Genomic DNA, 42,656 nt, shown 5'->3' on the forward strand with positions numbered 1-42,656 from the left:
ATGAAGGTGGATTTTTACTCGCTTGATCCAATGCTTGATCCAAATCCTTAATGTTTAATGGTTTACCTAAAATATTCGGGAAAAGCATAGTAAAATTGAGTCGCTCGCTGTTACTGGAAAGCAAACTTACCTTCCCTTCTGTTACTCTCATTGTGAGTTTTCCGGAGCCATCGTCTTCAAATTGAAAAGGATTATAAACATAACCTAAAGCTAAGTAAGCAGAAGTAAGATCCTGACTGAGTCGGTTTAAACGCTCTTCATTTAAACATTCATTCTTTTTTGGTGCAAAAGGCAAAGGATCGATTAAATGGAAGCCCACAAACCTCACTTCACTATACGGTAGGCAAACTTGAGATAAATCAGCTTGAGCATGCTCTTGTTGTTCTGTTTGATATTGATGCTGTGAAAGCCAACGCTGTTGCTGTACTTGCTGAAGCTGCTCATTTTGATTTTTTGCTTGCTGTTGAAAACGGTTAAATTCATTTTGTATTGGTATTGATTGCTGATTTGCCCAAGTAAAAATCGGCATACAAGCCAGTAAGATTGAGAGATGCTTCATAGTGTATCCTTAAATAAATTCCGCACCACATCATACCGTATAATTATTAGAGTGCGAAGATTAGAGTGTATTTTTTATGCGATTTGTTTTGTAGTTTTGGATCGCTGCTTATAGCTTAAAAGATTCACAATTTATCCATCCAGAGAGAAAAAAGACTGAATTATAAAACTGCGATTGTTTGACTTTACTTACAATGTTTCTTAAATGCACAAAAAAGCCCTTTCAAAAATTGAAAGGGCAAAATATTTGGAGTCATACTATGAGTTGTTGAATTAACAAATCAGGTATGGCTAGGGATTATAATGATTTTTAAAATAAATGCAACATTTATTTAACAATTAATTATGAGGGTTACGCGTATTTGTGTTCACCAGATTACGCATCAAGAGAGCATATTCTAAATTAATATCTTGCGGCACATCTAAGAATACGAAATGTCCATCACCTAATGCAGCTTCCACTGCTTCATTTTTTCGATTTAGCATTTTCTCAATTTTAAAATTGATATTACCTTGTGGTGTCATCATTTCCACTTCATCATTGAGTAAAAATTTATTTTTTACCGCCACTTCTGCCATGCCTTGTTCGTTACGTTTCCCGGTAAATTCACCGACAAATTGCTGGCGATCGGAAATAGAATAGCCGTATTCATAGTTTTGATACTCATCATGTGTATGACGGCGCAAGAATCCTTCGGTATAACCTCGGTGGGCGAGAGATTCTAGGGTATCCATCAAACTTTCATCAAAAGGTTTACCTGCCGCAGCATCATCAATAGCTTTTCGATACACTTGTGCGGTACGGGCACAATAATAGAAAGACTTGGTTCTACCTTCAATTTTTAAGGAATGAACACCAAGTGCGGTCAACTTTTCCACATGTTGTACTGCACGTAAGTCTTTTGAATTCATAAAATAAGTGCCGTGTTCGTCCTCAAAGGCAGTCATTTGTTCATCAGTTTTTTGAGATTCGGTATAAAGGAATACCTTATCTGTTACATTACCTTTACCTAAAGTTGGCGCAACATTTTTTATTTCAATTTGTTGGATAGGATCAATTTTCGGTACAATGTTGCCCACTTCATCTACCGTGCCTTCTTCCATTTTATATTCCCAGCGACAGGCATTAGTGCAAGTGCCTTGGTTTGGATCGCGTTTATTAATGTAGCCGGAAAGCAAGCAACGACCAGAATATGCCATACATAATGCGCCATGTACGAAAATCTCAAGTTCAATATCCGGCACCTGTTGGCGAATTTCAGCAATTTCATCTAAGGAAAGTTCTCGGGACAAAATCACACGGGTTAGCCCCATTTGTTTCCAAAATTTCACCGTTGCCCAGTTTACCGCATTGGCTTGTACTGAAAGGTGAATATCAATATCGGGGAAATGTTCACGCACCAGCATAATCAAACCAGGATCGGACATAATCAACGCATCCGGTCTCATATCAATTACAGGTTGTAAATCTTTAATAAAGGTTTTGAGTTTAGAATTATGCGGTGCAATATTCACAACAACATAGAATTTTTTACCAAGGGCATGCGCTTCATCAATACCGATTTTTAAATTTGCATGATTAAATTCATTGTTACGCACTCGTAAGCTATAACGAGGCTGACCGGCATAGACAGCATCTGCACCATAGGCAAAGGCATAGCGCATATTTTTTAGAGAACCGGCGGGAGAAAGTAATTCGGGCTTAAATGAGGTGGTCATAATCTACTCTTTTTCTGATTTCAAGTCAGTAACCTACCCGTAGGCAAGTCGCGTTAAAAGCCCGTATTTTAGGTTTATTTCACTATTTGTAAAGGATAAAGTGCGGTCAGATTTTGGTGTGTTTTTCATTAACGATAAAAAAATACCCACCATACCGTCCGTGGGCATTTTTTTATTATTTCTCTGATGAACTTTCTTCTTCTATCAAAAGTTCTTGTTCTATCTCCTCAAAAGATTTGCCGTTAATGAAATAGCCATTGTCATTTTTTTCAAACTTAGCCACATAATTCTCACCTTCCGCCATAAAAGCAGGAAGAACAGTACCATATGGTTGAATTTCGCTTTGAATCATACTCCAGAATGAACTTAATTCTTTAATCTTACTTGTTTTCTCATCCTGAATTTCAACTAACCTTTTATCAAAGGAAATCCTTAATAAACCTTCTATTCTATCTAGGAAAGACCAACCCTGAGATGATTTCGCATCTTCCGGTGCTTTAGTCATCATACCATTGGCTTCAAATTTTACCGGATAGGCTTTCGTTTCGGGCGATGTGTTGAGATTAAAGGTCACATTGGTATGATCTAAGATAAAATTTAGATCCGACCATGCGTTATTCAAATATTTTTCTTGTGTCGCTGTTGTTAAATAAGTCTGACAAAGCGTCTCATAAGCTCCTAAACAAAATGCTGAAGACCAATACGAACGAGGGTCATTAAGCTTTAGTGGAATAGAAATCGACAAATCCTCAATTTGCACACTTTGTTCCGGCACATTAATTTTCTTTGTATTCAGTGTAAAACTCGTACTATATTGATTATTTTCTAATGACTTAGATTTATTATTAAATGTAAGATCGGTTATTTTATTTTCAAATAGATTTAAGCTATGCAGTGAAAAATCAATGTTTGAATTTTCCCTAAATTCTTTCACCCATTTGTCTTTTAAATGAAGGAAATCTTTATTATCTTTAGATGGTGGAGATTTTACAGTAAGCCTTTCCAAAAAGAACGGAATAAGGCTCAACTCATTGGCAACATTATAGTTTTTTAATTGAACACTAAGTTTTCCATCTTTAGCATCCCATTTTTGGGCATGATCTTCCGGTGTTTGTTTCACACTTCCCACTAAGAGTTCAAAATCGGCGTTGCTTTTAGTGAGATCCGTATTATCTAATTTCAACGCTATATTACCATTTTGTAAATTAAAATAAGGTTTTTGCTTTTTCGGCGCATTAACTGAAATAACAGAAACCTTACTGTCAAAATAATCATTTTTAGTCAATATAGCGATTAATAAATCCACCCCATTTCTAATATTTTGATCGCCCGTACTAAGTTTTTTAAATTCATTATAAAAATTGACCGCACTTGGGACGCCTTGTTGATTCAAACTGATATTTAAACCGCCAAATGTTGTTTGGCTTTCTTCTGTAGTACGGTTTTTATTAGAAATACGTAAAATATCACTACTTAGCTTTGTGGTTAAATCACGTTTTTCCGTATTATTCCCTTTGCTTTTATTAAATTTATAGGTGGTGTTTTTTAGTTGTAAACGTGTGTTTTCACCATTCAATAATGCCAATTCAGCATTTTCTGCGGTTAACTCAATATTGGTTAAATCATATTTATTTTCGGTTAACGAAGTAAAATAAACTTTACCTTCTACCTGATTTAATTTGCTCTCATTATCATAGTTGAAACCGGTCAAATTACCTTTCAATTCAATATCCCGATCGTTTAAGATATTTAATGAAATTGCCATCTGTTGCGGTTTATTGGCAAAATCTCGAAATTCCGTCAAAATATTAGATTGTAAATAATCGCCTACCGGTGAAAATTTACTATTAATCGTATTTTTATCAATCGTAATATTTAAATCTTTATTTAATTTTCTCACAAACTGATCAGAAAATTTGGATTCCGCTGTAATAAAGAAAGGTAGCGTTGTTAATTTGGTGAAAATAATCTCAGCACTTTGTTCATCATTATCTGTTACGCTGAATATTAAATCACGGCTAAAAAAATTTTTATTGCTTTCGGTAATCTTTAATATCGCTTGGTTATCTAAAGAATAAGGGAATTTTTGCAATACCTGATCCACTTTACGATTGGTATAAATTTGTGCACCTGCGCCAGCGATAACGAGTATCGCAGCAAGGGTTAAGGTGATCGTTTTTCTTTTACTCATATTTTCCCCAATTCAATATTGAAAACAAGCGAGAAAATGACCGCACTTCGTTAAAGTGCGGTCAAATTTTAATGGGTTTTAACCTAAGATTTTATCTAATTCTTGACTTATGGCTTCCACTTTTTGTGTGCCGTCTAAGCGGAAATATTGCGTGTTGCCCGCTTCCGCCTCAGCTTGATAGTAATCTACTAACGGTTGAGTTTGTTTGTGATAAACCGCTAAACGATCTAATACGGTTTCCGGTTTATCATCGGCACGGATAATGAGATCTTCACCGGTAATATCGTCTTTGCCTTCCACTTTCGGCGGATTGTAAACAATGTGGTAAGAACGCCCTGAGGCTTGGTGCACACGGCGACCGCTCATACGCTCAACAATCACCTCATCAGGCACATCAAACTCTAACACATAATCAATTTTCACGCCTGATTCTTTCAAGGCATCCGCTTGTGGAATGGTGCGAGGGAAACCGTCTAACAAGAAACCGTTTGCACAATCCGGTTGGGTAATGCGATCTTTTACCAATGCCACTGTTAATTCATCCGGTACTAATTTTCCTTCATCCATTAACGCCTTAGCCTGCTTACCAAGTTCAGTGCCAGCTTTAATTGCTGCACGGAACATATCACCGGTTGAAATTTGAGGAATACCAAATTTTTTCATAATAAATTGTGCTTGTGTTCCTTTTCCTGCGCCCGGTGCACCTAAAAGAATAATTTTCATAAAAAATCTCCAATTAAATCAATCAATGTAAATAAACTTGGGTAAGATACTGATAAAGCGAAGTGCGGTCAAATTTTTTATCTTTTTGAACGCACTTTTCCACTATGCAGATTTTTTCTCGTTCCAAGGGGCGACCCAGTATAAACAAATCATGCCCGGAACCGCTAAAAATAAGCATAGCCAAAAATAATCATAATAGCCTACCGCCCCCACCACATAGCCTGAAAGCATACCCAACCCTTTACTGGGTAAAGCGGAGAGGCTGGTAAAAAGTGCCAGTTGGGTGGCGGTATAAAGTGGGTTCGTTTCACGTGCCATAAAGGCAACAAAAGCCGCAGTGCCCAGTCCCACACCAATGTATTCAGCGGCGATAACAATACCTAATCGCCATAATTCGGTGGAGGTGATACTGTCAAAATGTCCAAATTTTGCCAACCAAATAAAACCGCCAATCGTCACCATTTGAACCAAACCGAATAACCATAAGGCACGGTTAATCCCCAGTTTTAACATCATGACTCCGCCGGCAAGCCCCGATAAAATGCCAGCCCAAAGAGAGGTTGTTTTAACCACTAGAGCAATATCTTCTTTGCCGAATCCCATATCGTAGATAAATTTAGTTTGCAGTGTTGTGGCAAAGGAATCACCAAATTTATATAAAAATAAGAACAGTAAAAAACCTATCGCTTGCGCCACACCTTTACGTTGGAAAAACTCTTTCAAGGGAATCCAAAAAGCTTGGTAAAAAGGCTGATTGTTTTCTGGAGCATCAATCTTGGGTTCTTTGGCGAGGAACAATGTCATAAAAATCCCTATCAACATACAAAGTGCGGTCCATAAAAACACGGTTTTCCATGGGTAAATTGTGGCAAGATAAAGGGAAAGTCCACCGGGAATTAAACCTGCAATACGATAGGCATTAATGTGGATGGTGTTGCCTAAGCCAAGTTCGTGGTCACTTAAAATTTCACGGCGATAGGCATCAAGTACGATATCTTGTGTAGCCGAAAAAAATGCAATGAATAACGCAATATTGGCAACAATACTTAACTGAGAGATAGGATCAAAGAGGCTGATAGCATAAAGTAAGGCAAGTAAGATCACTTGAGAAATCAGCAGCCAACTTCGGCGACGACCTAAAAAGCTCGGGAAATAACGATCTAACAAGGGTGCCCATAAAAATTTTAACCCATAAGGCAACATAACGCCGGTCACTGCACCGATAAGCTCAACGGAAAGCTGCTTATCGGTCAGCCATACCGGCAACATTTGTAACAATACAAATAACGGCAAGCCAGAGCTAAAACCGGTGAACACGCAAATTAACATTTTACGTGTGAAAATTTGTGAAAGCAGAGAATTAGGCATAAAGTGCGGTTCATTTTGGTAATAAATTAGGCAACACGAATTTTTACCCATGTCACCATAAGATGATATTTAAAAACGGAAAATTAGTCTCTGTACCCTTGCGGATTATTTTTCTGCCAATTCCATGTATCTTTCATCATCGCTTCAAGATCGCGTTCTGCCGTCCAACCTAACTCTTTCGCTGCTAAGCTTGGATCGGAATAGCAAGTGGCAATATCACCCGGACGACGATCAACAAGTTTATATGGAATTTCAATGTTATTCGCTTTCTCAAAGGCTTTCACCATATCCAATACGGAATAGCCGTGTCCTGTTCCGAGATTATAAATATGTAAACCTGAATCGTCTTCGTGGCGTTGAAGCGCTTTTAAATGCCCGATGGCTAAATCCACTACGTGAATGTAATCACGTACACCTGTGCCATCGTGTGTATCATAATCGCTACCAAAAACAGAAAGTTGCGCGAGTTTTCCAATCGCCACTTGGCTAATATAAGGTAATAGATTATTTGGAATACCATTTGGATCTTCGCCGATTAAACCGCTGGAATGAGCCCCTACCGGATTGAAATAACGTAAAATTGTCATACTGAACTGAGACTCCGCTTTTACTACATCACGTAGAATTTGCTCAACCATATATTTTGATGTGCCGTAAGGATTGGTTGTGCCGCCCACTTCGCAATCTTCGGTAATGGGAATAATTTGGGGATCGCCATACACGGTAGCGGAAGAACTAAACACAAAATTCCATACTCCCGCTTTTTTCATTTCTTGTAGCAATACCACTGTACCGGCAACGTTATTCATATAATATTCCGCCGGTTTTTGCACGCTTTCACCCACCGCCTTTAAGCCGGCAAAGTGAATCACTGAATGAATGGTGTTTTCGGCAAAGATTTTTTGCAGCAATGCTCGATCTAAAATATCGCCTTCATAAAACTTGACGGTTTTACCTGTGATTTGTTTTACACGCTCAAGGGATTTCGGTGATGAATTACAAAGATTGTCTAATACCACAACCTCTTTGCCTGCATTTAATAATTCGACAACCGTATGCGAACCGATATAGCCGGCACCGCCGGTGACTAAAATTGCCATCTTAGACTCCTTTTCATAGACTTGGAATTGTTGCCGATTATAGCACTATTTCATCTCAAAAAACGGATCTATTTTGACCGCACTTTTATGTGATATTTGTCACAAAACGACCTTTTGGCACTGGCATAATTTCTTGTTGAAGTATATAAAATAGAAATAATTTTTTAACATGAGTATTACAAATAGCTATGAATCAACTTATTTCTCAACTCACAAAAATTGTAGGAAGCCAATATATCATCACCGAACCTTCAAAAACAGAAGCTTATCGTAGTGGCTACCGTTTCGGCTCAGGAAATGCCGTCGCCGTCGTTAAACCTGCAACCTTATTGGAATTTTGGCAGGTGTTGAAAGTCTGTGTAGAGCAGGATGTGATTATTATTAACCAAGCTGCCAATACGGGATTAACCGGAGGTTCAACGCCAAACGGTAATGACTACGATCGTGAAATTGTCATCATCAATGCAATGAGAATTAATGGCATTCAATTAATTAATGACGCCTCTCAAGTAGTTTGTTTACCGGGTTCTACTTTAAATGACTTGGAAAATAAATTGAAATCTCACGGGCGTGAGCCTCATTCAGTGATTGGCTCTTCTTGCATTGGCGCTTCCGTTATCGGGGGAATTTGTAATAATTCAGGTGGGGCATTGGTTCAACGCGGGCCGGCTTATACGGAAATGGCACTTTACGCTCAGCTAAATGAACTGGGCGAATTGGAACTAAAAAATCATCTTGGTATAGATTTAGGTAGTACGCCGGAAGAAATTTTAACTAATTTGCAAGGACATCATTATCAACAGAAAGATATTATTCAGGATTGCGGAAAAGGACATGATCACCGCTATTGCAATCATGTTCGTCAAGTTGATGAAAACTCTCCAGCCCGTTTTAATGCAGACCCAGCCCGTCATTATGAAGCCTCCGGTAGTGCGGGTAAATTAGCGATTTTTGCGGTGCGTTTAGATACATTTCCATTAGAAAGTGAAACCGCCGTTTTCTATATTGGGACTAACCAAACAGAGGTTCTTAATGATATTCGCCGTCAAACGTTAGCAAATTTTGAACAGTTACCGATTTCGGGCGAATATATTCATCGAGATGCCTTTGATGTTGCCGCCCGTTATGGAAAAGATACGTTTTGGGTGATTAAAAAATTTGGCACACACTGGTTGCCTAAGTTATTTGCCTTAAAAGCGAGTGTTGATCGCTTAAGTAAGAAAGTTTCATTTTTACCACGGCATTTAAGCGATAAATTTTTACAATTGCTTTCAAAAGTGTTACCGGAACACTTACCAAAAAGTTTATGGCAATATCGGGATCGCTATGAACATCATTTAATTATTAAAATGGGCGGGCAAGGTGTGAATGAAGCTCGTATCTTCTTAAAAGATTATTTTAGTGATAGTCCAAAAGGCGGATATTTTGAATGTAATTCGATAGAAACACAGGCAGCCATGCTACATCGTTTTGCCGTTGCTTCAGCTGCTGTCCGCTATCGTGCCATTCATGAGAAAGACGTTGAAGATATTGTCGCGCTTGATGTTGCATTACGTCGTAATGATAAAGAATGGTTCGAGAAATTGCCTAAGGAAATAGATGAGCAAATCAGTCATAAACTTTATTATGGGCATTTTATGTGTCATGTTTTCCACCAAGATTATATCGTTAAAAAAGGGGTTGATTGCGTAAAATTGGAACATGAAATGTTGAAATTACTTGATCAGAGAGGGGCTCAGTACCCGGCTGAACATAATGTAGGACATTTATATGAAGCGAAGCCGGAATTACGTAAATTTTACAAAAAATTGGATCCTACCAATAGCTTTAATCCCGGTATCGGGCAAACCCCAAAGAAAAAATATTGGGTCGAATAACACTTTGATCTATCCGTTTTAATAGAAAGGACTTAACTGACGTTGGCTTCAGCCCTTTAGATAACCATTTAATGTTTAGAATTTAGTTATACTTTTTATTCAATTTTATCGGTGTATATCGGTAATACACTTGGTTCTATAAAAAGAGCCGAAAATAGCCTGCTGGCAATGACAATCAAAGGAGTAGCATATGGCAAAAAATCTAAATGTTTTTGATCAAGAATATGGTTTATTAATTAACGGTGAATGGAAAATGGGTGGCACACTACTTGCCTCTCATAATCCCGCAAACGGGGAAGAACTTGCGAAATTTGTTGATGCGACGGATGCCGATGTTGATATTGCCGTTGAAGCCGCACAGCAAGCGTTCAAAACTTGGCGACATACCACAGTGACTGAACGGGCGGCAATATTAAATAAAATTGCTGATGTGATTGATGAAAATGCAGAATTATTTGCCTTACAAGAAACTTTGGATAATGGCAAACCAATTAGAGAAACGAGAGCCGCAGATATTCCTTTAGCAGCGGATCATTTCCGTTATTTTGCTGGTGTAATTCGTTCAGAGGAAGGTACAGCAAATCAACTGGATAGCGAAGATTTATCAGTGGTACTGCGTGAACCTATCGGTGTTGTGGGACAGATTATTCCGTGGAACTTTCCATTTCTAATGGCGGCTTGGAAAATTGCCCCTGCGTTGGCAGCCGGTTGTACAATCGTCATTCATCCGTCTAGTGCGACTTCATTAAGTTTATTATCTCTCGCTCAAAAAATTAACCATTTGTTACCAAAAGGTGTACTCAACGTGATTACCGGACGAGGCAGTAAATCCGGAGAATATATGCTGCATCACAAAGGATTTAACAAACTAGCCTTTACCGGTTCAACGGCTATTGGACGTAATGTTGCCGTAGCTGCTGCGGAGATGCTCATTCCGGCAACCCTTGAGTTAGGCGGTAAATCAGCCAATATTTTCTTTGATGATATGCCGTTTGATAAAGCATTAGAAGGGGCACAAAAAGGGATTTTATTCAATCAAGGTCAGGTCTGTTGTGCCGGTTCTAGAATTTTTGTTCAAGAGGGCATTTATGATAAATTCGTCGCAGCATTAGCTGAAGAGTTTAAGAAAGTCAAAGTTGGCTTACCTTGGGAAGATGATACCCAAATGGGTGCACAAGTGAATGCCGGTCAATTGGAAACGATCTTGAAATACGTCAAAATTGGTGAACAAGAGGGTTGCCGTATCATTACCGGTGGAAAACGCCTACAGGATACCGGATTGGATAAGGGAGAATTTTTAGCGCCAACATTGATTGAAGCACCGAATAATCAAGCACAAATTGCACAGGAAGAAATTTTTGGTCCTGTAGCTACTGTGATTAAATTTAAAACCGAAGAAGAGGTCATAAAAATGGCAAATGATAGCGAATACGGTTTAGGTGGCGGTATATGGAGCCAAAATATCAATCGTTGTTTACGTGTTTCTCGTGCACTTGAAACAGGGCGGGTTTGGGTGAACTGCTATAACCGCTTACCGGCAGGCACACCATTTGGGGGATATAAACAATCCGGTATCGGTCGTGAAACCCATAAAATGATGCTTGATGCTTATACTCAAGTAAAAAATATTTATATCAGCACTCGTGAAGAGCGTGAAGGTATGTATTAATCGCTATAAGTAAGAAGAGGCAGCCTATAAGCTGCCTCAACGGATATTAAGGACTGATTCCAATAATCTCTTTGGTTCAGTCCTTTAATATAAATATGAGAAATTAGCGTTCATTCCAACGTTTGATTGATTCGCGAATTACTTCTTTCGCCTCTTCAACATCACCCCAGTGTGTCACTTTTGTACTACCCGGTTTTTTCAATGCTTTATAATTGTTGAAATGGAATTCAATTTGTTTGATTAATTGAGCCGGCACGTCTGCAAGGCTGTTGTAAGCGTTGCCTGTATCGCGATCATCTGCCGGTACACAGACAATTTTATCGTCCACTTCACCGTCATCTACGAATTTCATCACGCCAATCACTTTAGCTTCAAGGAATACACCGGTTGCAAGCGGTTGGCGGGTCAGTAATAGCACATCCAGCTCATCACCGTCTTCATCTAATGTTTGTGGAATAAAACCATAGTTGGTCGGTTTTGCAAAAATTGCTGGTTCGACACGATCTAATTGGAATGCCGCTACTTTACGATTCCACTCGATTTTGTGGCAACTGCCTTCTGGAATTTCATTTACAACGTTGATAATCCCTGCATCAACATCACCCGGAGTTAAGATTTGATTAAAATCAGCCATTATCTTTCCTTATTTAATAGAATTAAAAACGGCGAAAGTATAGCAGTTTTTACATGATTTTGTCGCTCTAAATTTTCATTCAAAAAACGACCGCACTTTACTCACGCAAACGTTTACATATTATATTCTTTCGGTAGAATAGCGCCTTTTCATTCTGACTTATTTTTTAGAGGCAACATGTCTAATTTAGAAAAAATCTTTGAATTGCAAAAACGTGGTTCAACTATTCGCCAAGAGATTATTGCTGGTTTAACTACATTTCTTGCTATGGTGTATTCTGTAATTGTCGTACCCAATATGCTCGGGGCTGCCGGTTTCCCTGCTGAATCCGTATTTATTGCCACTTGCTTAGTGGCAGGTTTAGGATCGATTTTAATCGGCTTATGGGCAAATGCACCGATGGCGATTGGCTGCGCTATTTCACTGACAGCCTTTACCGCATTTAGTTTGGTGATTGGTCAAGGTGTTTCTATTCCGGTTGCCTTGGGGGCGGTATTCCTAATGGGGGTGGCTTTTACCCTCATTTCAGCGACGGGTATTCGCGCTTGGATTCTACGTAATCTTCCAGCCAGTATTGCCCATGGTGCAGGAATCGGTATCGGTTTATTCTTACTTTTAATTGCGGCAAGTGGCGTAGAATTGGTAGTGAGTAATCAAGCCGGTTTACCGGTGAAATTAGGCAATTTCACCTCATTTCCGGTCATGATGTCATTAATTGGTTTGGCGTTTATCGTTGGCTTAGAAAAAATACAAGTGAAAGGCGGGATCTTATGGGTGATCATTGCCATTACTATCATCGGTTTAATTTTTGATCCAAACGTAAAATTCAACGGTGAAGTCTTCAAAATGCCTACTTTTGGTGAAAATTCTTTATTTTTACAATTGGATTTACAGGGGGCATTACAACCGGCTATTCTACCTGTTGTTTTTGCTTTAGTGATGACCGCTGTATTTGATGCGACCGGTACTATCCGCGCTGTTGCAGGACAAGCTGATTTATTAGATAAAGACGGACAAATCATCAATGGCGGCAAAGCCTTAACCTCTGATTCCGTCAGTAGCTTATTTTCAGGATTATTCGGTACGGCACCGGCAGCCGTCTATATTGAATCAGCAGCCGGTACCGCAGCAGGTGGGAAAACTGGGATTACCGCTATTGTGGTAGGGGTGTTATTTTTATTAATGCTTTTCTTTCAACCCCTCGCCTTCTTGGTACCGGGTTATGCCACGGCTCCGGCACTAATGTATGTCGGATTATTAATGCTAAGTAATGTAAGCAAATTGGATTTTGATGATTTTGTCGGGGCGATGAGCGGGTTAATTTGTGCCGTATTCATTGTACTTACAGCGAACATTGTTACCGGCATTATGCTTGGTTTTGCCGCATTAGTGATTGGTCGTATTGTGAGCGGTGATTTTAAACGCCTCAATATCGGTACAGTATTAATTGCTGTGGCATTAGTTGTTTTCTATGCCGGTGGTTGGGCGATTTAATTTTCTCATCTCAAACCATCAGTCAGTTTTTTAACCGCACATTCAAAGTGCGGTTATTTTTTTGTGTGATTTTATTTTTATTTGACTTTTTCTTCCCTTTGCCTAGTCCTTCCTCTTATTCAATGGTAGAATTTCACGTTTTTGTTAGTAAGGAAAAATAATGACATTAGTTGAATTTGTAATGGATAAATTGGACGATTTAAAAGGTACGGATATTGTGCATTTTGATGTACGGGGAAAATCTTCCATCACGGAAAACATGGTGATTTGCACCGGTACTTCAAGTCGTCAGGTTTCTGCAATGGCAGATAATTTAATTGCAGAATGTAAGAAAGCCGGAGTTGAAACCTTTGGTGAAGAAGGTAAAAATACGGCAGATTGGATAGTGGTGGATCTAGGGCAAACTATCGTTCATATTATGCAACGCGATGCACGTGAGATGTATCAATTAGAGAAACTTTGGGCGTAAAGTGCGGTCATTTTCCTGTGAGAATTATCTTGCTTGATAAAGAGGAATACTCGTGAAAATCACATTAATTGCAGTAGGGACAAAAATGCCCGTTTGGGTGATTAACGGATTTGAAGAATACCAACGCCGTTTTCCTAAAGAAATGCCCTTTGAATTAATTGAAATTCCAGCCGGAAAGCGGGGGAAAAATGCAGATATTAAACGTATTTTAGAGCAGGAAGGAAAGGCAATGTTGGCGGCTTGTGGAAAAAGCAAAATTGTTACCCTTGATATTCCCGGTAAACCTTGGACGACACCGCAACTCGCCGAACAATTAGAAGCTTGGAAAAATGACGGACGGGATGTTTGTTTATTAATTGGCGGACCGGAAGGACTTTCACCTGAATGTAAAGCCGCTGCAGAGCAGAGTTGGTCGCTTTCGCCTCTCACTTTGCCCCATCCGTTGGTACGTATTGTAGTGGCGGAAAGTTTATATCGAGCTTGGTCGCTGACAACGAATCATCCCTACCATCGTGAGTAAAAGTGCGGTCAATTTTAGATGAATTTAAAGAAATTTTTCGCAGTCCCGACACATGAACCGATTCGTGATAAAAAGGCGGAGCGGAATCTTTTTGCCCGCCGAACATTGGTGGCATTTATTGGTATTCTTGTGCTCACCGGTGTGCTATTTACCAATATCTACCATCTCCAAGTAATCAATTTTGATACTTATCAAACACGCTCTAATGGCAATCGAATTAAACTCTTGCCTGTCCCGCCAACCCGTGGATTAATTTATGATCGCTACGGTGAATTGCTGGCTGAAAATCTGACTTTTTTCGGTTTATACATTGTGCCGGAAAAAACGGAAAATTTAGACCGCACTTTTGAGGCACTTCGTTATGTTGTCGGTTTAACCGATGAAGATATTGAGAATTTCAAAAAAGAACGCCGCCGTGGCACGCGTTATACATCTATTATGCTCAAACCTAATTTAACGGAGGAGCAAATTGCCCGTTTTGCGGTAAACCAATATCAATTTCCAAGCCTTGAAGTACGTCCTTATTTTAAACGTAATTATTTATATGGCGATATGATGGCGCATATTCTCGGCTATGTGGGTAAAATTAATGATAAAGATGTTGAAAAGCTAAAAAAAGACGAGAAATTTGCCAATTATGCCGGCTCGCATGATATGGGAAAATTAGGTATTGAGCGTTATTACGAAGATCAATTACACGGCACAACGGGCTTTGAAGAAGTGGAAATTAATAATCGTGGGAAAGTGATCCGTAAATTACGTGAACAACCTGCGGTGGCGGGTAAAAGTATCCATCTCACCATCGATCTTGCCTTTCAACGTTATATTACGGATTTACTTGCCGGACAAACAGGTGCGGTGGTTGTGCTTGATCCGAAGGATAGCAGCGTGTTGGCAATGGTTTCTACTCCAAGTTATGACAATAATTTATTTGTGGACGGAATTTCCAGTGCCAATTATAAAGCGTTATTGGAAGATCCCGCCCGACCACTTTATAGCCGTGCGACACAAGGGATTTACCCGCCCGCATCAACAGTGAAACCCTTTATTGCGGTGGCTGCACAAACGGAAAATGTGGTTAATCAAAACACTACAATTTTTGATCCGGGGTATTGGATGTTGCCAAATACGACAAAACGTTTTCGTGATTGGAAAAAAGCAGGGCACGGCTATACCGACTTAAATAAAGCGATTACCGAATCTTCCGATACCTATTTCTATCAAGTCGCTTATAACTTAGGGATAGATCGTTTATCTTCATGGATGAAACGTTTTGGTTTCGGTATGCCGACAGGAATTGAGATAAACGAAGAAGCATCAGCAAATATGCCGACTCGGGAGTGGAAGCAAAAACGCTATAAACGTCAATGGGTACAAGGGGATACGATTTCCGTGGGGATTGGTCAAGGGTATTGGACATCCACGCCATTACAAGTAGCAAAAGCGACAGCTATTTTGGCGAATAATGGCAAAGTAAATACCCCCCATTTAATGAAATCTATTGAAGGTGCAACAGTTGAACCTTATCAAGATCCACGGCTTTATGAGGATATTACCGAGCCGAAACAAGCCTATTGGGACGCGGCAAAGCGGGGAATGTTTAATGTGGTGAATTCTGCTACCGGAACAGGGCGAAAGGCTTTTAGCGGCACAAACTATCACGTCGCCGGAAAATCCGGGACGGCGCAAGTATTCAGTTTAAAAGAAAACCAAAAATATAATGCAGCGGATTTAAAAAAAGAGCTTCATGATCACGCTTGGTTTACCGCTTATGCGCCTTATGAAAACCCTAGAATGGTGGTAGCGATTATTTTAGAAAATGCCGGTGGCGGTTCAAGTAATGCCGCGCCGGTTGTGCGTAAAATTATGGATTATTACTTAAATAAACGTTTACCGGAAATAGAACGAAAAGAAAATGCGGATAAGCCTCAAGTGCTTAATAACAAGTCATTAATGGAAAACGGAGCGGAATAATGGAAGAAAAAACGCCAATTTGGCTTCGTTTATGGAAGCCGTTACATTTAGATTTTTGGTTATTACTGGGGCTAATTGCTATTAGCGGTTACGGTATGTTGGTGCTTTATAGTGCCTCGGGCGGTAGTGAAATCATGTTTAGAAATCGTATTATTCAGGTCTTCCTTGGTTTTACGGTAATGTTAGTGATGGCCCAACTTCCGCCTAAATTTTATCAACGGATAGCGCCTTATCTTTATTTGGTCGGTTTGATATTGCTGATTTTGGTAGATGCGATTGGAACAACCAGTAAAGGTGCTCAGCGCTGGTTAGATCTCGGTTTTATTCGTTTTCAGCCCTCAGAGATTGTGAAATTGGCAGTACCTTTGATGGTAGCGGTTTATTTGGGGAATCGTCCGCTTCCTCCAAAATTAAGCGAAACCTTCATCGCTATTGCGATGATTATCGTGCCTACTTTGTTGGTGGCGATTCAACCTGATCTCGGTACTTCAATTCTAGTGAGTGCCTCGGGTTTGTTCGTGGTTTTTCTCGCAGGGATGAATTGGTGGTTAATTCTTGCCGCTGTTGTGGGGTTAGCGGGATTTATTCCGATTATGTGGCTTTACTTAATGCACGATTATCAGCGTACGCGGGTTCTGACTCTACTTGATCCTGAAAAAGATCCGCTCGGGGCTGGGTATCATATTCTGCAATCTAAAATTGCTATCGGCTCAGGAGGAATTTGGGGAAAAGGTTGGATGCAAGGCACACAATCCCAGCTTGAATTTCTGCCTGAACCCCATACCGATTTTATTTTTGCCGTGATGAGTGAAGAACATGGTATGGTAGGTTTTGGCATTTTAATTGCGATTTATATGTTTATTATTGTTCGTGGCTTAATGATTGCCGTTAATGCTCAAACCTCTTTTGGGCGTATTTTAGCGGGGGCGACGACGTTAATTTTTTTCGTGTATTTATTCGTCAATATTGGTATGGTGAGTGGCATTTTGCCGGTAGTGGGCGTGCCATTGCCATTATTTAGTTATGGAGGCACTTCTTATGTGGCGATTATGGCGAGTTTTGGCTTAATCATGTCAATTCATACCCATCGCACAAGATTTATAAATGGGAACTAATCGGCGTTTTAGTTTTCTTACATACAACTTTATTTATTGGAAAATTCATGTTATGAAATTCAAAACGCTTGTAAAATCGACCGCGCTTATGGTCGTTGTAGCTTTAAGCATTTTACCGGCTCAAGCTCAAAATGATCCCCTGAAACAATATGGGATTAAAGGTGCGAGTCTGACCCGCACAACATCGGTTAACTCGCCTAAAAGTTATACAGTGAATGGTAAAACCTATACGACGTACGGCTCTAGTGGTGCCAAAGCGTATTCAAAAAATGGAATTGCAAGTTATTACCATCGTAAATTTCAAGGTCGTCGTACTTCCAGTGGAGAACCTTATAATGCGAATCTCTATACGGCAGCGCACAAAACTTTGCCGATCAACTCTTATGCGTTAGTGACTAATTTACACAATAATAAGAAAACTATTGTACGTATTAACGATCGTGGTCCTTTTAGTCGTGATCGTATTATTGATCTTTCTTACACTGCAGCGAGAGAAATCGGTTTAATTGCCCGTGGTGTTGGGCAGGTTAAAGTCGAGGCATTACATGTGGCGGCAAATGGTAATATTTCAGGTGCAGGAGTCAAAACACTTGCTAAATATGCAAGAACAGAAGCAGCTTCCGAGCGCCTTGTTAATATGGAAAAAAGCGAAAGAAAAAAACGCTTAAATGAACCGAAAACATTTAAAGAGCAATACTCGTTAAAAATGTTAAATCTTCCTAGCGAAAAGCTTGCTAACGATATGATTACACGCCTTGCACTTGATAATGTTAATACGGAAGTTAATCATCGCAATGGCAGATATGAAATTCATTTTGGTCCTTTAAAAGATAAACAAGTCACAACACAGTTAAAGGCAAAATTACAAAAAATTGCCGGTGAAAACCCATTAGTCGTTTATACTCATAAAAATTAAGATTTTATTAAGGAAATGCTATGTTAAAGCAAAGTGCTAAATTTACTAAAACTGTTCTTCTTTCCGGTATTCTTGCTGCTTCTACTGCTATTGCACAAGATGATATACAATATGGCATTACTCCACCGGAAGTGAATGCGCAAACCTATATTTTAATGGATTATAACTCAGGGGCTGTACTTGCTTCGTTAAACCCTGATCAACGCCAATATCCCGCTTCCCTAACTAAAATGATGACGAGCTACGTGGTGGGGGAAGCATTAAAGCAGGGAAAAATTCATAATAGCGATATGGTCACTATTGGTGAAAGTGCGTGGGGGCGCAATTTCCCTGATTCATCTAAAATGTTTTTGAACTTAAACCAACAAGTTTCCGTTTCGGATCTGAATAAAGGCGTAATTATTGTTTCCGGCAACGATGCTTGTGTGGCATTGGCAGAGCATATTTCAGGCACGGTATTAAATTTTGTGGATACCATGAATAAATATGCCCAACAGTTCGGTTTAAAAAATACCAACTTCACTACACCACATGGTTTAGATGATCCGAATCAATATTCTTCGGCTCGGGATATGGCGATTATTGGGGCGCATATTATTCGTGATCTGCCGGATGAATATAAAATTTACGCAGAAAAAGAATTTACCTTTAACAAAATCAAACAGCCTAACCGTAATGGTCTATTATGGGATAAAAGCATGAACGTGGACGGTATGAAAACCGGTCATACCAGCCAAGCCGGTTATAACCTTGTAGCTTCAGCGACGAATCCGAGTAATATGCGTTTGATTTCTGTTGTAATGGGGGTTTCGACTTATAAAGGGCGTGAGGTTGAAAGTAAAAAATTATTACAATGGGGCTTTGCCAATTTTGAAACTTTAAAAACCCTTGAAGCAAATAAAGAAATTTCAGAGCAACCGGTTTATTACGGTGATGAAAGCAGTGTGAAACTTGGTGTATTACAAGATAGTTTTATTACCGTGCCAAAAGGGAAACAGTCTGAATTAAAGGCCCGTTATGAATTAGATAATAAATACTTACAAGCCCCTTTGGCGAAAGGTCAAGTTGTCGGAAAAGTGATTTATCAACTTGATGGCAAAGATATTGCAGTCGTTAATTTACAAGCGATGCAAGAAGTCAAAGAAGGCGGATTTTTTGGAAATGCATGGGATTGGTTAGTGCTCACCATAAAAAGCCTTTTCTAAAACACCTTGAAATTTAACCGCACCTCCCCATTTTATGAGGGAACTAATGATCTCAAACGGGGCAGATTTAAGATCTGCCCTTTATCTCACTCAAAGTAGAGAACAATTATGACAACAGAACAAGATTACGAAAAACTGAAAGAATTAATGGAATTTCCCGCAGCAATGACATTTAAAGTCGCAGGCATAAATCGTGAAGATTTAGCCCAGGATTTAATTGCGGTCGTGCAAAAATATCTCCCGGGGGATTACATTCCCAAAGAAAAACGCAGTAGCAAAGGCACTTATAATTCTGTTTCTATTGATGTGATTGCACAGAATTTCGAACAAGTGGAAACCCTTTACAAGGAACTCGCTAAAGTTGAAGGCGTGAAAATGGTTATCTGATATGGCGACATTACCTCTTATCGTACGCCAACTCGGTTTACAAGATTATCAAGAGACCTGGCACAAAATGCAGGATTTTACAGATAATCGTCACGCTGACACAATCGATGAGATCTGGTTGGTTGAACATCCTCCCGTTTTTACACAAGGGCAAGCCGGCAAGCCTGAACACTTGCTCCAAAGCAGCGATATTCCTGTTGTGCAATCTGATCGTGGCGGACAAATTACTTATCATGCACCCGGTCAGTTGGTGATGTATGTATTAATTGATATTCGACGTCATCAAAATTTAAATGTGCGTCAGTTAGTGACCGCTCTTGAGCAATCGGTGGTTAAAACCTTAGCGGATTACGGTATTGAGGGCTACCCAAAAGCGGATGCGCCGGGCGTTTATATTGAGGGAAAAAAGATCTGTTCATTGGGATTGCGTATCCGTAAAGGTTGTTCGTTCCATGGATTGGCATTCAATATCCATATGGATTTGAATCCCTTCCATTATATTAATCCTTGCGGCTATGCTGGCTTAGAAATGTGTCAACTTGCCGATTTTATAGAGAAAAAAGACGCAACTTTAGATAATGTTTCGCCCAAATTAATTAAACACTTTGCCGAACTTTTAGGCTATAATGCAACGAATATTTAACATTTACAATAAAAATGCCTACTCTAGGCATTTTTCTTTAGGAAAAAATCATGTCAACGCCATTTAAAATGGAGCGTGGTGTCAAATATCGTGATGCTGCAAAAACTTCCATCATTCCTGTTAAAAATATCGATCCAAACCAAGAATTACTGAAAAAACCGGAATGGATGAAAATCAAACTTCCGGCAAGTTCAGTAAAAATTAACAGTATCAAAAATGGAATGCGTCGTCACGGCTTGCATTCCGTCTGTGAAGAAGCCTCTTGTCCAAATTTACACGAATGTTTTAATCACGGTACGGCAACTTTTATGATTTTAGGTGCAATCTGTACCCGTCGTTGTCCTTTCTGTGATGTCGCTCACGGAAAGCCTTTGCCTCCCGATCCGGAAGAACCCCGCAAACTCGCTGAAACCATTCAAGATATGAAATTGAAATATGTGGTGATTACATCCGTGGATCGGGATGATTTAGCAGACCGTGGCGCAGGACATTTTGCCGAATGTGTGAAGGAGGTTCGGGCATTAAATCCGGGAATTAAAATTGAAATTTTAGTGCCTGATTTCCGTGGTCGTATTTCTCAATCGCTAGAAAAATTAAAAGACAATCCGCCTGATGTATTTAACCATAATTTAGAAAATGTGCCCCGTTTATATAAGGAAATCCGCCCGGGTGCCGATTATGAATGGTCACTCAAACTCCTTCGTGAATTTAAGGAAATGTTCCCAAATATTCCGACAAAATCAGGGTTAATGGTCGGTTTGGGTGAAACAAATGAAGAAATTTTAGAAGTGATGCAGGATCTGCGTGATAACGGTGTGACAATGCTCACTTTGGGGCAGTATTTACAACCAAGTCGTCATCATTTACCGGTGGCTCGGTATGTACCGCCTGCGGAATTTGATGAGTTTCGTGAAAAGGCAAATGCGATGGGATTTGAACACGCTGCTTGTGGTCCATTTGTGCGTTCCTCTTATCACGCAGATCTCCAAGCAAGTGGCGGTTTAGTGAAATAAAAACAACCTCAAAAATAACCGCACTTTTGCTAATTAAAATGGGTTGCCTCTTTTGGAAGCAACCCATTTTATTAGGGGGCGAGGGCAATTTTGCCGATAATGCCAGATAAAATGCCTTTAGTCTAAGCGACCCAGAGCAATACCGCCAATAACTGCGGTGAAATAATCCTTAAAAACATCACCAACGGATAAACCGTTGCATAAGAAAGTGCAGCTGCACCATTGTCCTCTTTTATTTCATTAGCGAAAGCAAGGGCTGGAGGATCAGTCATTGAACCGGCAAGTAGTCCACAAATGCTGAGATAATTCAGTTTGGCATATAGGCGTGCAATAACACCAACAATCATGAGAGGGACAAAAGTAATAAACATACCGTATCCCATCCATTCAAGCCCGGCACCGTTTATTAAGGTATCCATAAAACTGCCGCCGGATTTCAATCCTACAACGGCGAGGAAAAGCACAATGCCGATTTCACGTAAGGCGAGGTTAGCACTGGGCGGCATAAACCAATAAAGTTTTCCAATACTACCGATTCGGGCAAGAATTAATGCGATTACAAGTGGTCCACCGGCCAAACCAAGTTTAAGGGCAACAGGGAATCCGGGAATATAAAAAGGAATAGAACCAAGTAAAACCCCTAACCCTATCCCTAAAAATATCGGTAGCATCTGTACTTGTTGGAGTTTTTGTTGAGCATTGCCAATAATGGAAATGGCTTTGTCCAGCACATCTGTGCGACCAACCATATGAAGTACATCACCAAATTGTAATGAAGTATTTCCACTTGGCACTAATTCCACCCCGGTACGGTTGAGGCGAGAAATTACCACACCATATTTTTGATGAATATGTAGTGTTCGAATTTTTTTACCCAATACTTTTTCATTGGTTACCACAACCCGCTCAGCCCGAATTTCTCCACTAGTAGAAATAACGGGGACATCTACTTCATCACCAATCACCAAACGCATATTTTTCAAACCATGATCATCTCCGACCAAATGTAATATATCATCAAGATGAATTTCAGTATTGGCTTTTGGAACGATAACACTTTCTCCACGAATTAAGCGGGAACAAACTACTTCTTCATCGTCAAATCCCGGAATTTCAACTAATGCGATCCCGTCTAAATTACGGTTGGTTACTTTTACTGAAATAGTATGCAAACTTTCTTTATCTTGCCCGCTTTCTTTATTGAAACGTTGTACTTCGTCGTCGATTTTTACACGAAAAAACAAACGAATTAACCACATGGCAAGCAAAATCCCACAAATTCCGAAAGGGTATGCCATTGCGTAGGCAATCCCCATTGTGGCAGTCGCTTGTGGCATTCCTAATTCACTCAAAATTTGTTGCCCAGCACCCAAGGACGGCGTATTGGTTACCGCACCGGAATAAATGCCTAACGCAATATCTAAGGGCACATTCGCCATTTTGTGCAAAATAAAAACAGAAAATGAGCCTATAACGACAATTAAAATAGCAAGCACATTGAGTTCTAAACCGGATTGGCGTAAAGAGGCAAAAAAACCGGGTCCCACCTGAATCCCGATGGTATAAACAAACAAAATTAATCCGAATTCTTGCACAAAATGCAAGGTATGTTCATTGAGCTGCAAGCCGTACTGATTCGTAAAGTGTGCAACAATAATGCCGCCAAATAATACACCTCCGACCCCTAGACCAACGCCCTTAATCTTCCAATGCCCGATCCATAAACCGACAACTGCGACAAGGGCAAGGAGACTAATTGTAATTGCAATTTCACTCATTATGACCTCATAAATATTAAATTTACCTATTACGGATTATAACAACTTGATTTTTTGAAAACTTTAACGAAACTCAAAAAATGATAACTTCATCACAATTTTTCTTGCTTAATCATGAACTCCGCCTAAAATGACCGCACTTTTGTTTTTTTACGGATACATTTATGGATTACGGACAAGAAGCGATAACCTCGCTCCTGTGGATTTTGAAAACCCTTACGATTACTGCGGTAGTATTTAGCGCCGGAATTTTTTTGCTTGTACGTTTTACTCACTGGGGAAAACAATTCTGGATGTTTGCCGGTGGTTATCTCTCACCTAAACGTAGCATTAAGCCTTTGTTGTTTTTCCTATTGATTGTCGCCTTTACCTTGGTGAGTGTTCGCATCAGTTTGGTAAATTCCACATGGTTCAATAATACGTACACATCTCTACAAGAGTTTAATATTCCGGTTTTTTGGCAACAAATGGGCTTATTTGGTGGCATTGTCGCCAGTGCACTCCTAAATTTATTAGTCAGCTATTACATTGAACAACGTTTTGTGATTGATTGGATTACTTGGCTAAACGATGAGTTGGCAAATAAATGGATGACAAACCGTGCCTATTATAAAACCCAATATTTGTCCGCCAATTTGGATAACCCCGATCAACGTATCCAACAAGATATACAATCTTATGTAAAAACTACGCTGTCATTAAGTACCGGTGTCATTGATGCGGTTACTTCCATTATTTCCTACTCCATCTTATTATGGGGATTAGCCGGTCCAATGATGGTATTTGGGGTAAACATTCCACATATGATGGTGTATTTAGTTTTTGCTTACGTCATCTTGACAACATTAATTGCCTTTCGACTCGGTCGCCCGTTAATCTCTCTCAATTTTGCCAACGAACGTTTAAACGCAAACTATCGTTATTCCCTCATTCGTATTAAAGAATATGCGGAAAGTATAGCCTTTTATGCAGGAGAAAAAGTGGAACAAAACCTACTTTATCGCCAGTTCAGGGCAATTATTGCCAATATGTGGGAGATGGTATTTAGAATGCTAAAATTCTCAGGTTTCAACGTAGTCGTCAGTCAAACTTCCACGGTGTTTCCTCTATTAATTCAGGTTGGACGCTATTTTGAAAAACAAATCAAACTCGGCGATTTAATGCAAACCGTACAAGTGTTCAGTCAATTACATGCTAATCTATCCTTCTTCCGTAACACCTATGATAGTTTCGCCGGCTATAAAGCAACGCTTAACCGTTTAACTGGCTTTACTTATGCCATTGATATGGCAAATCGAGAATCACAAACTGAAATTCAGACCGCTGAAAATGAGGTTATTTTCGAGCATTTAAGTATCAAAAACCCCTTCGGACAGACGCTTATTGAAGATCTTAATCTTATCTTACCACAGGGGGCAAGTCTATTAATCCAAGGAAATTCCGGTGTAGGGAAAACTACCTTATTACGTACGGCCGCCGGGCTTTGGGATTATTCTTTAGGAAAAATTTATTGTCCTAAAGAACAACTTTTTCTTTCACAAAAACCTTATTTACCACAAGGTAGCCTACTCACAGCGTTAGCCTATCCCAAAAATGTGGAAGAAATTGACCGCACTTTGGCAGAAGAAACCTTACGTAAAGTACAGCTCGGGCATTTAGTCGAACGTTTGGAACAAACCCAAGATTGGACACGCATTCTTTCTCTTGGCGAACAACAGCGTTTAGCCTTTGCCCGTTTACTGTTACACAAACCGAAAGTCGCCTTTTTAGATGAGGCCACAGCAAGTATGGACGAAGGATTGGAAGATGCAATGTATCGTTTGTTAAAAGATGAATTGCCGACAATGACGCTCATCAGCGTGGGACATCGTTCTACATTGAAAGTTTTCCATCAACAACAGCTTAATATTTTGTCGAAAGGCGAATGGTCGTTAAATAGGATCAACGGATAGAAGAGTAAAAGTGCGGTCATTTTTCACCGCATTTTTCTTTATGTGGTATATAAAAATACTGTTATCAATAGCGATTTTTTGGTACATTTAGCACAATTTTTTGTGTATTCAAATATGAGCAGATTTTTAATCAATTCAAATTAACGGAATTATTATGTTATTTAAAAAAATACGCGGTTTATTTTCAAATGATCTTTCTATCGATTTAGGTACGGCAAACACCCTGATTTATGTAAAAGGGCAGGGAATTGTATTAGATGAACCTTCTGTCGTGGCGATTCGTCAAGATCGTATGGGGGCGTTAAAAAGTATTGCAGCGGTAGGTAAGGAAGCAAAACAAATGTTAGGGCGTACCCCAAAAAGCATTGTGGCTATTCGTCCAATGAAAGATGGTGTAATCGCAGATTTTTTTGTAACCGAAAAAATGTTGCAGTATTTTATTAAACAGGTTCACAGTGGCAATTTTATGCGTCCAAGCCCTCGTGTATTAGTCTGCGTACCGGCTGGTGCAACACAGGTTGAACGTCGTGCAATTAAAGAATCGGCGATTGGTGCTGGGGCTCGTGAAGTGTATTTAATTGAAGAACCGATGGCTGCGGCAATCGGCGCAAAATTACCGGTTTCTACCGCAGTCGGCTCAATGGTCATTGATATTGGTGGGGGAACAACCGAAGTCGCTGTGATTTCTTTAAACGGTATCGTGTATTCTTCTTCTGTTCGCATTGGCGGTGACCGTTTTGATGAAGCGATTATTTCTTATGTGCGTCGTACTTTTGGCTCAGTCATTGGGGAACCGACGGCAGAGCGTATTAAACAAGAAATTGGTACGGCTTACATTCAAGAGGGTGATGAAATTAAAGAAATGGAAGTGCATGGTCATAACCTCGCTGAAGGTGCGCCTCGTTCTTTCAAATTAACCTCTCGTGACGTATTGGAAGCCATTCAACAGCCTCTAAACGGTATTGTCGCAGCGGTACGTACGGCGCTTGAAGAATGTCAGCCGGAACATGCGGCGGATATTTTTGAACGTGGTATGGTTTTGACCGGAGGCGGTGCATTATTACGCAATATTGATATTTTACTTGCGCGTGAATCCGGTGTTCCGACGATTATTGCCGAGGAGCCGCTCACTTGTGTGGCGCGTGGTGGCGGTGAGGCGTTAGAAATGATCGATATGCATGGTGGCGATATTTTTAGCGATGAAATCTAATTTATCATCAATAAAAAGTGCGGTTGATTTTGACCGCACTTTTGTTTTAAGCCATTAATGAATTAGGTATTTTAATGAAACCGATTTTTGCTAAATCTCCCCCTTTAGGATTCCGTCTGGTTCTTGCGGTGATTGCTTCTACCGGTCTTATTTTGGCGGATGGGCAGGATTCGATGAATAGAGTTCGCAGTATGATGGAAACGGCTGTTGGCGGTTTGTATTATTTGGCAAATAGCCCGCGTACCGTATTAGACGGCGTATCGGATAATTTTGTCGATACTAACAAATTACAAATCGAAAATAAGGTACTGCGTGAACAGCTTCGTGAAAAAAATGCAGATTTGTTGCTGTTGGATCAAATTAAAGTTGAAAATCAGCGTTTACGTTTATTACTCAATTCGCCGTTAAGAACCGATGAATATAAAAAAATTGCGGAAGTGCTGACGGCTGAAACGGATGTATATCGCCAGCAGGTTGTTATTAATCAAGGAGAAAAAGACGGGGCTTATGTAGGGCAACCGGTCATTGATGAAAAAGGTGTGATTGGGCAAATTATCTCTGTTGGGGCTAACACCAGTCGTGTATTGCTGATGACGGATGTCACTCATTCTATCCCTGTACAAGTGCTGCGTAACGATGTACGTGTGATCGCCAGTGGAACCGGGCATACCGATGAACTTACGCTTGATAATGTACCACGTTCAGTGGATATTGAAAAAGGCGATTTATTGGTGACATCAGGTTTAGGGGGGCGTTTTCTTGAAGGTTATCCCGTAGCAGTAGTGCAAAGTGTATCTCGTGACGGAACAAATTATTTCGCAACGGTAAAAGCTAAGCCGCTCGCATCTTTGGAACGTTTACGTTACGTGCTTTTACTTTGGCCAAGCACCCTAGATATATCGAAAGTAAAATCTATGTCGCCGGAAGAGGTGCGCGAGCTTGTTCAAAAGCGGTTGGAAAGTCAAGCCAATGAGATGAACAATAAAGTGCGCAAAATGAAAATTACTGAAGAACAAGAACCAAAAATTGAAAATAATAAAGATGAAATTGAGCCTGAAATTCCGCCCGAAACACCGCAAGACGAACCTGTTTCGCCGGAGCAACGGGAATATAGGGAGGAAGGCTGATGCAAATGCGCTTAATTTTGCAATGGGTAACGATACTCTCATTCTTTATTGTCGCCCTTGTTATGGAGCTTGCGCCTTGGCCAATAGGCTTTCAAGCTTTTAAACCCTCTTGGTTAATTTTGGTGCTAACTTACTGGGTATTAGCTATTCCTAACAAAGTTAGTATTGGTATTGCTTTTTTACTTGGTGTGATTTGGGATATTGTACTTGGTTCAACTCTTGGTATTCATGCTCTAGTACTTTCAGTCGCTTTTTACTTTATTGCTAAAAATTATCTGGTGCTTCGTAACCTTTCCTTATGGTTTCAAAGCCTGTTGGTGATTATTTTTGTGTTTTTTATTCGTTTTGCTATTTTTCTTGTGGAATTGTTTTTACACAGTGCGGTTTTTAATTGGCAAGAAATTTTTGGTGCTATCGCTTCGGGGATATTGTGGCCATGGATATTTTTATTAATGCGAAAAATGCGCAGAAAAGTCGGGCTAAGTTGAAATAAGAAGAGTAGTTTTGTGAGAGAAATTATTCAGCGAACGTTATCATGATAGAAATAAAAGGGAAACATCAGTTTCCCTTTTGTTGTATCTAATTTTTGTGATTCTATAAAACCATTACGAGCGTTTCATAATTTCAAAAAACTCTTCATTGGTTTTTGCAACACCGAGTTTGTCAATGAGCCATTCCATTGCTTCCACTTCACCCATTGGATTAAGGATTTTGCGTAGAATCCACATTTTTTGTAGTTCATCAGGTGTGGTGAGTAAATCTTCTTTACGTGTCCCCGAGCGATTGAAGTCAATAGCAGGGAATACGCGTTTTTCGGCAATTTTACGGGAAAGATGGAGTTCCATATTACCGGTTCCTTTAAATTCTTCGAAAATTACTTCATCCATTTTTGAGCCGGTATCGACAAGTGCGGTCGCAATAATTGTTAAACTACCACCTTCTTCTACATTACGGGCGGCACCGAAGAAACGTTTAGGACGGTGTAATGCGTTAGCATCCACACCACCGGATAAAATCTTACCGGAAGCAGGTGTGACCGTATTATAAGCACGAGCCAAACGGGTAATGGAATCAAGCAAAATTACCACATCTTTTTTATGTTCGACGGAACGTTTAGCCTTTTCGATCACCATTTCTGCTACTTGAACATGGCGTGCAGCCGGTTCGTCAAAAGTAGAAGCGATCACTTCCCCTTTTACCGAACGTTGCATTTCTGTTACCTCTTCCGGACGTTCATCAATTAACAGAACGATGAGTTCGCATTCTGGATAATTATGGGTAATGCTTTGAGCAATATTTTGCAACAACATTGTTTTACCCGCTTTTGGCGGTGCAACAATCAAACCGCGTTGACCTTTACCAATCGGTGAGGCTAAATCCAAAATACGGGCAGTTAAATCTTCGGTTGAACCGTTACCCCGTTCCATTTTGAGACGGGAGTTGGCGTGGAGTGGTGTTAAGTTTTCAAAGAGAATTTTGCTGCGGGAAACTTCAGGCTTGTCGTCATTGACTTGATCGACTTTAAGTAGAGCAAAATAGCGCTCACCTTCTTTAGGCGGTCGGATTTTACCTTCAATCTTATCACCGGTTTGTAAGTTAAAACGACGAATTTGGCTTGGTGAAACATAAATATCGTCAGGGCCGGCTAAATAAGAGCTGTCGGCTGAGCGTAAAAAACCGAAACCGTCCGGTAAAATTTCCAATACACCGCCGCCAAAAATATCTTCGCCACTTTTAGCGTGTTGTTTTAAGATTGCAAAGACAATATCCTGTTTACGCAAACGAGCTAAATTTTCTAAGCCCATTTGCTCTTCGCCGAGTTTCACAAGATCCGAAACAGGCGTATTTTTAAGTTCTGTTAAATGCATAATGAATAATTGTTGGGATTGTTAAGAGTTGAGTTAATTGAATGGTGGAGTCTTATCCTAAAATTTTTGCGTAAGGTATCACTAAAACTGCATACTGTCTAGTTGTCAGCACAAACTTTTATAAATTTATTTTTTGCGATATTGCCCCGGTGTTAATTGATAATATTTTTTAAATGCTTTCCCAAAATTACTTTCCGACTGGAAACCGCAATTTAATGCAATACTGAGTACGGATTGTTGGGAGTGTTTAAGTAATTCCCCCGCCTTTTGTAATCTAATATGATTGACAAAATTATATGGGCTGACACCGAGTTGCTGATTAAATAATCGTATAAGTTGAGCTTTGGATAGATTCGCTATATGACAAAGGGTTTCAATTTTCCAAGCCTGCTCAGGTTTAGCAATAATATTGGATATCACATTGTAAAGACGCTTATCGCGTAATCCGTTTAGTAATCCGTTCAGCTGGGCATTATCCTGTTGTAAATAGGTACGAATTAGTAAGGTTAGTAATACGCTAAGTAAGGCATTAATAATATTTGCGGAACCGGGCTGATAATCCTCAGCTTCACGCTGCAGTATGTCAAGTACTGGCTTTAAAGCGGCATCTTGCAGATTTAATAAAATAACTTCTGGTAGGTTATTAAATAATTCCGATTGTTTATCATAAGTAAAATTAGCACAAAATAAGCTAAAATCAGGAGATTCACCGCCACATCGTTTCAATGTAAATGCACCGTTAGAAATAATATTTATTTTGCTCGGTCCCTTGTAGTTAGGCTGGTGTGTTAAGGTGTGGCCTAATGAATGGGGGAGAAATACTACATCGTTAGCCTTAAGTTTTATTGCATTTACCATCCCGTCAATATGTAAATATCCCTCTCCTTGTGAAACGATATGCACGATTCCATGATAGGTTTGCCTCTCATGGCGAATATACCAAGAGTCCTGCAATTTACATTGAATATTGATGCTACCGGATATTTGAGCAAATTTAATGAGTTTATCGAGAATATCCATTACTTACCTCTATAAATAAAAATAGGGAGCCAACTCCCTATTTTCGTTTGCATTATATATTTTATTAAGCCGACCCACCCGCTTTCTTGCGCAGAATTCGATTTGCACATTCTGCCGCTACGGTTAATCCGCCTGCCATCATAATAATGTCTTTTAAGATCAAACGTCCGGCGGCAGATAAGTAAGGGAAGCCATAATTTGGGGTAGGCAAATCACCGCCTAAATTAGGTACCCAGGTTTCCGGTGTGGTAATCAGGAACGAAAGCGTAACAATTGACATACCGAAGGTCAAGAGTCCGCCAATCAACCCGATGTTGGCATTCCAAATCCCCATCAGGGTTAAAATACCAATGCTCACAATCACCACGCCTAATCCGTAAGAGAAGGTATAAGTACCATTTTGCTTATGCCATTCAATATTTTTTTGCACCATTTTTCCTTCAGGGTTCTTGTGTAAGACATATTCTTTAACCATTTCGCCTTTTTCATTTGGTGCATATTTATCGCTGTTATTATAAAAAAAGCTCATAAAAGGGCTATTAGATACGAAATGTGCAATACCGTCCGCTTCGTATTGGAAGGCTTTTAAGCCACCAATCCAAGCCATCACAATAAAAATGGCAATTCGAATAAAATTAATAAATTGACGTTGCCAAGGGGCAATAATTTTAGCAATAAATTCGATCAACACTTGCATAAGATAACTCCTAATTATTAATGATAAATCGGGGGCGGATTTTAAAGTAATTAAACTGAAGTTATTAGATGATTTGTCTTAATCTATCCATAAATTGTCTCATTCTATCCTCGAAGATATTGGCGATTTCTTTAAAATATTTCACTTATTTAGGGGGAATTGATAGAATATTCCCTTCAAAAATTCCGTATATTTTGACCGCACTTTGGGGTCATTGATGATAAGAAAGAGGATATTATGGCACTTTGGGGTGGGCGTTTTACACAAGCGGCAGATAAGCGTTTTAAAGATTTTAATGATTCATTACGTTTTGATTATCGTCTAGCCGAACAGGATATCGAAGGATCAATCGGTTGGTCGAAAGCGTTAGTCAAAGTGAATGTATTAACGCCGGAGGAAAAGCAGCAATTAGAACAAGCATTAAACGAATTATTGATCGAAGTGCGGTCAAATCCGCAAGCGATTTTGCAAGATGAAGCAGAAGATATTCACAGTTGGGTGGAAAGTAAACTGATTGATAAAGTGGGGAATCTTGGCAAAAAATTGCATACCGGACGTAGCCGTAATGATCAAGTCGCACTTGATATTAAAATGTGGTGTAAACAACGTGTGATCGAATTACAGGATTCAATTCGGAATTTGCAACGTCATTTAGTGCAAACCGCTGAAAATACACAGGATGCCGTGATGCCGGGTTACACCCATCTCCAACGTGCGCAACCTATCACCTTTGCCCATTGGTGTATGGCTTATGTAGAAATGTTTGATCGGGATTACACCCGTTTGACCGATGCGTATAAACGTATGAATACTTGTCCGCTTGGTAGTGGTGCGTTGGCAGGTACGGCTTATGCGGTAGATCGCGATACACTTGCTCAAGATTTAGGATTTAATTTTGCGACCCGTAATAGTTTGGACAGCGTGTCGGATCGTGATCATATCGTAGAATTACTTTCTACCGCATCCCTGAGTATGGCACATCTCTCCCGTTTTGCAGAAGATATGATTATTTTTAATAGTGGAGAAGCAAACTTCGTAGAATTATCAGATCGTGTAACTTCAGGTTCATCTTTAATGCCGCAAAAGAAAAATCCGGATGCCTGCGAATTAATTCGTGGCAAAGCTGGTCGCGTAATGGGCGCTTTAACCGGTACGTTGATGACTTTAAAGGGATTGCCACTCGCCTATAACAAAGATATGCAAGAAGATAAAGAGGGCATTTTCGATGCCTTGGATACTTGGCAAGATTGTTTGGACATGGCAACTTTCGTATTGGACGAGTTAAAAGTGAACGTTGAACGTACCCGTGAAGCCGCCTTAAAAGGCTATTCAAATGCGACTGAATTGGCTGATTATCTTGTTGCTAAAGGCTTACCTTTCCGTGATTCCCATCATATTGTGGGGGAAACAGTGGTGTATGCGATTGAAAAAGGCAAAGGGTTGGAAGATTTAACTATTCCGGAATTTCGTCAGTTTAGCGAGGTGGTGGGAGATGATGTGTACGACATTCTTTCCCTTCAATCTTGCTTGGATAAACGTTGTGCGAAAGGCGGCGTTTCACCATTGAGAGTAGCAGAAGCCATTGCTGAGGCGAAAGCAAGATTTGCTTAACGGATAAAGTAAATAAAAAAGTGCGGTCAAGAAAATATTTGAATTTCTGACCGCACTTTTTCTTGGGTAAAAGAATTAATCTCTAAAATTATTAAACTGGAATGGTTGCCCCAGCTCTGCGCCTTTCACCAGTTGAATCACCGCTTGTAAATCATCGCGGGATTTTCCGGTGACTCGTACTTGATCACCTTGAATTTGGGCTTGAACTTTAATTTTAGAATCCTTCACTAATTTTGTGATTTTTTTCGCCATCTCGGTTTCAATGCCCTGTTTTAATTTTATTTCTTTGGTATAAAGTTTGCCATGGTGTTCACTTTCAGTTGGAATATCCAATGACCCGTGTTCAATACCACGTTTAACAAATGCACCAATCAAGATTTCAATCAGTTGTTCAAGTTGAAACTCGGATTCCGTCGTTACTTTTACGGTTTCATTTTTTTCATTGAGTTCAATGACGGCTTCCACACCTCGGAAATCATAGCGTGTACTTAATACGCGGTTTGCATTTTCTACGGCGTTACGCACCTCGTGCATCGTAATTTCAGAAACAATATCAAAAGATGGCATAATTTTCTCCCACTAACGTTAAATTCTTTCTCTTGCACTTAAAAGACACAAAAGTGCGGTCAAGTCAGCAAAGTTTACCACAATTTGCGCTTGTTGTTGCACTTTAGGTTTGGCGTGGAAGGCGACCCCTAATCCCGCTACATTCATCATCGCTAAATCATTCGCGCCGTCGCCAATGGCAATGGTATTCTCCGGTGCAATGCCATATTCATCACGCAAGCGTTGAAGTGTTTGTGCTTTATATTGCGCATCCACAACATCACCTTTAATTAAACCGGTAAGCTTGCCATTCACAATGTCAAATTGATTGGAAACGGCGCAGTCTAATTCCAATAAATCTTTTAAATAATCGGCGAAGTAAGTAAAGCCACCGGAAGCAATGGCGGTTTTCCAACCGTGTTTTTGTAAGGTTTGTAGGGTTTCCGGCAAGCCGGGCATTAAGGGTAAATTTGACCGCACTTCTTGTAGAATACTTTCAGGCGCCTCCTTCAATGTACTGACTCGGCGACGTAAACTCTGTTCAAAATCCAGTTCGCCCCGCATCGCACTTTCGGTAATGGCAGACACTAATTCACCTGTGCCGGCAAGTTTGGCGATTTCATCAATACATTCAATTTGGATTGCAGTGGAATCCATATCCATCACTAATAATCCCTTTTCCGATAACTTAGCCTTGAAGTTGAGTCGGGCAATATCTAAACCTAGCTTGTGTGCAATCGCAAGGAATGTCTCTTGCCATTCTCCTTTAAGTAAAACGATTGTATTTTTAGCCATATTCCAAGCATCAAAACACTGAAAATTTTGACCGCACTTTTGCTGAAATTGAGTGAGTGTTGAAAGGTTTAATTGTGTGCCGTAGAGAATGAAATCATTGTCTAATAGGGCAAGGGGCGAATTGGGCAAAAGTGCGGTTGGAAATGTTGGGTATTTTTGTGTAATACTTGCAAGGTTTTGAATTTGCATAGAGAATCCTGTAAATTGTGAAAATTAAAACTATTCTAGCCGATTTAAGGGCAAATTGGGGGAAAATAACTTGCATTTAATTAAAGAAAAATTAACCAAATCTGTGATGCTTGTGATGATTTTGAGCCTTTGTTTTGGTGCGTTGGTGATTATTTTGTTTGGTGTGCAACAATTTAAGATTAGTTCGCAGTTTGCGAGTGTGAATCAGGTGGCTAATTTGTCCCATATCCTCGTACGCCAACAGGCTAATTTGTTTTCCGTATTGTTGGTGAATAATACAGAATCTGAAAAACTGAAGGAAAATTTAGATAATTTTGTACAGGAACATTTTGTATTGGATGCTTCAATTTATAATGCACAGGGAAAATTACTGGCGCAAAGTACCGACTCGGAAAGTTTGCGTTTACATTTAGGGCTTGAAACGAATGAGGAAGAAAATACCGGGCAGCAAATTGTTGAACCGATTTATTCTAATTTAGGTATTCAGGGTTTTTTACGTGTCACCTTTGACGGGCAATATGCGCAAACCTCCCAAAGTAAAATTAATCAAATTTTTCGTCAACTGTACGGTGAACTGATAGTGGTATTTTTATTAGGCGTAGTATTGGCGAGTTCTATTCACTATTTTTTAAGCCATTATCGTCGTGCTTATCGCAAAGCGAATGAACCTAAAAAAACACTCAATTTACCGATTAAATCCAATATCCAACGGTATCGCCAAAGACGGCGTAGAACATAATTTACGATAGATCATAGATATTGCATAAAATTTCAATTATTTTGCCTAAATGACGAAATAAATAAGGTAGAATAGGAAAAAATTTACTTTAGACAGGAGAACAATATGGCAACTCGCAGACAATTAGCCAACGCAATCCGTTTCTTATCTATGGATGCGGTACAAAAAGCAAAATCAGGCCACCCAGGTGCTCCAATGGGCATGGCGGATATTGCTGAAGTATTATGGCGTGATTTCTTAAAACATAATCCGACCAATCCGAAATGGGCAGATCGTGACCGCTTTGTTTTATCCAACGGGCATGGTTCAATGCTGATTTACAGCTTGTTACATTTAACCGGTTATGATCTTTCCATTGAAGATTTAAAACAATTCCGTCAACTACATTCTAAAACACCGGGCCATCCGGAATATGGCTATGCACCGGGCGTTGAAACTACAACCGGCCCGCTAGGTCAAGGGATTACCAATGCGGTAGGTATGGCGATTGCAGAAAAAACGTTAGGCGGTCAATTTAACCGTGAAGGCCATGATATTGTCGATCACTATACTTATGTATTCTTAGGCGACGGTTGTTTAATGGAAGGCATTTCTCATGAGGCTTGTTCTTTAGCGGGGACACTCGGTTTAGGCAAATTAATTGCTTTCTATGATGACAACAATATTTCTATTGACGGTCATGTTGACGGCTGGTTTAGCGATGACACGGCAGCCCGTTTTGAAGCTTACGGTTGGCAGGTTATTCGCAATGTAGATGGTCACGATGCTGAACAAATTCGTGCGGCGACTATTCTTGCCCAAGCAGAAAAAGAAAAACCGACCTTAATTATTTGCAAAACCATTATTGGTTTTGGTTCACCAAACAAAGCTAATTCTCATGATAGCCACGGTGCACCTTTAGGTGATGAAGAAATCGCCTTAACCCGTCAAGCATTAAATTGGGATTATGCACCGTTTGAAATTCCGGCAGAATACTATGCCGAGTGGGATGCAAAAGCGAAAGGTGCGGCAGCTGAAAAATCGTGGGAAGAAAAATTTGCTGCGTACGAAAAAGCCTATCCTGAGTTAGCGGCTGAGTTTAGACGTCGTACGACTGGTGAATTACCGGCGGATTGGTCAACATATTCTCAAGCCTTCATTGAAAAATTACAATCTAATCCGGCAAGTATTGCAAGCCGTAAAGCCTCACAAAATGCGATTGAAGCCTATGCACAAGTATTGCCTGAGTTTTTAGGTGGTTCGGCGGATTTAGCAAGTTCTAACCTCACCTTATGGAGCGGTTCAAAACCAATCCGTGCAAATGAAAATGTGGATGGCAACTACATCAACTATGGTGTACGTGAATTTGGTATGTCAGCCATCATGAACGGTATTGCTTTACACGGTGGCTTCATTCCTTATGGTGCAACCTTCTTAATGTTCTATGAATACGCTCACAATGCAGTGCGTATGGCGGCATTAATGAAACAACGCGCATTGTTTGTTTACACCCACGATTCTATCGGCTTAGGCGAAGATGGTCCAACCCATCAACCGATTGAGCAGACGGCTTCATTACGCTTAATTCCAAATCTTGAAACCTGGAGACCTTGCGATCAGGTTGAATCAGCGGTGGCGTGGCAACAAGCGGTAGAACGTCAAGACGGCCCGAGTGCATTAATCTTCACCCGTCAAAACTTGGCACAAATGGACCGCACTTCTGAGCAATTAGCGAATGTGGCACGCGGTGCTTATATCTTAAAAGACAGCAACGGCACACCGGATTTAATCTTAATTGCAACGGGTTCGGAAGTGGAACTTGCCGTTAAAGCGGCAGATGTGCTTGCTGCAGAAGGTAAAAACGTGCGTGTGGTTTCAATGCCAAGCACCAACCGTTTCGATAAACAAGACGAAGCATTCCGTGAAAGTGTCTTGCCTTCCTCTGTCACTAAGCGTGTTGCGATTGAAGCGGGAATTTCTGATTTCTGGTATAAATACGTGGGCTTTGCCGGTCGTATCGTGGGAATGAATTCATTCGGTGAGTCTGCGCCGGCTGATCAGTTATTCAAATTGTTCGGTTTCACTGTGGATAACGTGGTAGCGACAGCGAAAGAAATTCTTTAATTTTAAACTTAGAAAGGTGGGATATTCCCACCTTTTTTATGCAATAGTGCTTTTTTTGATCGGAAAATTCGTTCTATCCTTTATTCTTCTCCACTTGTTACATTCACCCCTTTTCCTATTTTGTAAAACTGTCCACCTGCAATATAGTGCAGGGTTTTCAGTTCATCAGGTGCATCATCAAATTGCCAATGTCCCTTGTTAAAAATACGATCATCTGCCCATGATGCAAGCACTTCACCGATAAACATATCGTGTTTCTCGTGATTTTCAGGCTCGGGAATCACTTTACAGATAATCCAAGCAGCACAGCCTTCCACCAAGGGAACATCGAAGCCTTCTTGATAAAATAGCCTCAATTTATCTAATTTGTCTGGATTTTCTTTACGGCTCAGTCCCATTTCGACAACTAATTTAGCTTGTTTCACGATGGGAATTTGTACGGCAAAATAACCGCTCTTTTCAATCAATTTTCGTGTATAAGCGGCTTTGTCGATGATTACCATTAATTTGGCTTTCGGTAGATAGTCCACTGCACAGACCCACGCTGCAGACATCACATTTTCAATGCCCTCTGCTTTAGCGGAAATCATCGTTGTTGGACCGTGGTTGATTAAGCGATAGAATTTTTCCAGTTCAACAGGTTTAATTGCCATTTTTTGTTCCTTGTTTATTGATAAAAGTGCGGTTGGTTTTTTACCGTGTTTTGAGTTCTTAGTAAATATACAAAGGGGAAAATATAGGGTGACCGTGACGTTATTTTTTTCAACATATTGAGATTGTCGGTTTTTATAACGGACGTCATCGTTACGCCCCCTACCGAATCAACAACTATTCGGTATTATCCGTTGCACAAATCTGTTTTTGGGGTAGGGACACACAGCGTGTGTCCGTATTTCAATATGTTATAAGCGGACACACGTAGTGTGTCCCTACATATCATTGAAATGTCTATTTTGTGCATTTGCTACATAATACTGCAACGATTAGATAGGTTCGTGTTGACAATTTTATTGAAAATTATTTTGTTAAATATCTACCGGTTGCCATACTTTCCCTTTCACTGGTGGTAACCAAGCACCACCCACTACGCACATTTCCCACAATCGGTTTGGAATACCATAATGATCTGCTTGATTTGGGTCAAGCTCGGTGATGATTTCTTGTAAGCGATTTTCTCGAATTAACGTGGCAATGTTGGGATTAATCATCACAGTTTTACCGAGACCAATAAATTCTGCCCAACCTGTTTGATAGGCAGCGAGGATTTGTTCTGCGGTGAATAGATTACCAACACCGATAAGCGGTAGTTTACCGTTGATGCGTTCGTGTATTAATGCTAAGCGGGTTTGATTGCTGTCGGTACCACGACGGGCTTTTTTGTAAAAATCCCACAGGGAAACGTGCAAATATTGCAACGGTTTTTGAACTAATTCGTCAATGAGTGCAAAGGTATCCACCATTGTTAACCCATTGTCGCCACTTTCTTCAGGAGAAAAACGATAGCCGATGATGAAATCTGGACGATGATATTTTTCACGCATAGCGATGACTGTATCGACTATAGCAAGGGGAAAACGCAAACGATTTTCTAGGCTACCTCCCCATTGATCAGTACGTCGGTTGCTTTGGGCTGAGAAAAACTGTTGGATTAAGTAACCGTTTGCGCCGTGGATTTCCACACCGTCAAAACCAGCTTTGATAGCTAATTCTGTGGCGTTAGCAAAACTTGAGATCAGCTCATGGATTTCATTATTGGTCAATGCTCGGCTACCGCTGCTTTCATCTTCAGAGGGGGCGACTTTATCTTTGCCGTTTAATAATTCCGTAATGGCAAGTTTACCCCCATGGTGAATTTGCAAAATGGCTTTTGCACCTTGGTTTTTAATTATATCTGCGGTTACTTTTAGACTATCTAATTGGCTTTCGTGAATGGCTTCTGGCTGTCCGTAAAAGGCTTTTCCACCATCTGCCACGAGGGTTGCGGCGGCAATAAATAAGCCAATGTCACTAGCACGATTGCTTAGAAAAACACGTTCTTCTTCGCTGATTGTGCCATCATGGTGTGAGGCAAAATGAGTCATTGGGGCAACAGCAAGCCGGTTTTTAATTGTGATGCCATTGTTTAATGTATAAGGCTCTAGGATCGGTTGAAATTTGTTCATGATTTATCTCCTTTAATAGCGTAAAAGGCGGAAATTTCCGCCTTATGGATTAATAATGAGCATGGAAAATTTTACTTACAATTTGCCATGTTCCATTTATTTTTAACAAGTTGAAATAATCAGTAAAACCATAGCCGCTTAGATTGTCGGTATCTACACGGGCGGAAGCTGCGTTGCCGGTAATATCAATATAGGCAATCGCAACAGTCGGATTTTCTGAGGGAGTAAAGTGGTTGTCAATCACAGGGAATAAACTTTCTGTTACAGATCCGCCTGCGATTGCTCCGTTTTCATCCACGCTATACATGGTTGCGACTTCGTGAAAAGCAGGCTGCATAATCTCGCTTTTCGCTTGTTTCCCGCCTTCACTGTATTCGTTTAATAAAACTTGTTCGATTGCTTTATATTCCGTTGTGTAAGTTGGTTTCGTCATCTTTCTTTTCCTCTGTTGTTTAAAAGATGGTGGCATTATAGTGATCTAATTTAGATTGACTAGATATCAAATTTAAACTAACTTGTTCAATAATATTTGACAATCTATCTTTCACTATGCAAGAAAACTTAAACGATTTACGCACTTTTTTGCTTGTTGCTCAAACGGGTAGTTTTACCAAAGTGGCGGCTCAATTGAATCTTTCACGAGCAGCGGTAAGCCATACTATTAGTCAGTTAGAACGCCGTTTAGGCTTGAAACTTTTCAATCGAACTACCCGAAGCGTTGCCACGACTGATGCAGGGCAGCAGCTTTATCAGCAGCTTTGTCCATTATTTCAAGACATTGATAGCCGTTTACTCAATATTTTAAATAATCAAAACCAACAACGTGGCGTGCTGAGAATTAATGGCACTATTCATGCGATTTCAGTTATCCTTTGGCAAAAATTCCGCCGTTTTTTGGAACATTATCCGAATATTACTCTGGAACTTGCGGCAGAGATGAAGTTTATTGATATCGTAGCAGAACGCTATGATGCCGGTATTCGTGAGGGAGGATTAATGGATAAAGATATGATTGCAGTGAGAGTGTCGGAGGCTGTCCGAATGTGTTATGTAGCTACACCCGAATATCTTTCCCGCCACGGTACACCTCAAACGCCGGAGGCGCTGCTTAAACATAACTGTATTCGCTTACGTATTCCCACTTACAACAACTTGTTGCCGTGGGAATTTGAACATTCAAAAACAGGTGAACGGTTTAAACTAGCCATGCAGGGGAATTTGATTGTTAATCAGCCTCCCATGACCCGTCAAGCGGCCTTAGACAATATAGGGATTTCATGGGAAATGGCAGATGAAGTAGAAGCCGACATTCAGTCAGGCAGACTTTGCCGTATATTAAGTGATTGGGAATGCATTTATCCCGGTTATTATCTCTACTTTCCTAATCGTACTGAATATTCACCTCTGTTAAAAACTTTGGTGGAATGGCTTCGGATATAAAACATCATAAATATTGACCGCACTTTTTAGCTATTTTCTCTGTGTTTGACAATTGATTGAAGTCTTTGATTTTGCTAAAATCCGCCCCGTTTTTTCTGATATGTCAGAGAAAAATGAGTTCGGATGAAGGTAGCTGGAGAGTAGGGAATTAACCCTACGCCGACGATGTAAAATCTTTCAGGCGCACGTAAGTGCAGGGACTGTTACTGGACGAACCCTTGGAGAGATCCATTGCACAGAAAATATTACAAGGTGTAAATGGACGCCGAAGGCGCAAAAGAGCGGTTGTTTTTAACACCGTTTTTCAAACGCTCAGGCAAAAGGACAGGGGCTAAAAGACAATCTGTATTTTTCTTTCTTCTCACGGATGCTTTTCGTCTCCTTGTCGCGTTTATTGGTTTTTAGACGACGAGGAATCACAATGTCATTTACGACAATTTTATCTACGATTGATAGCTTTATTTGGGGGCCGCCCTTATTAATTTTATTACCCGGCACAGGGCTTTATTTCACTTTACGTTTAGGTTTTATTCAAATTCGTTATTTACCGCTTGCGATTGGTTATTTATTTAAAAAAGAACGTGGCGGAAAAGGGGATGTGTCTTCTTTTGCTGCTTTGAGCACAGCCTTAGCGGCAACCATTGGAACGGGAAATATCGTCGGTGTTGCTACGGCAGTCCAAGCGGGCGGGCCCGGTGCGATTTTTTGGATGTGGTTGGTGGCATTGCTTGGCATGGCGACTAAGTATGCGGAATGTTTGCTTGCGGTTAAATATCGGGTGAAGGATCGCCGCGGATTTATGTCCGGCGGTCCGATGTATTACATTGAACATGGTCTTGGGATTAAATGGTTAGCCAAGATGTTTGCGGTGTTTGGTGTCTTAGTGGCATTTTTCGGTATCGGCACTTTTCCACAGGTGAATGCGATCACTCATGCGATGCAAGATACCTTTCATATTCCGGTGATTATCACCGCGGCTGTCGTTACCGTTTTGGTGGCAATGATTATTTTAGGCGGGGTAAAACGTATCGCAACGACATCAGCGATTATTGTTCCCTTTATGGCGATTTCTTATGTATTCGTATCAATTATTATCATTTTACTAAATTGGGAACGAGTGCCGGATGCAGTAATGTTGATTATTCGTAGTGCTTTTGATCCGCAATCTGTGCTGGGTGGGGTATTAGGTTTTACCGTAATGAAAGCCATTCAATCGGGGGTGGCACGGGGGATTTTCTCCAATGAATCCGGTTTAGGGAGTGCGCCGATTGCTGCCGCTGCAGCCCAAACACGAGAGCCGGTTCGTCAGGGGCTTATTTCAATGACCGGAACCTTTTTAGATACTATTATTGTGTGTTCAATGACAGGTATTGTATTGGTGTTGACCGGAGCGTGGAGTAATGCCGAACTTGCCGGCGCAACGGTAACCAACGCGGCATTTTCACAAGGGTTAGGATTAGATTTCGGGGCGATCATTGTCACCATAGGCTTATTATTTTTTGCATTCACGACAATTTTAGGTTGGTGTTACTATGGTGAGCGCTGTTTCGTGTATTTGGTCGGAACACGTGGTATTCGTTTATATCGCTTAATATTTATTATTTTGGTGGGGATTGGTTCATTCTTAAAATTAGATTTGATCTGGATTCTAGCCGATATTGTAAACGGATTGATGGCATTTCCAAATTTAATTGCTTTGATCGGATTACGTAAGATCGTGATTGAAGAAACGAAAGATTATTTCAATCGTTTAAAAATTAATCATCATGACTAAGATGAAATGGTTTAATTTAATACAAAAAAATAAAAGGATGCTTAGCATCCTTTTTTATTTTTAACTAAAA

The 42,656-nt window shown here is 40.1% G+C and carries 37 protein-coding genes and 1 riboswitch; of the genes, 21 read left to right on the forward strand and 16 right to left on the reverse strand.

The window, feature by feature from the left end; translation table 11 throughout:
• The 6 genes from BKK47_RS01115 to galE all read right to left on the reverse strand — a co-directional run.
• Positions 1–559 (reverse strand): POTRA domain-containing protein (locus tag BKK47_RS01115; protein WP_279626153.1); only part of this gene is annotated, 559 nt, incomplete at its 3' end.
• A 338-nt stretch (positions 560–897) separates the two neighbouring features.
• The gene (gene trhP, locus BKK47_RS01120; RefSeq protein ID WP_077493102.1) at positions 898–2,277 is read right to left on the reverse strand and encodes a prephenate-dependent tRNA uridine(34) hydroxylase TrhP; all 1,380 of its coding nucleotides are present in this window, start codon (positions 2,275–2,277) and stop codon (positions 898–900) included.
• Positions 2,278–2,452: 175 nt separating this feature from the next.
• Positions 2,453–4,468 carry a hypothetical protein gene (locus tag BKK47_RS01125; protein WP_077493103.1) on the reverse strand — a complete coding sequence of 672 codons (2,016 nt, stop codon included), beginning with the start codon at positions 4,466–4,468 and terminating at the stop codon, positions 2,453–2,455.
• Between the two features lie 78 nt (positions 4,469–4,546).
• Positions 4,547–5,191: an adenylate kinase gene (gene adk / locus BKK47_RS01130; RefSeq protein WP_077493104.1), complete on the reverse strand. Its 645-nt coding sequence runs from the start codon at positions 5,189–5,191 to the stop codon at positions 4,547–4,549.
• 102 nt (positions 5,192–5,293) lie between these two features.
• Positions 5,294–6,559 carry an MFS transporter gene (locus tag BKK47_RS01135; RefSeq protein ID WP_143529557.1) on the reverse strand — a complete coding sequence of 422 codons (1,266 nt, stop codon included), beginning with the start codon at positions 6,557–6,559 and terminating at the stop codon, positions 5,294–5,296.
• A gap of 83 nt (positions 6,560–6,642) precedes the next feature.
• Complete coding sequence (galE, locus tag BKK47_RS01140; protein ID WP_077493105.1) at positions 6,643–7,659, reverse strand: UDP-glucose 4-epimerase GalE; 1,017 nt, start codon at positions 7,657–7,659, stop codon at positions 6,643–6,645.
• Positions 7,660–7,847: 188 nt separating this feature from the next.
• Here galE and dld point away from each other — a divergent pair, with 188 nt between their 5' ends.
• Positions 7,848–9,536, forward strand: coding sequence for a D-lactate dehydrogenase (gene dld / locus BKK47_RS01145; RefSeq protein ID WP_425271828.1), 1,689 nt, complete (start codon positions 7,848–7,850; stop codon positions 9,534–9,536).
• 190 nt (positions 9,537–9,726) lie between these two features.
• Positions 9,727–11,205: an aldehyde dehydrogenase family protein gene (locus tag BKK47_RS01150; RefSeq protein WP_077493107.1), complete on the forward strand. Its 1,479-nt coding sequence runs from the start codon at positions 9,727–9,729 to the stop codon at positions 11,203–11,205.
• A gap of 103 nt (positions 11,206–11,308) precedes the next feature.
• Here the strand turns inward: BKK47_RS01150 and BKK47_RS01155 are convergent, their stop codons facing one another.
• Positions 11,309–11,839, reverse strand: a complete 531-nt coding sequence (locus tag BKK47_RS01155; protein WP_005695476.1) for an inorganic diphosphatase — start codon at positions 11,837–11,839, stop codon at positions 11,309–11,311.
• A 177-nt stretch (positions 11,840–12,016) separates the two neighbouring features.
• On the opposite strand from BKK47_RS01155, the gene BKK47_RS01160 reads away from it, so the two are divergent.
• From BKK47_RS01160 to lipA, 10 genes are all read left to right on the forward strand, one after another.
• On the forward strand, positions 12,017–13,333 hold the full coding sequence (locus BKK47_RS01160; protein ID WP_077493108.1) for an NCS2 family permease: 1,317 nt from the start codon (positions 12,017–12,019) through the stop codon (positions 13,331–13,333).
• 160 nt (positions 13,334–13,493) lie between these two features.
• On the forward strand, positions 13,494–13,802 hold the full coding sequence (gene rsfS, locus BKK47_RS01165) for a ribosome silencing factor (RefSeq protein ID WP_018355407.1): 309 nt from the start codon (positions 13,494–13,496) through the stop codon (positions 13,800–13,802).
• Positions 13,803–13,854: 52 nt separating this feature from the next.
• Positions 13,855–14,322, forward strand: a complete 468-nt coding sequence (rlmH, locus tag BKK47_RS01170; RefSeq protein WP_077493109.1) for a 23S rRNA (pseudouridine(1915)-N(3))-methyltransferase RlmH — start codon at positions 13,855–13,857, stop codon at positions 14,320–14,322.
• An 18-nt stretch (positions 14,323–14,340) separates the two neighbouring features.
• Complete coding sequence (gene mrdA, locus BKK47_RS01175; protein ID WP_077493110.1) at positions 14,341–16,296, forward strand: penicillin-binding protein 2; 1,956 nt, start codon at positions 14,341–14,343, stop codon at positions 16,294–16,296.
• The gene (rodA, locus tag BKK47_RS01180) at positions 16,296–17,411 is read left to right on the forward strand and encodes a rod shape-determining protein RodA (RefSeq protein WP_077493111.1); all 1,116 of its coding nucleotides are present in this window, start codon (positions 16,296–16,298) and stop codon (positions 17,409–17,411) included. Before mrdA ends, rodA begins: the two co-directional genes overlap by 1 nt.
• A 52-nt stretch (positions 17,412–17,463) precedes the next feature.
• Positions 17,464–18,327 (forward strand): septal ring lytic transglycosylase RlpA family protein, encoded by an 864-nt coding sequence (locus BKK47_RS01185; protein WP_077493132.1) that lies wholly within the window; start codon positions 17,464–17,466, stop codon positions 18,325–18,327.
• A 20-nt stretch (positions 18,328–18,347) separates the two neighbouring features.
• Positions 18,348–19,532 (forward strand): serine hydrolase, encoded by a 1,185-nt coding sequence (locus BKK47_RS01190; protein WP_077493112.1) that lies wholly within the window; start codon positions 18,348–18,350, stop codon positions 19,530–19,532.
• A 108-nt stretch (positions 19,533–19,640) separates the two neighbouring features.
• Positions 19,641–19,919, forward strand: coding sequence for a DUF493 family protein YbeD (gene ybeD / locus BKK47_RS01195; RefSeq protein WP_077493113.1), 279 nt, complete (start codon positions 19,641–19,643; stop codon positions 19,917–19,919).
• 1 nt (position 19,920) lies between these two features.
• The gene (lipB, locus tag BKK47_RS01200; protein ID WP_077493114.1) at positions 19,921–20,562 is read left to right on the forward strand and encodes a lipoyl(octanoyl) transferase LipB; all 642 of its coding nucleotides are present in this window, start codon (positions 19,921–19,923) and stop codon (positions 20,560–20,562) included.
• A gap of 50 nt (positions 20,563–20,612) precedes the next feature.
• Positions 20,613–21,575, forward strand: a complete 963-nt coding sequence (gene lipA, locus BKK47_RS01205; RefSeq protein WP_077493115.1) for a lipoyl synthase — start codon at positions 20,613–20,615, stop codon at positions 21,573–21,575.
• A gap of 122 nt (positions 21,576–21,697) precedes the next feature.
• On the opposite strand, the gene BKK47_RS01210 is transcribed toward lipA, so the two are convergent.
• Positions 21,698–23,353 carry a putative transporter gene (locus BKK47_RS01210; protein ID WP_077493116.1) on the reverse strand — a complete coding sequence of 552 codons (1,656 nt, stop codon included), beginning with the start codon at positions 23,351–23,353 and terminating at the stop codon, positions 21,698–21,700.
• A gap of 164 nt (positions 23,354–23,517) precedes the next feature.
• On the opposite strand from BKK47_RS01210, the gene BKK47_RS01215 reads away from it, so the two are divergent.
• The 4 genes from BKK47_RS01215 (at position 23,518) to mreD (ending at position 28,130) form a co-directional block, all read left to right on the forward strand.
• Positions 23,518–25,305 carry an ABC transporter ATP-binding protein/permease gene (locus BKK47_RS01215; protein ID WP_077493117.1) on the forward strand — a complete coding sequence of 596 codons (1,788 nt, stop codon included), beginning with the start codon at positions 23,518–23,520 and terminating at the stop codon, positions 25,303–25,305.
• Between the two features lie 154 nt (positions 25,306–25,459).
• The gene (locus BKK47_RS01220) at positions 25,460–26,515 is read left to right on the forward strand and encodes a rod shape-determining protein (protein WP_059367493.1); all 1,056 of its coding nucleotides are present in this window, start codon (positions 25,460–25,462) and stop codon (positions 26,513–26,515) included.
• Positions 26,516–26,589: 74 nt separating this feature from the next.
• The gene (mreC, locus tag BKK47_RS01225) at positions 26,590–27,642 is read left to right on the forward strand and encodes a rod shape-determining protein MreC (RefSeq protein WP_077493118.1); all 1,053 of its coding nucleotides are present in this window, start codon (positions 26,590–26,592) and stop codon (positions 27,640–27,642) included.
• The gene (gene mreD / locus BKK47_RS01230) at positions 27,642–28,130 is read left to right on the forward strand and encodes a rod shape-determining protein MreD (protein WP_077493119.1); all 489 of its coding nucleotides are present in this window, start codon (positions 27,642–27,644) and stop codon (positions 28,128–28,130) included. The genes mreC and mreD overlap by 1 nt, the downstream gene beginning before the upstream one ends.
• A 117-nt stretch (positions 28,131–28,247) precedes the next feature.
• Here mreD and rho read toward each other — a convergent pair whose 3' ends face one another.
• The 3 genes from rho to BKK47_RS01245 all read right to left on the reverse strand — a co-directional run bounded on the left by rho (position 28,248) and on the right by BKK47_RS01245 (position 31,227).
• Positions 28,248–29,510 carry a transcription termination factor Rho gene (rho, locus tag BKK47_RS01235; RefSeq protein WP_018355393.1) on the reverse strand — a complete coding sequence of 421 codons (1,263 nt, stop codon included), beginning with the start codon at positions 29,508–29,510 and terminating at the stop codon, positions 28,248–28,250.
• Between the two features lie 126 nt (positions 29,511–29,636).
• A complete protein-coding gene (locus BKK47_RS01240; RefSeq protein ID WP_077493120.1) occupies positions 29,637–30,530 on the reverse strand; it encodes an AraC family transcriptional regulator in 894 nt (297 codons plus the stop codon).
• Positions 30,531–30,594: 64 nt separating this feature from the next.
• Positions 30,595–31,227 carry a DUF417 family protein gene (locus BKK47_RS01245; RefSeq protein WP_077493121.1) on the reverse strand — a complete coding sequence of 211 codons (633 nt, stop codon included), beginning with the start codon at positions 31,225–31,227 and terminating at the stop codon, positions 30,595–30,597.
• Positions 31,228–31,464: 237 nt separating this feature from the next.
• Here BKK47_RS01245 and argH point away from each other — a divergent pair, with 237 nt between their 5' ends.
• Positions 31,465–32,838, forward strand: a complete 1,374-nt coding sequence (argH, locus tag BKK47_RS01250) for an argininosuccinate lyase (protein WP_077493122.1) — start codon at positions 31,465–31,467, stop codon at positions 32,836–32,838.
• A gap of 75 nt (positions 32,839–32,913) precedes the next feature.
• Here the strand turns inward: argH and BKK47_RS01255 are convergent, their stop codons facing one another.
• On the reverse strand, positions 32,914–33,405 hold the full coding sequence (locus BKK47_RS01255; RefSeq protein ID WP_018355389.1) for a YajQ family cyclic di-GMP-binding protein: 492 nt from the start codon (positions 33,403–33,405) through the stop codon (positions 32,914–32,916).
• Between the two features lie 18 nt (positions 33,406–33,423).
• On the reverse strand, positions 33,424–34,368 hold the full coding sequence (gene serB, locus BKK47_RS01260) for a phosphoserine phosphatase (protein WP_077493123.1): 945 nt from the start codon (positions 34,366–34,368) through the stop codon (positions 33,424–33,426).
• A 70-nt stretch (positions 34,369–34,438) separates the two neighbouring features.
• Here serB and BKK47_RS01265 point away from each other — a divergent pair, with 70 nt between their 5' ends.
• Both BKK47_RS01265 and tkt read left to right on the forward strand, forming a co-directional pair.
• A complete protein-coding gene (locus tag BKK47_RS01265) occupies positions 34,439–35,107 on the forward strand; it encodes a YtjB family periplasmic protein (protein WP_077493124.1) in 669 nt (222 codons plus the stop codon).
• A gap of 105 nt (positions 35,108–35,212) precedes the next feature.
• Positions 35,213–37,210, forward strand: coding sequence for a transketolase (gene tkt, locus BKK47_RS01270; protein ID WP_077493125.1), 1,998 nt, complete (start codon positions 35,213–35,215; stop codon positions 37,208–37,210).
• A gap of 80 nt (positions 37,211–37,290) precedes the next feature.
• On the opposite strand, the gene BKK47_RS01275 is transcribed toward tkt, so the two are convergent.
• The 3 genes from BKK47_RS01275 to BKK47_RS01285 form a co-directional block, all read right to left on the reverse strand.
• Positions 37,291–37,863: a flavin reductase family protein gene (locus tag BKK47_RS01275; RefSeq protein WP_077493126.1), complete on the reverse strand. Its 573-nt coding sequence runs from the start codon at positions 37,861–37,863 to the stop codon at positions 37,291–37,293.
• A gap of 372 nt (positions 37,864–38,235) precedes the next feature.
• Entirely contained in the window at positions 38,236–39,372 is a 1,137-nt protein-coding gene (locus BKK47_RS01280) for an NADH-dependent flavin oxidoreductase (protein WP_077493127.1), read from the reverse strand.
• 49 nt (positions 39,373–39,421) lie between these two features.
• Entirely contained in the window at positions 39,422–39,805 is a 384-nt protein-coding gene (locus tag BKK47_RS01285) for a nuclear transport factor 2 family protein (protein ID WP_077493128.1), read from the reverse strand.
• Between the two features lie 116 nt (positions 39,806–39,921).
• Here BKK47_RS01285 and BKK47_RS01290 point away from each other — a divergent pair, with 116 nt between their 5' ends.
• Positions 39,922–40,812: a LysR family transcriptional regulator gene (locus tag BKK47_RS01290; RefSeq protein WP_077493129.1), complete on the forward strand. Its 891-nt coding sequence runs from the start codon at positions 39,922–39,924 to the stop codon at positions 40,810–40,812.
• Positions 40,813–41,020: 208 nt separating this feature from the next.
• Positions 41,021–41,150: riboswitch (glycine riboswitch) on the forward strand.
• 83 nt (positions 41,151–41,233) lie between these two features.
• Complete coding sequence (locus BKK47_RS01295) at positions 41,234–42,586, forward strand: alanine/glycine:cation symporter family protein (RefSeq protein ID WP_077493130.1); 1,353 nt, start codon at positions 41,234–41,236, stop codon at positions 42,584–42,586.
• Positions 42,587–42,656: the final 70 nt, after the last annotated feature.

The sequence above is a fragment of the Rodentibacter mrazii genome, assembly GCF_001998825.1.
GTDB classification, from domain to species: domain Bacteria; phylum Pseudomonadota; class Gammaproteobacteria; order Enterobacterales; family Pasteurellaceae; genus Rodentibacter; species Rodentibacter mrazii.

Excerpts from the sequence above, each read along its gene's own strand:
- trhP (WP_077493102.1), bottom strand. The coding sequence starts at position 2,277 with ATGACCACCTCATTTAAGCCCGAATTACTTTCTCCCGCCGGTTCTCTA.
- BKK47_RS01125 (WP_077493103.1), bottom strand. The coding sequence starts at position 4,468 with ATGAGTAAAAGAAAAACGATCACCTTAACCCTTGCTGCGATACTCGTT.
- adk (WP_077493104.1), bottom strand. The coding sequence starts at position 5,191 with ATGAAAATTATTCTTTTAGGTGCACCGGGCGCAGGAAAAGGAACACAA.
- BKK47_RS01135 (WP_143529557.1), bottom strand. The coding sequence starts at position 6,559 with ATGCCTAATTCTCTGCTTTCACAAATTTTCACACGTAAAATGTTAATT.
- galE (WP_077493105.1), bottom strand. The coding sequence starts at position 7,659 with ATGGCAATTTTAGTCACCGGCGGTGCCGGCTATATCGGTTCGCATACG.
- dld (WP_425271828.1), top strand. The coding sequence starts at position 7,848 with ATGAATCAACTTATTTCTCAACTCACAAAAATTGTAGGAAGCCAATAT.
- BKK47_RS01150 (WP_077493107.1), top strand. The coding sequence starts at position 9,727 with ATGGCAAAAAATCTAAATGTTTTTGATCAAGAATATGGTTTATTAATT.
- BKK47_RS01155 (WP_005695476.1), bottom strand. The coding sequence starts at position 11,839 with ATGGCTGATTTTAATCAAATCTTAACTCCGGGTGATGTTGATGCAGGG.
- BKK47_RS01160 (WP_077493108.1), top strand. The coding sequence starts at position 12,017 with ATGTCTAATTTAGAAAAAATCTTTGAATTGCAAAAACGTGGTTCAACT.
- rsfS (WP_018355407.1), top strand. The coding sequence starts at position 13,494 with ATGACATTAGTTGAATTTGTAATGGATAAATTGGACGATTTAAAAGGT.
- mrdA (WP_077493110.1), top strand. The coding sequence starts at position 14,341 with ATGAATTTAAAGAAATTTTTCGCAGTCCCGACACATGAACCGATTCGT.
- rodA (WP_077493111.1), top strand. The coding sequence starts at position 16,296 with ATGGAAGAAAAAACGCCAATTTGGCTTCGTTTATGGAAGCCGTTACAT.
- BKK47_RS01185 (WP_077493132.1), top strand. The coding sequence starts at position 17,464 with ATGAAATTCAAAACGCTTGTAAAATCGACCGCGCTTATGGTCGTTGTA.
- BKK47_RS01190 (WP_077493112.1), top strand. The coding sequence starts at position 18,348 with ATGTTAAAGCAAAGTGCTAAATTTACTAAAACTGTTCTTCTTTCCGGT.
- ybeD (WP_077493113.1), top strand. The coding sequence starts at position 19,641 with ATGACAACAGAACAAGATTACGAAAAACTGAAAGAATTAATGGAATTT.
- lipB (WP_077493114.1), top strand. The coding sequence starts at position 19,921 with ATGGCGACATTACCTCTTATCGTACGCCAACTCGGTTTACAAGATTAT.
- lipA (WP_077493115.1), top strand. The coding sequence starts at position 20,613 with ATGTCAACGCCATTTAAAATGGAGCGTGGTGTCAAATATCGTGATGCT.
- BKK47_RS01210 (WP_077493116.1), bottom strand. The coding sequence starts at position 23,353 with ATGAGTGAAATTGCAATTACAATTAGTCTCCTTGCCCTTGTCGCAGTT.
- BKK47_RS01215 (WP_077493117.1), top strand. The coding sequence starts at position 23,518 with ATGGATTACGGACAAGAAGCGATAACCTCGCTCCTGTGGATTTTGAAA.
- BKK47_RS01220 (WP_059367493.1), top strand. The coding sequence starts at position 25,460 with ATGTTATTTAAAAAAATACGCGGTTTATTTTCAAATGATCTTTCTATC.
- mreC (WP_077493118.1), top strand. The coding sequence starts at position 26,590 with ATGAAACCGATTTTTGCTAAATCTCCCCCTTTAGGATTCCGTCTGGTT.
- mreD (WP_077493119.1), top strand. The coding sequence starts at position 27,642 with ATGCAAATGCGCTTAATTTTGCAATGGGTAACGATACTCTCATTCTTT.
- rho (WP_018355393.1), bottom strand. The coding sequence starts at position 29,510 with ATGCATTTAACAGAACTTAAAAATACGCCTGTTTCGGATCTTGTGAAA.
- BKK47_RS01240 (WP_077493120.1), bottom strand. The coding sequence starts at position 30,530 with ATGGATATTCTCGATAAACTCATTAAATTTGCTCAAATATCCGGTAGC.
- BKK47_RS01245 (WP_077493121.1), bottom strand. The coding sequence starts at position 31,227 with ATGCAAGTGTTGATCGAATTTATTGCTAAAATTATTGCCCCTTGGCAA.
- argH (WP_077493122.1), top strand. The coding sequence starts at position 31,465 with ATGGCACTTTGGGGTGGGCGTTTTACACAAGCGGCAGATAAGCGTTTT.
- BKK47_RS01255 (WP_018355389.1), bottom strand. The coding sequence starts at position 33,405 with ATGCCATCTTTTGATATTGTTTCTGAAATTACGATGCACGAGGTGCGT.
- serB (WP_077493123.1), bottom strand. The coding sequence starts at position 34,368 with ATGCAAATTCAAAACCTTGCAAGTATTACACAAAAATACCCAACATTT.
- tkt (WP_077493125.1), top strand. The coding sequence starts at position 35,213 with ATGGCAACTCGCAGACAATTAGCCAACGCAATCCGTTTCTTATCTATG.
- BKK47_RS01275 (WP_077493126.1), bottom strand. The coding sequence starts at position 37,863 with ATGGCAATTAAACCTGTTGAACTGGAAAAATTCTATCGCTTAATCAAC.
- BKK47_RS01280 (WP_077493127.1), bottom strand. The coding sequence starts at position 39,372 with ATGAACAAATTTCAACCGATCCTAGAGCCTTATACATTAAACAATGGC.
- BKK47_RS01285 (WP_077493128.1), bottom strand. The coding sequence starts at position 39,805 with ATGACGAAACCAACTTACACAACGGAATATAAAGCAATCGAACAAGTT.
- BKK47_RS01290 (WP_077493129.1), top strand. The coding sequence starts at position 39,922 with ATGCAAGAAAACTTAAACGATTTACGCACTTTTTTGCTTGTTGCTCAA.
- BKK47_RS01295 (WP_077493130.1), top strand. The coding sequence starts at position 41,234 with ATGTCATTTACGACAATTTTATCTACGATTGATAGCTTTATTTGGGGG.